At 66.4% G+C, this 57,671-nt stretch carries 43 protein-coding genes, 4 pseudogenes and 1 other annotated feature (1 of these 48 running past the window's edge); of the genes and pseudogenes, 28 read left to right on the top strand and 19 right to left on the bottom strand.

Annotated elements, in window-relative coordinates:
- Positions 1–1,106, bottom strand: partial view of an ABC transporter substrate-binding protein gene (locus Q4A20_RS03985; protein ID WP_303120572.1) — the 5' portion only. 229 nt of this gene lie to the left of the window's left edge; 1,106 of the gene's 1,335 nt are visible here — the first part of the coding sequence; the start codon lies at positions 1,104–1,106; its stop codon lies beyond the left edge, outside the window.
- A gap of 375 nt (positions 1,107–1,481) precedes the next feature.
- Here Q4A20_RS03985 and Q4A20_RS03980 point away from each other — a divergent pair, with 375 nt between their 5' ends.
- Positions 1,482–4,379, top strand: a complete 2,898-nt coding sequence (locus Q4A20_RS03980; protein ID WP_303120570.1) for a GH92 family glycosyl hydrolase — start codon at positions 1,482–1,484, stop codon at positions 4,377–4,379.
- On the opposite strand, the gene Q4A20_RS03975 is transcribed toward Q4A20_RS03980, so the two are convergent.
- Together Q4A20_RS03975 and Q4A20_RS03970 are read right to left on the bottom strand one after the other, a co-directional pair.
- Positions 4,372–5,469 (bottom strand): LacI family DNA-binding transcriptional regulator, encoded by a 1,098-nt coding sequence (locus Q4A20_RS03975; RefSeq protein ID WP_303120567.1) that lies wholly within the window; start codon positions 5,467–5,469, stop codon positions 4,372–4,374. The genes Q4A20_RS03980 and Q4A20_RS03975 overlap by 8 nt on opposite strands.
- Before the next feature lie 47 nt (positions 5,470–5,516).
- Positions 5,517–7,895 carry a 6-phosphofructokinase gene (locus tag Q4A20_RS03970; RefSeq protein WP_303120565.1) on the bottom strand — a complete coding sequence of 793 codons (2,379 nt, stop codon included), beginning with the start codon at positions 7,893–7,895 and terminating at the stop codon, positions 5,517–5,519.
- 254 nt (positions 7,896–8,149) lie between these two features.
- Here Q4A20_RS03970 and Q4A20_RS03965 point away from each other — a divergent pair, with 254 nt between their 5' ends.
- The 7 genes and pseudogenes from Q4A20_RS03965 to Q4A20_RS03935 all read left to right on the top strand — a co-directional run bounded on the left by Q4A20_RS03965 (position 8,150) and on the right by Q4A20_RS03935 (position 15,348).
- Complete coding sequence (locus Q4A20_RS03965) at positions 8,150–9,451, top strand: DUF6350 family protein (RefSeq protein ID WP_303120562.1); 1,302 nt, start codon at positions 8,150–8,152, stop codon at positions 9,449–9,451.
- A gap of 127 nt (positions 9,452–9,578) precedes the next feature.
- Positions 9,579–11,276: a bifunctional phosphoribosylaminoimidazolecarboxamide formyltransferase/IMP cyclohydrolase gene (gene purH / locus Q4A20_RS03960; protein WP_303120559.1), complete on the top strand. Its 1,698-nt coding sequence runs from the start codon at positions 9,579–9,581 to the stop codon at positions 11,274–11,276.
- Between the two features lie 48 nt (positions 11,277–11,324).
- Positions 11,325–11,696 carry a hypothetical protein gene (locus tag Q4A20_RS03955; protein ID WP_303120556.1) on the top strand — a complete coding sequence of 124 codons (372 nt, stop codon included), beginning with the start codon at positions 11,325–11,327 and terminating at the stop codon, positions 11,694–11,696.
- 146 nt (positions 11,697–11,842) lie between these two features.
- Positions 11,843–13,234, top strand: coding sequence for a dicarboxylate/amino acid:cation symporter (locus Q4A20_RS03950; RefSeq protein WP_303120553.1), 1,392 nt, complete (start codon positions 11,843–11,845; stop codon positions 13,232–13,234).
- Between the two features lie 322 nt (positions 13,235–13,556).
- Entirely contained in the window at positions 13,557–14,543 is a 987-nt protein-coding gene (locus Q4A20_RS03945) for a malate dehydrogenase (protein WP_303120550.1), read from the top strand.
- A 108-nt stretch (positions 14,544–14,651) separates the two neighbouring features.
- Positions 14,652–14,957: pseudogene (locus Q4A20_RS03940) on the top strand (ABC transporter permease subunit); the annotation flags it as partial.
- A 154-nt stretch (positions 14,958–15,111) separates the two neighbouring features.
- Positions 15,112–15,348, top strand: coding sequence for a hypothetical protein (locus Q4A20_RS03935; protein WP_368502427.1), 237 nt, complete (start codon positions 15,112–15,114; stop codon positions 15,346–15,348).
- An 11-nt stretch (positions 15,349–15,359) separates the two neighbouring features.
- On the opposite strand, the gene Q4A20_RS03930 is transcribed toward Q4A20_RS03935, so the two are convergent.
- Positions 15,360–15,896, bottom strand: coding sequence for a hypothetical protein (locus Q4A20_RS03930; protein ID WP_303120545.1), 537 nt, complete (start codon positions 15,894–15,896; stop codon positions 15,360–15,362).
- 65 nt (positions 15,897–15,961) lie between these two features.
- Between Q4A20_RS03930 and Q4A20_RS03925 the strand changes: the two genes are divergently transcribed.
- Positions 15,962–16,384 carry a GntR family transcriptional regulator gene (locus tag Q4A20_RS03925; protein ID WP_303120543.1) on the top strand — a complete coding sequence of 141 codons (423 nt, stop codon included), beginning with the start codon at positions 15,962–15,964 and terminating at the stop codon, positions 16,382–16,384.
- An 84-nt stretch (positions 16,385–16,468) separates the two neighbouring features.
- Here the strand turns inward: Q4A20_RS03925 and Q4A20_RS03920 are convergent, their stop codons facing one another.
- Positions 16,469–17,977, bottom strand: a complete 1,509-nt coding sequence (locus tag Q4A20_RS03920; protein WP_303120540.1) for a DivIVA domain-containing protein — start codon at positions 17,975–17,977, stop codon at positions 16,469–16,471.
- A gap of 381 nt (positions 17,978–18,358) precedes the next feature.
- Between Q4A20_RS03920 and Q4A20_RS03915 the strand changes: the two genes are divergently transcribed.
- The 3 genes from Q4A20_RS03915 to Q4A20_RS03905 all read left to right on the top strand — a co-directional run bounded on the left by Q4A20_RS03915 (position 18,359) and on the right by Q4A20_RS03905 (position 21,707).
- A complete protein-coding gene (locus Q4A20_RS03915; protein WP_303120538.1) occupies positions 18,359–19,654 on the top strand; it encodes a hypothetical protein in 1,296 nt (431 codons plus the stop codon).
- Positions 19,651–20,685 carry a hypothetical protein gene (locus tag Q4A20_RS03910; RefSeq protein ID WP_303120536.1) on the top strand — a complete coding sequence of 345 codons (1,035 nt, stop codon included), beginning with the start codon at positions 19,651–19,653 and terminating at the stop codon, positions 20,683–20,685. The genes Q4A20_RS03915 and Q4A20_RS03910 overlap by 4 nt, the downstream gene beginning before the upstream one ends.
- Positions 20,686–20,789: 104 nt before the next feature.
- The gene (locus Q4A20_RS03905) at positions 20,790–21,707 is read left to right on the top strand and encodes a tetratricopeptide repeat protein (RefSeq protein WP_303120535.1); all 918 of its coding nucleotides are present in this window, start codon (positions 20,790–20,792) and stop codon (positions 21,705–21,707) included.
- A 60-nt stretch (positions 21,708–21,767) separates the two neighbouring features.
- Here Q4A20_RS03905 and Q4A20_RS03900 read toward each other — a convergent pair whose 3' ends face one another.
- Entirely contained in the window at positions 21,768–22,586 is an 819-nt protein-coding gene (locus tag Q4A20_RS03900; protein WP_303120534.1) for a radical SAM protein, read from the bottom strand.
- 149 nt (positions 22,587–22,735) lie between these two features.
- On the opposite strand from Q4A20_RS03900, the gene Q4A20_RS03895 reads away from it, so the two are divergent.
- From Q4A20_RS03895 to Q4A20_RS03885, 3 genes are read left to right on the top strand one after another with little or no spacing between them, the layout of a single operon-like run.
- Positions 22,736–23,590: a DeoR/GlpR family DNA-binding transcription regulator gene (locus tag Q4A20_RS03895; RefSeq protein WP_303120532.1), complete on the top strand. Its 855-nt coding sequence runs from the start codon at positions 22,736–22,738 to the stop codon at positions 23,588–23,590.
- Complete coding sequence (locus tag Q4A20_RS03890; RefSeq protein WP_303120530.1) at positions 23,587–26,028, top strand: glycyl radical protein; 2,442 nt, start codon at positions 23,587–23,589, stop codon at positions 26,026–26,028. Before Q4A20_RS03895 ends, Q4A20_RS03890 begins: the two co-directional genes overlap by 4 nt.
- Positions 26,029–26,062: 34 nt before the next feature.
- Positions 26,063–26,731 carry a fructose-6-phosphate aldolase gene (locus Q4A20_RS03885; protein ID WP_303120529.1) on the top strand — a complete coding sequence of 223 codons (669 nt, stop codon included), beginning with the start codon at positions 26,063–26,065 and terminating at the stop codon, positions 26,729–26,731.
- A gap of 73 nt (positions 26,732–26,804) precedes the next feature.
- Here the strand turns inward: Q4A20_RS03885 and Q4A20_RS03880 are convergent, their stop codons facing one another.
- From Q4A20_RS03880 to glgX, 7 genes are all read right to left on the bottom strand, one after another.
- A complete protein-coding gene (locus Q4A20_RS03880) occupies positions 26,805–29,162 on the bottom strand; it encodes a glycogen/starch/alpha-glucan phosphorylase (RefSeq protein ID WP_303120527.1) in 2,358 nt (785 codons plus the stop codon).
- A gap of 356 nt (positions 29,163–29,518) precedes the next feature.
- Positions 29,519–31,771 carry a 1,4-alpha-glucan branching protein GlgB gene (gene glgB / locus Q4A20_RS03875; RefSeq protein WP_303120525.1) on the bottom strand — a complete coding sequence of 751 codons (2,253 nt, stop codon included), beginning with the start codon at positions 31,769–31,771 and terminating at the stop codon, positions 29,519–29,521.
- A gap of 112 nt (positions 31,772–31,883) precedes the next feature.
- Positions 31,884–33,350, bottom strand: coding sequence for a 1,4-alpha-glucan branching protein (locus tag Q4A20_RS03870; RefSeq protein ID WP_303120523.1), 1,467 nt, complete (start codon positions 33,348–33,350; stop codon positions 31,884–31,886).
- Positions 33,347–35,071, bottom strand: a complete 1,725-nt coding sequence (treS, locus tag Q4A20_RS03865; protein WP_303120521.1) for a maltose alpha-D-glucosyltransferase — start codon at positions 35,069–35,071, stop codon at positions 33,347–33,349. The genes Q4A20_RS03870 and treS overlap by 4 nt, the downstream gene beginning before the upstream one ends.
- Positions 35,072–35,129: 58 nt before the next feature.
- Positions 35,130–37,109, bottom strand: coding sequence for an alpha-1,4-glucan--maltose-1-phosphate maltosyltransferase (locus Q4A20_RS03860; protein ID WP_303120606.1), 1,980 nt, complete (start codon positions 37,107–37,109; stop codon positions 35,130–35,132).
- Between the two features lie 203 nt (positions 37,110–37,312).
- The gene (trpS, locus tag Q4A20_RS03855; RefSeq protein ID WP_303120519.1) at positions 37,313–38,473 is read right to left on the bottom strand and encodes a tryptophan--tRNA ligase; all 1,161 of its coding nucleotides are present in this window, start codon (positions 38,471–38,473) and stop codon (positions 37,313–37,315) included.
- A 103-nt stretch (positions 38,474–38,576) separates the two neighbouring features.
- Positions 38,577–40,934 (bottom strand): glycogen debranching protein GlgX, encoded by a 2,358-nt coding sequence (gene glgX, locus Q4A20_RS03850; RefSeq protein WP_303120603.1) that lies wholly within the window; start codon positions 40,932–40,934, stop codon positions 38,577–38,579.
- A gap of 276 nt (positions 40,935–41,210) precedes the next feature.
- Here glgX and Q4A20_RS03845 point away from each other — a divergent pair, with 276 nt between their 5' ends.
- The 7 genes and pseudogenes from Q4A20_RS03845 to Q4A20_RS03810 all read left to right on the top strand — a co-directional run bounded on the left by Q4A20_RS03845 (position 41,211) and on the right by Q4A20_RS03810 (position 47,194).
- A complete protein-coding gene (locus Q4A20_RS03845; protein ID WP_303120517.1) occupies positions 41,211–41,993 on the top strand; it encodes an electron transfer flavoprotein subunit beta/FixA family protein in 783 nt (260 codons plus the stop codon).
- Positions 41,994–42,025: 32 nt separating this feature from the next.
- On the top strand, positions 42,026–43,042 hold the full coding sequence (locus Q4A20_RS03840; RefSeq protein ID WP_303120515.1) for an electron transfer flavoprotein subunit alpha/FixB family protein: 1,017 nt from the start codon (positions 42,026–42,028) through the stop codon (positions 43,040–43,042).
- Positions 43,043–43,334: 292 nt separating this feature from the next.
- On the top strand, positions 43,335–43,730 hold the full coding sequence (locus tag Q4A20_RS03835; protein ID WP_303120513.1) for a GntR family transcriptional regulator: 396 nt from the start codon (positions 43,335–43,337) through the stop codon (positions 43,728–43,730).
- On the top strand, positions 43,727–44,491 hold the full coding sequence (locus Q4A20_RS03830) for an ABC transporter ATP-binding protein (RefSeq protein WP_303120511.1): 765 nt from the start codon (positions 43,727–43,729) through the stop codon (positions 44,489–44,491). The genes Q4A20_RS03835 and Q4A20_RS03830 overlap by 4 nt, the downstream gene beginning before the upstream one ends.
- On the top strand, positions 44,491–45,312 hold the full coding sequence (locus Q4A20_RS03825) for a hypothetical protein (protein ID WP_303120509.1): 822 nt from the start codon (positions 44,491–44,493) through the stop codon (positions 45,310–45,312). Before Q4A20_RS03830 ends, Q4A20_RS03825 begins: the two co-directional genes overlap by 1 nt.
- Positions 45,313–45,335: 23 nt before the next feature.
- Positions 45,336–46,352: pseudogene (locus Q4A20_RS15080) on the top strand (ABC transporter ATP-binding protein).
- 11 nt (positions 46,353–46,363) lie between these two features.
- Positions 46,364–47,194: an ABC transporter permease subunit gene (locus tag Q4A20_RS03810; RefSeq protein ID WP_303120503.1), complete on the top strand. Its 831-nt coding sequence runs from the start codon at positions 46,364–46,366 to the stop codon at positions 47,192–47,194.
- Positions 47,195–47,225: 31 nt separating this feature from the next.
- Here the strand turns inward: Q4A20_RS03810 and mnmA are convergent, their stop codons facing one another.
- Positions 47,226–48,344, bottom strand: coding sequence for a tRNA 2-thiouridine(34) synthase MnmA (gene mnmA / locus Q4A20_RS03805; RefSeq protein ID WP_303120501.1), 1,119 nt, complete (start codon positions 48,342–48,344; stop codon positions 47,226–47,228).
- A gap of 366 nt (positions 48,345–48,710) precedes the next feature.
- On the opposite strand from mnmA, the gene Q4A20_RS03800 reads away from it, so the two are divergent.
- The 5 genes from Q4A20_RS03800 (at position 48,711) to Q4A20_RS03780 (ending at position 53,414) form a co-directional block, all read left to right on the top strand.
- Positions 48,711–49,412 (top strand): 2'-5' RNA ligase family protein, encoded by a 702-nt coding sequence (locus tag Q4A20_RS03800; RefSeq protein ID WP_303120499.1) that lies wholly within the window; start codon positions 48,711–48,713, stop codon positions 49,410–49,412.
- Positions 49,413–49,504: 92 nt separating this feature from the next.
- A complete protein-coding gene (locus Q4A20_RS03795) occupies positions 49,505–50,842 on the top strand; it encodes a hypothetical protein (protein WP_303120498.1) in 1,338 nt (445 codons plus the stop codon).
- Positions 50,836–51,837 carry an ATP-binding cassette domain-containing protein gene (locus Q4A20_RS03790; protein ID WP_303120496.1) on the top strand — a complete coding sequence of 334 codons (1,002 nt, stop codon included), beginning with the start codon at positions 50,836–50,838 and terminating at the stop codon, positions 51,835–51,837. The genes Q4A20_RS03795 and Q4A20_RS03790 overlap by 7 nt, the downstream gene beginning before the upstream one ends.
- Entirely contained in the window at positions 51,834–52,625 is a 792-nt protein-coding gene (locus Q4A20_RS03785) for an ABC-2 family transporter protein (protein WP_303120494.1), read from the top strand. Before Q4A20_RS03790 ends, Q4A20_RS03785 begins: the two co-directional genes overlap by 4 nt.
- A 6-nt stretch (positions 52,626–52,631) precedes the next feature.
- Positions 52,632–53,414 carry an ABC transporter permease gene (locus Q4A20_RS03780; protein WP_303120492.1) on the top strand — a complete coding sequence of 261 codons (783 nt, stop codon included), beginning with the start codon at positions 52,632–52,634 and terminating at the stop codon, positions 53,412–53,414.
- A 378-nt stretch (positions 53,415–53,792) separates the two neighbouring features.
- Here the strand turns inward: Q4A20_RS03780 and Q4A20_RS03775 are convergent, their stop codons facing one another.
- The 5 genes and pseudogenes from Q4A20_RS03775 to Q4A20_RS03755 all read right to left on the bottom strand — a co-directional run bounded on the left by Q4A20_RS03775 (position 53,793) and on the right by Q4A20_RS03755 (position 57,235).
- Positions 53,793–54,008: an integrase core domain-containing protein gene (locus Q4A20_RS03775; RefSeq protein WP_303120491.1), complete on the bottom strand. Its 216-nt coding sequence runs from the start codon at positions 54,006–54,008 to the stop codon at positions 53,793–53,795.
- Complete coding sequence (locus tag Q4A20_RS03770) at positions 53,986–54,774, bottom strand: IS3 family transposase (protein ID WP_303120600.1); 789 nt, start codon at positions 54,772–54,774, stop codon at positions 53,986–53,988. The genes Q4A20_RS03775 and Q4A20_RS03770 overlap by 23 nt, the downstream gene beginning before the upstream one ends.
- Positions 54,733–54,861 (bottom strand) — a sequence feature (AL1L pseudoknot). (Overlaps the previous gene by 42 nt.)
- Entirely contained in the window at positions 54,822–55,139 is a 318-nt protein-coding gene (locus tag Q4A20_RS03765; RefSeq protein WP_303120489.1) for a transposase, read from the bottom strand. Its footprint overlaps the feature before it by 40 nt.
- A gap of 67 nt (positions 55,140–55,206) precedes the next feature.
- Positions 55,207–55,902, bottom strand: a pseudogene (locus Q4A20_RS03760) (transposase); the annotation flags it as partial.
- Positions 55,903–55,996: 94 nt separating this feature from the next.
- Positions 55,997–57,235 (bottom strand): cysteine desulfurase family protein, encoded by a 1,239-nt coding sequence (locus tag Q4A20_RS03755; RefSeq protein WP_303120487.1) that lies wholly within the window; start codon positions 57,233–57,235, stop codon positions 55,997–55,999.
- Between the two features lie 153 nt (positions 57,236–57,388).
- Between Q4A20_RS03755 and Q4A20_RS03750 the strand changes: the two are divergent.
- Positions 57,389–57,671 (top strand): annotated as a pseudogene (locus tag Q4A20_RS03750) (hypothetical protein); the annotation flags it as partial.

Genomic DNA, 57,671 nt, shown 5'->3' with positions numbered 1-57,671 from the left:
TCGGAACGGACCGGAACCCTCACGACCGGCTGCTTGCTGTTGGTCATGCAGGTGGTCTGCCCCTCCTCGGAAATGAACCAGGAGATGACCTTGTTGACGGCGTCCAGCTTCTCGGTGCCGGCCGAGACATAGATGTTCTCGCCTTCGGCCAGGACCGTGCCGCCGTGCGGGCCGGTGGGCGCCGACGAGACCACGTAGAGGTCCTTTCCGGGGGCCTCGTCCATGGCGGAGAACTGGTATGGGCCGGTCAGCGTGTGCCCCACCTTTCCTTCTGCGAAGAAGGGAGTGGATACGGAGGTGTCTGCGGTTAGTGCTCCGGGCTGAACGCGCCCGCCGACGGCGAACAGGTCCTGAATCCATTGCACGGCCGCTACCGTCGCCGCGGACGTCGTGTCCACCGAGAAGGTGCCGTTGCCGTTATCCGTCCACAATGAGCCGCCGCCCTGCCAGATGTAGCTCATCGCCCAGCGGGCGAGATATCCGTTCTTGGCGGTTCCGGCCACATTGGTGCCGTAGGTGTTCGCGCTGCCGTCGCCGTCGGGATCCTGCGCGGCGACGGCGTCAAGGAAGGCGACGTATTCCTCCCAGGTAGTCGGGACCGACAGGCCCAGTTTCTCCAACCAGTCGGAGCGGAAGCAGTCGACCATCGTCTGCCGGGAGTAGGGCACGGCGTATACTCCGCCGTCGATCTGAGTCTCGGCCCAGCGGGCGTCGTCGATGGCGGATGCTTCGGCGTAATCGTCGCGAACGACCTCGCGCAAGAGGCCCTGGCGCTGGTAGGTGCCCAGTAGGACGTCGTCATTGATCCACAGGTCCGGCAGATGCTTGGACTGGGCCCGGCTCTGCAGCTCCTGTCCGAAGTTGTCGACCGTGGAGAAGCTGACAGTGATGCCGGTCGCCTGCTCGAGTGTGGGGATGATCTCCGCATAGGCGTCGGCGGTGGTGGCACCGCCGCGTGCCCACATCTCGATGCTGTTGGCGTCGGAAGCACTGCCGGACGGTCCCGAGCCTGAGGATCCGCAGGCCGTGAGCATGCCCGAGGCGGTGGCTAGGCCGCTGTAGGCGAGCAGGGCGCGGCGCGATGGCCGGAAGAGTTTTGTCGACATTGAAGGCTCCTTTGCAACTCTAACGACGGCGCAGCAGTGCACCTCGTGCATCGCGGTAGTGCAGCGTTGTAGTACCACGATGTACTATGAGTTTACATGCCTGCTCCTTGAATGGAAAGAGACTTAGTGATGCCGCTGTCAACGTCACCCCGGACCATCCGCTTCGCGGCCTCGTGCGGTCCGGGGGCTCCGCCGAGTTCGACCCCGCGTTGCGGCCTATTCGAAGGAGAGGTCAGTACGTATACGGTCCTGGCCCGCGGCCGGGCCGATATCGGCCTCCCCGACCGCCCCGCGATGGCGGGGGAGACGCTTGAAATCGCCTTGTTTCCCCAGTTGCTGTTACAGCGGAACGGAGCGCCCGACCGTGCCTCCACAATGCTGGGCCTAGGAGTGGAGGACGAGCAGGGCGGCTTACTGCACCTGCATGACGACGACGGCCGCGACCTGACCACCACACCGCAGAGCCGGCCCGCCCACCTAGCGGCCACCACGTTGCTCCCCGAGCAGTGGAACCTCTGGCGGATACCGCTGGACGCCCTGCCGTCCGGGACTTCGCTCGCCGCCGTGCGGCTCATTGCCCACACCGACTACGGATCCGGCTGGATTCAGGCGCGTGTCATGGCGGAGGATCCCGGTAAGAACGCTCAAGACGGTGCAGATGTGGTCGCCTGCGTGCGTACGACCCGCGGAACCCACAGCGGGCGGGGCTTCTCGCGGGGCAGCACCTTGCCCGCGGTCTGTCTGCCACACGGCATGAACTTCATAACCCCGGTAACCAATGCCCGCACCCGCCGCTGGCTCTATCGGTGGCACGGCGACCCGGCTCCCCGCCTGGAGGCGGTGGCACTCAGCCATCAGCCCAGCCCTTGGATAGGCGACCGGGGATCCATGCAGGTCATGCCCTACCTGGATGCCCCCGTTCTGGAACCGCGACGCAGATCCCGGCGATTCAGTCATGACGATGAAGTCGCGCAACCCGACTATTACCGGGTGCGCCTGGAAGGCGGCATCGAGTTGGAGCTGACCGCTACGGCGCGCACGGCGGCGGTGCGCATCCACTTACCGCGCGCAGGGGGCGTCACCATCGATCAACCCTTCGCCGGACACCTGTACGCCCGGGTAACCGACACCGGAGTGTCGCTGCACGGATGGGCTCCCGGGAACACGGTCCGTCCCTCCCGCCCCAGCCCGCCGCGGGTGTTCTTCGTCGGCGAGATTCGCAGCGGCACCCGCATTGATACGGCGTATGAGGATGCCGGGAGTGTGCGTAGCCAGGCAGCGCACATCCCCCTTTCCGCGGGCACACACGAGGTACGCCTGGCCACCTCGTTCATCTCCGTGGAACAGGCCTGGCAAAACCTCAGCCTCGAATCGCAAGGCACTTTCGAGGAGCTGCGGCAGGCGGCGCACGACGCCTGGAGTGCGCCGCTAGCCGCCCTCGAGCTGAGTGGCGCTACCGCGGAACAGCGTGAGGCGGCTTACACCGGCCTGTATCGACTTCTGTGCTATCCCAATATCGCCCATGAGAATGCCGGAGGCCCGGACACACCCCGCATGGTGCATGCGGCAGCCGCTCTACCGCTCGACCGGGAACACACCGACACGGTAACCGGTTGCCGGATCCTGCCCGGTGAGCTGTATGTCAACAACGGGTACTGGGACACCTACCGGACCTGTTGGCCCGCATACCACCTGCTCATGCCGGATCGCGCCGGGGTGCTGCTCAACGGATTGCTGCAGACCTTCCGCGACGGCGGTTGGATGGGCAGGTGGACGGCCCCCGGATACATCGACTGCATGGTGGGCACGGACTCCGATGTGATTTTCGCCGACGCCGCCGTGCACGGTATCGACTTCGATCAGGATACGGCCTATCTGTCCGCCCTGCGCAACGCGATGACGCCGCCCGCCCAAACCGAGGTCGGCCGAGTCGGCAACCGAGCTGCGCGATTCTGCGACTGGGTGGACTCCTCCATTCCGGAGGCGCTTAGCTGGACAGTCCAGAATGCGATTGACGATGCTGCGATCGGGCGGTGGGCGGGTCGACTCGCCCACCGTGCCAATGGGGAAGCACGATCAGACCTGCTTGCGGAGGCGTTCTATTTCACCAACCGTTCACTGCGCTGGCGCTGCCTCTTCGATCCCGATTGCGGTTTCATACGAGAACGCCGTGATGATGGTATGTGGAAGGTGGCTCCCGCGGATTTCAACCCGCGGGAATGGGGTGGGGGCTATACCGAGACGAACGGTTGGGGGATGGCCTTCTCCCCGGTTCACGACGCCGCCTGGCTGGCTGATGCACTGGGTGGGCCCGCAGCACTGGGCAGAAGGCTCGACGCCTACTTCCAGGATCCGGAGAAGGCGGTGGCGTCCCAACGCGGGACCTACGGGCACATCCTCCACGAGATGACTGAGGCCCGGGCGCTCGGCATGGGACAGTTCGCGGTCTCGAACCAGCCCGCCCACCACGTGCCCTTCATGTACCTGCATTCCGATCGGCCCGACCGGGCAGCCGAGGTTCTGCACGACGCCTTCGGCCGGTATTTCAATGGCGGACGCATCGGTCAGGGGTGGCCGGGGGACGAGGACAACGGTGAATTCAGTGCCTGGTGGCTATTCGTTGCGATGGGTCTGTATCCGCTCGATGTGGGCTCGGGCGAATTCGTGGTCACGGTGCCGCAGCTGCCCTCGGTGCGCTGGACGCGCAGCGACGGGACCGTGTTGTCCGTAACTCGGGAGGGTAGTGGCAAGTACATAGCGGACGTAGAGGTCAACGGGTGTGCGCTGCTCGCCCCGGTTCTGAGGGCTACCGCCCTGCACGGCGATACACACCTGAGGGTACGCGTTGACACCAGGCCGCACGGCTGGGGAACGGGCGCCCGTCTCGCCTCGGTGAGTGCGGGGGAGTATCGGCGGGACAAGACCCGCTCGGGGAACCTGCATTCGTCCCTGCAGAGTGCCGCCGCCCTGGTCGACGACGCCGCCACCACCGAGGTCGTGCTGCCGCCCAACACCCGGCTGGAACTCGAATTGGACCGCCCCGAGCCGGCGCGGGTGTTCACCCTCACCGGAACCGGTTCCCTTGACGTGGCGGTCGCGGTCTGCGCGGACGGTGTCTGGTGCCGGGCCGCCGAACGTCGGGTGAGGTTCCGGTTCCCGGAGGAGACTCGGGTGATCGCCCTGCCTGCGCCGCCTGGAGCGGAACCGTGCATTGAGGCGATCAGATGGCTCTTCCCGAACGGGGCGAGGCTTACTCAGCTCGAAGTCATCTGACTGTCGACTGACCACCAGCCCCGTAACGGTCGTCTCCTGATCCGATGGCGACGGCGTCGTCCACCGGGACTCCTCCGGTGGACTGGCGCACCTCAATGCGGAAGGCGGGTCGGATCAGCTCTCTCGGCATGCGCGGCAGGTCGGGATCACGGTGGTGCTCGTCGATCCGCGTCAGCAGTAGTCGGACGGCCTCACGCGCGAACTCGCCGTGGTCCACGGACAGGGAGGTCAGAGTCGGGCTGGTGAACGACGCATCCTCAATGTTGTCAATGCCCACCACCTTCACTGCGCCGGGCACGGGAATGTCATGGGCACGAAAACTGTGCAGGGCGCCGATGGCCAGGGCGTCGTTCATCGCCACCACGGCGTCGAACGCAGCACCGGAGTCGATGAGTGCATTCATCCTCTGAGTGCCCTGAGGCAGGCGCCAGGTCGACTCCGTAAGCAGCAGGTTCTCATCGATCTCCACACCCATGTCCGCATGGGCCGCCCGGAAACCCTGTTCGCGTAGAGGCGCCGAACCGTGGTCGGTGCCCGGTGCGCAGCCCAACAGCACCACCCGGCGGCAGCCCAGGCCGAGCACATAGGCGGTCAGTGCATATGCGGCGGCCGCGTTCGGCAGGGTGACCCGGTCGATGTCCGGTGGATCCACGCGCTCGCCCAACAACACCAGTGGGAAGTCGACCTCGTACTGGCCCATGTCCTGCGGCCCTAGGGCCTGAGGACTGAGGATCGTGCCATCCGTGAAATGCCGATTCGCGCCGTGAAGCACTTCGAGTTCGCGCTCGCGCCGGCCATCCGTCTGCGTCACCAAGACGCGGCCCCCCTCACGCTCGGCGGCGTGAATGATCTGTCCGGACAGTTCGGCCAGGTAGGGGTCGCGCAGGTCGGGCATGGCCAAGGTGACCATTCCGGTGCGGCCGCGGCGTAGGCCGCGTGCGGCGAGGTTGACCGTATATCCCAGCTCCCGGATGGCCCTCTCCACCCGCTCCTTGGTTTCGGGGCGCAGATACCGGTACCCGTTGAGCACATTGGACACGGTCTTCGGTGAGACACCTGCGCGCCGCGCAACGTCGGCGATTGTCACCATGCCCGCATCATGCCTGAGCCGCGACGGTCTTGCCGGTCCGTGCCCCCTCAGTCATCCCGCCCGGCGGACGCGGCCTGGGAAACCGTGTAACCGAAGTCGGGGACGTCCTCGGCGGCAATGATCCCGAGGTCCTTATTGACCAGGCCAATGGCCTCGCGCAGCCCCATCCACCACTGGTGCAGCGGCCGGCGCGCCGTCAGGTCGAGTTCCTCATCCATGCGCTCGAGTCGGTGATGGGTGATCCGTCCCCCCACGAGCCCCACGTAGCTGGACTGGTAGGTGCCGGCATCCAGTTGCTCGGAGAGCAGATCAAGCGCGTGGGCTACCAGCTTCGTGGCCATGATGCGGTCGAAGGCGGTGGGGTCCCCACCCTGTTGGAGATGACCGATCTGCGCCTGACGCACGTCATACAGGCCCTCGCTCTCCTCGGAGAAGATCTTCGCCAGCACGTCCAGGGTGTAGTTCTCACTGGCCCGTTCATTGCGGATGACCAGGTACAGCTTGCGGCCCGAGCGGAAGGACTCCACCATGCGCGAAGAGTCCTGGGCCAGTTTGCTCAGCGTCAGGCCCTCCTCGTTCAAGTAGACCCGCTCGGCACCGGTGGCGATACCGCTCATGAGCGTCAGATAGCCGCAGCGGCGGCCCATGGCCTCGGCCACGAAGCAGCGGCGCGACGCGGCCGCCGATTGCTTGATGGCGTCCAGTGCCTCCACCGCGCTGTTCAGGGCCGTATCCGCACCGACGGAGAGCTCTGACCCGGGCAGGTTGTTGTCGATGGATGCGGGCACGCAGATCATGGGGATCTTGAATGCGGGGTACCGGTCGCGCTCGGTGACCAACTCATACGCCGACAGATACGCGTTGAACCCACCGATTACCAGTAGGGCGTCGATTCGGAAGGACTCGATGGCCCGCCCGAGGGAGTACAGCTGGTCGATGGTGGGGATGTCCCGACGCGTGCCCAACTCGGCGCCGCCGTCTCCGACCCACCCCTCGACGCCGTCCCAGGACAGCTCGCGCACATTCCCGTCCAGCAGACCGGGGAAGCCGCCGTACACACCGAGCATGGTGAAGCCATGATCCAGGCCCAGGCGCACCGCGGCCCGAGCCGCCGTGTTCATGCCCGGCGCCAGTCCGCCGGCATGGACGATCGCCACACGCCGAGAAGGGCTCGCATCGGCCGTCAGCGCCGTCTCCGGTGCCGGGTCCAGCTCCGGCGGAGTCGACATGGTCTCGAAGATACCGAGCATCTGCTCGAAACTGGCTCCGCGTGCAGCCACCGCGCCCCGGTAGTCGCCGGCCGCTACCAGGTCCTTGACCGCGCGAGTGGCGCGGACCTGCTCCATCATGGGCAGACGCTCGATACGGTTGTGCCGCTCGGCAATGATCACCGGCTCACTATCAGGGGTGGCCAGCACCAGCTCCCGGGCCGCCGTGCAGCCGAGCAGAGTGGACATCCAACGGTCGTAGGCGCTCGGTTTGCCACCACGCTGCACGTGCCCCAGGATCGTCACCCGGGCCTCCTCGCCGAGACGCTCGGCCATGACCCGCTTGACGTCGTCTGCGGTGATGGGGGTGCCGGAGCGGTCCGTGGCCCCCTCGGCCACGATCACCATGGACTCGCGCCGCCCGGCCTCCCGGCCCTTGGCCAGCTTGCGGCACATGTCCTCCTCCCAGCCGTCAGCCGGCGGCAGTTCGGGCACGAGCACGTAGTCGCAGCCCCCGGCCACAGCCGCCATCAGCGCCAGGTAACCGCAGTGACGGCCCATCACCTCCACGATGAAGGTGCGCTGATGGGAGGCCGCGGTGGAGGAGATGTCGTCGATGGCCTCAAGGATGCGGTGCAGGGCGGAGTCGGCGCCGATGGTCATGTCCGCGCCCACCAGGTCGTTGTCGATGGAACCGACGATCCCGACAACCATCAGTACCGGATGCGCGGCGGCCGTCTGTTCGGTGATCTGACCTCGTTCGACCAACTCGGCCACCAAGGACGGCCAGTTCTGGCGGAACTCGTCGGTGCCGGTCAAGGAGCCGTCCCCGCCGATCACGACCAGCCGGTCGATACCGTGCTCCAATAGGTTGCGGCAGGCCGCCAGTTGTCCCTCGCGCTCGCGGAACTCCGCCGAACGTGCCGTGCCGATGATCGTGCCGCCACGGTGCAGGATGGAGCCGACCGAGTCCCACCCCAGTTCGCGCACGCCGTCCCCGCCGGCCACAGCGCCGGCCCACCCCTCCATGACCGCATACGGTTGGGCGCCCATGCGCAGTGCGGTTCGGACGACGGCGCGTACCGCCGCATTCATGCCCTGCGCGTCCCCGCCGGAGGTGAGCACTCCGATGCGGACAGGCCCATCTTCGGGGGCAGTGCCGGTTGTTCGTCCGGTGGCCTGGCCGGCCGCTTCTTCGCGCTGGGCGTCGATAGACATGGTGGATCCTTCCGTCGGCATCCGGTACCTGGTGCTGCGTCCGATTCTAGTGTGGTCTGCGCCGCAGCCATACTCATACCCGGATGCGTTTGCGGCGCATCCTTTACACCTTCGCGTCAGGCCTTCGTGCCGGTCGTGGGCCGCCGGCGTGTAACCGTGTCCCACCGCGGTCCGCCTGCAGGCTCGCGTTAGTGTCGGTGCCGACTCTCCCGACGCCGTCGGGACCGGACCCCTGAGAGGATGGAGACGCGGGCATGGACCACAGGGAACGGTCGCTCCGGACCTCCCCGACGCAAGCGGGCGCCGACGGCTCCCGCCGCGTCCTGCCGCCCGACTGGCCGTTGGCCTTGCGGGCCGGCGCAGAATCCGTGGTGTTCGGGTGGGGGATCGTGGCACTTGCGGCCCTCGCCCTGTATCTGGCCGCATCCTCCCGGGATGCCGCCGCGGCTCTTTCCCTGGGGGAGGCAGTGCGGACCGGAACCGGCATCTGGAGTCTCGGCTTCGGTGGCGCCATGGGTTCTGTCGACGGCGAGTACGGCATGCTCAGCATGCCGTTGCCGGGACTGACACTGTTGCAGCTGTGGCTCACCCGTTCCTCGGTGCGGCGCGCCCGACTCGAGGGGCCCGCCTCCGGGATGATCGCCGTCGGCGCCTCCGCCCTGACGGCCATGCTCATAGTCGCGACATCCAGGCCCGCCGCCTCCCGCACCTGGATCGCCGTGGTCGGCGTGAGTGCCCTGACCGCCTTGGTCGCCTGGTCGACTGCGCAGCGGAACAGCAGCGGTTGGTCGACGGTGGCGAGCAGGTACCGGCGGCCACCGGAATGGATCGGCGTGGCACTGGGCTTGGCCCGTGAACTGGCCGTGGTGCTGATCGTCATCGCCGCTGCGGTGGCGCTCGCGGGAATGATTGCGGGGGGTGACCGAGTCTCCCGCCTGCACGACGTCCTCGCCGGAGGCTCCCTGGCAGCGACGGCGGGACTGGCTCTACTGCAACTCGGGTGGTTACCCACCGCGCTGGTGTGGGCGCTGTCCTGGCTGGTGGGACCGGGCTTCGCGGTGGGCGCCGGCTCGGTCTTCTCACCCACACGCGTGGTGGCCGGTGCTGTTCCCACCCTGCCGCTACTGGGGGGCCTGCCCACTGCGGCCGTCGGCGACTGGGCCGCCCTCTTGCCCTTCAGCATCGTGATTGGGGCCGGTGCGGTTACGTGGCGTCAGCGGGTGCAATTGCATGAGATGCCGCTGCGGCACGCGGCGGCGGTGGCGACGACGACGGCGCTGCTGGTCGCTTTCGGTGTGCTGGCGGCGTGCCTGGCCGCGTCCGGACAGATTGGACCGGGGCGTATGGCCGAGGTCGGCCCGCGTAGCGGCTACGTGGCGGTGATCGTTGCGCTGATGGTGTTGGTGGGGGTAGGGCTGGTGGCCGTGCTGCCCCACCCGCGCACACGCGTGCTCACCCGTCGTGGCGTCCAGGCGACCGTCGCCGCCACCAGCGCCGCCGGCCACAGCGCTCGAGAGCGCTTCAAGACGCGGCTCGGCCAGGCCGATAAGCGGTAGGCTGGATGCGGCCGCGACTGGCGAGGGTGGGGCACCACCGGGGAGCGGCCGGCCGGACACCGGTAACCCTCAACGGGGCGTCGCCCGCCTGGGCGTCCCGCCGCCACCGGCAAAACTAGGAGCATTCATGACCGCTCGGACCCCGTCAGCGACCGCCGACCCCGCCATCCCTACCGGCGCCGGTCGCATGCCAATCCGTCGCGCCCTGGTCTCGGTATACGACAAGACCGGTTTGCGTGAGCTGGCTGCCGCCCTGACCGCTCAGGGCGTCGAGATCATCTCAACCGGCTCCACCGCCGCAGTGATCGCGGCCGCAGGCCTGCCCGTGACCGCCGTCGAGGATGTCACCGGCTTTCCAGAGTGCCTGGACGGGCGCGTCAAGACCCTGCACCCGCGGATTCACGCCGGTATCCTCGCCGACCGCCGCCGACCCGAACATGTGGCCCAGTTGGCGGACTTGGAGGCCGCCCCGATCGACTTGGTGGTGGTCAACCTCTACCCCTTCAACCGGACGGTCGCCTCCGGCGCCGACTTCGACGCCTGCGTGGAGCAGATAGACATCGGCGGCCCGGCGCTGGTGCGGGCCGCCGCCAAGAACCATCCTTCGGTGGCGGTGGTGGTAGACCCGGCCCGCTATGAGGAGGTCGTGGAGGCTGTCGCCGCGGGGGGATTCGACCTTGAACGTCGTCGCGCCCTGGCGGCAGCCGCCTACGCCCACACGGCGGCCTATGACACCGCCGTCGCCTCCTGGTTCGCCGGGCAAGTCGAGGCCGAGGCGCCCGACGGCGCCGCGCCCGCGCCGCCCGCCTATGTCGGGGATGCCTATACGCGCCGGAACGTTCTGCGCTACGGGGAGAACCCCCATCAGCGGGCCGCCGTCTACACCACCTTCGGTGCCGCATCGGGGCAGGGTGTGGCCGGGGCCGTGCAACTGTCCGGCAAGGCCATGAGCTACAACAACTACACCGACACCGACGCTGCGGTGCGGGCCGCATACGACCACGGCGAGGCCACCTGCGTGGCGATCATCAAACACGCCAATCCCTGCGGCGTGGCCGTCTCCGCGGCGGGCGACGTGGCCGAGGCCCATCGCAAGGCCCACGCCTGCGACCCGGTGTCCGCCTACGGCGGCGTGATCGCCGCCAACGCCCCCGTCACCGCCGCCATGGCCCGACAGATCAAGCCGATCTTCACCGAGGTCATCGCCGCCCCGGGCTACGCGGAGGAGGCCCTGGAGATCCTGACGGCCAAGAAGAACCTGCGCGTACTCGTCGTCGCCCCGCCCGAGCGCGGCGGTTGGGAGATCAAACGGATCTCCGGAGGCGCAGTCATCCAGCAGCACGACTACATCAATGCCCCCGGGGATGAGCCGGCCGACTGGGAACTGGTGGCCGGGGAGGCCGCCGACGCCGCCACCCTCGCGGACCTGGCCTTCGCCTGGCGCACGGTCCGCGCCGTACGCTCCAACGCCATCCTGCTGGCCCGGGACGGTGCGACCGTGGGCGTCGGTATGGGACAGGTGAACCGCGTCGACTCCTGCAAGCTGGCCGTGGAACGCGCCAACACCCTGGGTGAGCGCGCCACCGGGGATGCCGCCGCCGATGTGGAACTCGCCGGCGCCCCGGCGCCCGAGCGGGCCCGCGGCGCTGTGGCCGCATCAGACGCGTTCTTCCCCTTCGCTGACGGGCTTGAGGTGCTTATTGACGCCGGTGTGCGCGCCGTGGTTCAGCCGGGTGGCTCCATCCGTGACGCAGAGGTCATTGCTGCCGCACAGGCGGCCGGGGTGACCATGTATCTGACCGGTACCCGCCATTTCGCCCACTGATGCTCGTGCCTTGCCGCGGCTGGCTGCCGACGGGCTAAAGTAGCCGCCGTGACCGACCAGAACCGGGCGTTCGACGGAACGCCGTCGACCCATGAGCGGGCCGATGCCACCGCCGTCGGCCCGGACGGCGGTGCCCAGGGCAACTGCCCCGAACGGCAGCAGCGGTATCGGACTCTTGCCGTGGTCGCCGTCTCCGTGTGTCTAGCCGCCGTGCCGGTGCTGTCTTTGCTGGGACATCGTCGGCTGGCCGTGATCTGGCTCGGTCTGGAGGTGGCGGCGTTGGCCGTCATCCGGATCCAACGGCCCGACGGCACCTGGATCGGCGCCCGCGGACGCACCTTCGACGTGGTCTTCGGAGCGGCGCTCGCCATCGGCCTGTTCTTCCTGTCCTACTACGCGAATCTGCCTCGCGTGCGCTGAACGGCTCGGCCGGGCGGCCTGCTTCCACGGCTGCCCTGGTGGGGGGGCCACTGGGCGATATCGTCGCGCACAGGACGGGGAGGCTGTGGCATTCTTCCGCCCAGCAAGCGGTCACCGACCGACCGATTCCAGCCGGAAGGCAGCCAATGAGCAATCCATCCCCGCGTCCCGAACGTACCGAAGAGCAGTCGTCCTCGGGACCCGTCCGTAGGTTCCTCGCCCGTGGCGGCATCCTGGTGTGGGTGCTGGCCGCCATCATCCTGGCGCTGCTGCTCGGGTCCATCCAGGTGGGCGGCAGGCACCTCGTGCCCGTCCCGATCGGGAGGATCTTCGTAACCTTCTCCGACCTGTTCAGCCAGTTCCTGAGCTTCTCCATCCCGCTGATCATCATCGGCCTGGTCACCCCTGCAATCGCCGACCTGGGGCGGGGAGCCGGCCGCTGGCTCGCCGTCACCGCCGCCATCGCCTACAGCTCCACCCTATTCGCCGGCTTCGTCACCTACCTGGCGTGCGCTGCGATCCTCCCGCCGGTGCTCACCGGGACCACACTCAGCGACGTCGAGGAGCCCGGCAGCGCCCTGGAGACCTACTTCAGCGTCGAGATGCCCGCCCCGGTCAGCGTCATGACCGCGCTGCTGCTCAGCTTCGTGATCGGCATCGGACTGTCCATGGTGCCGCGCGGGGTCATGCGCAAGGGCTTCATCGAGTTCCGGGCCATCATCACCGCCCTGATCGAACGGATCATCATCCCGCTGCTGCCCCTGCACATCTTCGGCATCTTCCTGAACCTGACCTACACCGGCGAGGCCTGGGCGATCATGCACACGCTGCTGCGCGTGGTAGTGGTGGTGTTGGCGCTGGAGGTGGTGATTCTCGGCATTCAATATCTGGTTGCCGGCGCCGTTGGGCGGAAGAACCCCCTCAAGGCGCTGGTCACCATGCTGCCCGCCTACCTGACGGCGCTGGGCACCTCCTCCTCGGCCGCCACCATCCCGGTGACACTGCGGCAGGCCCGCAAGAACGGGGTGGCCGACGCCGTCGCCTCCTTCACCGTACCGCTGTGCGCCACCATCCACCTGGCCGGCTCGACCTCTAAGATCTTCGCCTTCGCCTTCGCCATCGCCCTGACACAGGGCATCAGCGTCTCCGCCGCCCAGTGGATCGGCTTCATCTTCATGCTCGGCATCACCATGGTGGCCGCCCCGGGCGTGCCCGGCGGCGCGATCATGGCTGCCACCGGCCTGCTGTCCAGCATGCTCGGCTTCGACGACGCCCAGGTCGGCCTCATGATCGCCACCTACATCGCCCTGGACGCCTTCGGTACGGCCACCAACGTCACCGGCGACGGCGCCATTGCAATCGTCGTCGACCGGCTCGCCCACGGCCGCATCGGCCCCGAGGGCGACCCGGAGAACACCCGCGAGCTCGCCTTCGATGGCATGAAGTACCTGGACCGGGTCAGCATTGACGGGGTGGTCAGCGCCGAGGAGTTGAAGGCATCGGCCGCCGCGGCCGGTCCCAATGCCGTAAGCCGCTGACACACTGCGCGCTAGCCCTTATCGCCGCCGGCTACGACCGTAAAACGGGGGTACGGCGGTCCAGCCCCGTCTGCTTGGCGGCGCGTTTGAGACTGTTGAGAGCCTTGGGTGCGCCTCTTCGGGGGTGGGGCTCGTAGTGTGGCGGGTGTCGGCGGGTGGTTCGTGCAGACCTGACCGGACCCCGCTGTCGAGATGTCGCCCAGATCTCCCCGGCCGGCGGCGGCCGCTCCGGCCATTGTCCTAACCACTCGCTCAGGTCACGGCATAGGCTTGGCGCACCGGCCCCCCGGGGCCCCAACCGATCGTCTCGAAGGAGTCCTTCATGGCCAACGCCCCCGTCAACATCACCGTCACCGGCGCCGCCGGCAATATCGGCTATGCGCTGCTGTTCCGCATCGCCTCCGGCGCGCTGCTCGGCCCCGACCAGCGCGTCAACCTGCGTCTGCTCGAGATCCCGCAGGCCGTCAAGGCTGCCGAGGGGACTGCCATGGAGCTGTTCGACTCGGCCTTCTCCACGCTCGGCACCGTCGACATCTTCGACGACCCCAAGCAGGCCTTCGAGGGCGCCAATATCGCCTTCCTGGTCGGCTCCATGCCGCGCAAGGCCGGCATGGAGCGCTCCGACCTGCTGTCCGCCAACGGCGGCATCTTCGGCCCCCAGGGTGAGGCTCTCGGCGCCGGCGCCGCCGACGACATCAAGGTGCTCGTGGTCGGCAACCCCGCCAACACCAACGCGCTCATTGCCGCCTCACACGCCGGCGACATCCCGGCCTCCCGCTTCACCGCGATGACCCGCCTGGACCACAACCGGGCCCTGGCCCAGCTGGCCGCTAAGGCCAACTGCCACGTCTCCGACATCGACAAAGTCACCATCTGGGGCAACCACTCCACCACCCAGTACCCCGACCTGACGCAGGCGACCATCAAGGGAGAGCCGGTCACCGACATTCTGGCCGACCGTACGTGGGTGGAGGATGACTTCATCCCCACCGTCGCCAAGCGCGGCGCTGCCATCATTGAGGCCCGCGGCGCCTCCTCGGCCGCCTCGGTCGCCTCGGCCGCCATCGACCACGTCCGCGACTGGTGCCTGGGCACCACCTCGGCGTGGACCTCGGCGGCGGTCATGTCCGACGGCTCCTACGGGGTCCCCGAGGGCGTCATTTCCTCCTTCCCCTGCACTGCCGAGAACGGGGAGTGGAAGATCGTTCAGGGCCTGGAGATCGACGACTTCTCCCGTACGAAGATCGACGCCTCCGCTGCGGAACTCGTCGAGGAGAAGAACGCCGTCGCCGACATGGGCCTGATCTGAGTCCGGTCGCTGGCGATCTCGGGACCCCGGCTCCGCTGCGGAGTCGGGGTCCTTAGTTTTCGCGTTAACCGGGACGCAAGCCACCAACCACACCCTCAAACGCGAAGAGCCGGGATGCTGCGCACTTACTTCTCGGTAGTGCTGCCCATCTCGGTGCCCAGCTTCGTGGTGGTGATCATCTGGCAGTTCACCAGTGCCTGGAACGACTTCCTATTCGCCCTGTTCTTCGGCGGCGGGGCTCAGTCCGGACCGGTTACGCTGGCGCTGAACAACCTGGCGCACGGCTCGATCATGGCCGATTACGGCGCCTCAATGTCCGGCGCGCTGATCGCCTCCGTGCCGACGCTGCTGGTATACATCTTCCTCGGCAAGTACTTCGTCGGCGGCCTGATGGCCGGCTCCGTGAAAGGCTGAACGCAGGCGTTCCCGCACCCGCCTGCACCGAGACCGCTCGAAGTCACGTCCCGATATCGGTTGAAGTGGTCGGCGCGCTACAGTCGTCTCCATGGCACGTCGAGGATCCCGCAGCTCCAAAAGGCCCTACGGGGCGGGGCACAGGCCCCTTGACATGGACCGCCTGTCCTCCCTGCCACGTACTCAGGCCGGCCCCGGGGGTGCGCAGTTCACCGTGCGGCAGGTACGAGGAGGGGGGAAGCCCTACATCTGCCCGGGCTGTAACCAGACGATTCCCGCCGGTACTCCGCATATCGTGGCTTGGAGCAACGAGTCGTTGTTCGGCCCTGAACGCGGCCTTGAGGAGCGGCGCCACTGGCACACCTCCTGCTGGGAACGTGGCCTGTGGTGACAAGAGCGGTTTCAGGCCAGGGGATCGGGGGAGCGCTTCTCCCAGCCCGGTAGCAGCCGGTCCAGAGCGGTGCGCAGCGGCACGATGTCCCCGTCGCGTCCGCCTTCGCCGATTGTCATGGGCACCGGTTCTTCTGTAGGCGTCACCCCGAACAGTCGATCGCGCATACTGAGTGACCGGGTGAGGATGTAGAAGCGACCCGCAGTGTCAATCGCCACCGACTGGTCCTGGCGCAGATACCAGCCGTTCAGCGGGGTACGCGCCGACCCGCCCCCGTAGCCCCGCACCCGCAGCGGTGCCGCCTCTAGTCCCTCCGCCTCGGCCACAGCGACGAACAAGGACACGATGCGCGCGGCTCGTCGGTGCTCCGCATCCTGCCGCGCCGCAAGCATGCGGGCCCGCTCCGAGGCCGCGTCACGACGGCGTTGCGCCCAGTCAGCCTCCGGCCTGCCGGCATGCGCGACGTCGGCGGACCCTGGTGACTCCAAGCGGTCATCGGTGCCGGATGTGGAGCGTGCGGGGAAGGAGTCGGTATCGGAGAGGGGCATGCGTATAGCCTACGAGACGCGGCGTAAGTGTGGTGTAACTCGCATTGTTGTCGCACACTAGAAGCATGGACACGCCCGCTCAGCCCCCGCAACACCTTTCCAAACCGACCGCGCCGTCGATATCCATGCCCCGGTTCGCCCCGCTCGACATCCGCCTGGACCCAAGCTCCACGGTGCCGGTCTTCTCGCAGATCTGCGCAGCTGTCAGTGCTGACATCGATGCTGGCATCCTGCCGGCAGGTACCCGTCTGCCTCCCACGCGTGCGCTCGCCACCGATCTGAACATCGCCGTCAATACGGCGGCGAAGGCCTATCGGGCACTCGAGATCCAGGGGTACATCGAAGGACGTGGTCGTCGCGGCACATTCGTCCGGGACCAGTCGGGGGCGGCGAGTGAACGTGAGGTACAGCGTTTTGTCACTACCATGCACGCCCTGGGCGTGTCCGTGGATGACACGCTCGACATGGTCCGTCGGGCCTGGCCCTGATCGGCACCTGCAGCGGATGACAGGCAGGGCCAGAGCGTCGGAGCCGGACTCTGGCGGCGGAGCCCGGCTCCGACGGGTGGTGCGTCAGGAGACCAGCTTCTTGCCGCGTGGAGTCCGCGGCTTGTTGGTGGTATTGGCGGTGGCATCGGCATCCGAGTCCGGATCAACTGCGGGTGCATCCGCTGCCGCGTTCGTGTCGGCTGCGGCCTGGTCCCGGTTGGGGACAGTGTCCGTTTCGGCGTCATCGGCGGCTGCATCCGCCGTCGCATCCGGTGCCGTGATATCTGCCCCTTCGACGTTCACGACCTCGGCGATCACATCGGAGAAGACCGGTGTGGGGGGAATGATATTGCCGAGAACACCGCGCATCTCGTCCAAGTAATTGGCCACGGAGTCGCGCTGACGCTCCAGCTCCTCCACCTCCCGGGCGGCCGCCGACTTCTCAGCATCCGCGTCGGCCCGGGCGTCATCGACCATCTGCTTCGCCTCATCCCGGGCCTGTTGCAGAATCTCCTCCGCCTGACGAATGGACTCCTCACGGCGCGCCTGCGCGGACTGATCCGTCTGGGCCCGCACCGCCTCGGCACGCTCTAGCGCCTCCTGCAATCGGGACTCGGCTGCAGCGGCCTGTGCTTGGGCCTGCTCGTGCATCTCGGCGATGCGGGCACGCGTCTCCTCGTGAGCGGCGGCATCCTCCTTTGCGGCGGCCTCGTGCGCTGCGGCGACATCGAGCGTTGCCTGCTGACGCAATTCGGCTGCCTCCGCGCGTGCGGACTCGGCCTCGGCCTGTGCGACTCGGCGCAGTTCCTCGGACTCGCGGCGCGCCGTGGTCAGGAGTTCATCGGCCTCGCTGCGGGCCTTCTCGACAGTGAGGTTGGCCTCCTCGCGCGCAGAGGCGAGGATGGCGTCGGCCTGCTCTGAGGACGTGCGACGCAGGTCCTCCGCCTCCTGAGTGGCCGCGGCACGCAGGGCGGTGGTCTCGCGCTCGGAGGAGATGGCCAGTTCTGCGGCGGCCTTCTTCGCCTCGGCACGTACGAGCTGCGCCTCCCGCTCCGCTGTCGCGCGCAACTCGGTGGCATCCGATTCGGCATCGGCGGAAATCTGTGCGGCCCGCCGCTCGGCGGTACCCACCAGCTCGTCTGCACGCGCCTGGGCATTGGCCAGAGTGGTCTCCGCCTCATTCTCGGATCGCGTACGAAGTTCAGCGGCGTCGCGGCGCGCATCCGACAGGAGTGCCGCCGCCTCGGAGGAGCTGCGTTCAGACAGATTCGCGGCATTCGCGCGGGTGCGTGTCAGTAGGGCATTGGCCTCAGCGTTTGCCTTGGACAGGACGGAGGCGCTCTGCTCCTCGGCGTTGCGAAGCAGTTGCTCGATGCGCGAGCCCAGACCGGCATAAGTCGGCTTATCTGTCTCCCGCAGACGGCGCTGCGCCTCAGCAAGCTCGCCGGCCAGGGTCATGGCCCGTTGATCAAGGCTGGCGACCTCTCTGCGGGCATCCCTCAACTGGCGGTTGAGCGCTTCCAATCGCTGATCCACCTGCGCGCGGTCGTATCCGCGCATAGTGACGGCGAACTCTTCGGTGTCCTCGGCCACGTCAAATCTCCTCCTGGGCCGGGTCGGGACGGCCCCACCGTCCCAGCGTAGCCCCTGGCCAATTCGCATGGAATCGGCAGGCTCTCACCGTTATCGCCCTTCCTCGCCGACCGCCCGGCCCGGTCCCGCATAGGCCTTGGCGGGCGAATCGAATCGGCGCCTGCGTGGTGCAATCCGACTACCGCCCGACCTGGCCCTAGGTTTCCGCTTATGGCGCAGCAACCTGTGATCTTGGTCGGGATCGGTGCGAACCGTTGGCCGTCATGGGATTCTGGAGCCCGGCCGCCTCAGGCGTCGTCCCTGCGACGTCCGTGCGAGTCTCGCACGCCTGCCGTCCTCAGTCGGCGGGTCCATGTCCACCAATCCTAGGAGAACCACGTCGTGAATCGACGGATCCTGAGCGTGATCATCGCCGTTCTCGGCTTGATCGCCATTGTCTTGGCAGTCTGTTCCGCCACCGTGTGGCGTCCGAACTCAACCGCCCGTGCCAGCCTCGCCCAGAACCCGGACCAGCGCTATGTAATCACCGAGCCGGGTGTTCTGAGCCTTGTCGACACCGACGTTGAAGTGTCGGCCACGGCCGCATCCGCCGACGAGCAGGTGCTCATCGCCGTCGGCCACGCGCAGGACGTGTATGCGTGGCTCGCCTCGGATCCCTACACAGTGGTGACCGGCCTGACTGACTGGGACACGCTCGCATCGAGTGCGGTTACCACCTCCTGTCCGCAGGATGAGAACAACACTGAGAACAGCACCGCGACCGCTAGTGCCTCGGTCCCCGATGCCGAGAACACCGCTGATGCCACGGCTACCGCTGCGACTGATGAGGACGGTTGTACCGTACTGGAGAACAGCGGCGCCAATCCCGCGGATTCAGACCTATGGCTGACTACGAAGACAGGGACCGGGTCGGCCACGCTCGAGCTGGACACCTCCGGTTCTGACCTTGTCGCGCTGGTCGCCACCGACGGAACGTCCAACGCCCCCCAGCTGACACTGTCCTGGCCGCGGCATGTGTCCACCCCCTGGCTGATTCCCGGGCTGATCCTGGGCGGTCTGCTGCTGCTCGTGGGTGTGTTCCTGTTCCTGATCGACATTCAGGTGCGTCATGCCGATGAGCAGCGTCGTGCCCGCGCCGCCGATCGCGCCGCCCGCATGGCGCAGGCCGATTCCGTGGCCACGGTGGGGATCCCCAGCATCGGCGATCCGAATCGCCCCCTTACTCGCCGCGAGCAGCGTGACAAGGAGCGCGCCGAGCGGACCGGTGAGGAATGGATCGACCCCCGCACCGGCGCCGTCTACCGGGGCGGCGTCGAAGCACCCGCTGTTCCTGAGGCCTCGCCTGCCTCAGACGCGGTGGAGGCCTCCGGGCCGGCCCGGGGAAGCGCTGTCGTGCCGGGCCTGGATGCCCAGGCCACTGCCGCCCACCGCTCGACTCGTGAGCTGGACACCGGGACACCTTTCGCCGTCTCCGGCCAGGAGATAGATGGCGCGCAGCAGCCGGCGGAGCACGTCGCCTCCGAGACGGCTGAGTTCAGCTGGGAGGGATTCGGCGGTCTGTCCGAATACGCCCGGACCAGCGGCGTCGACGCCGTGGACGCCTATGGCGAGCCTGAGGATGGCGCCTCCGGCACGAACGAAACCACCGACGAGTCCGACCAGGAGCATCACGCATGAACACCAGCCGCCGTGCCTTCTTCACCTCAGCGGCCGCGACCGCAGTCGCTGCTGCACTCGCCGCCTGCTCTCAGGACGTGCCCACGAAGGCGGCTGCCACCGGCACTGCCTCACCTCAGCCGGTGCTGGACTCGGACCGGCTCACCGCGATCCTCAAACGAATCCAGACCGGCCTGAACACGGCAGACGCGGACAAGAACGCGGACGCGTTGACCGGCTACCTCACCGGTCCGGCTGCCCGCGTGCGCGGTGAGGAGTACGCCGTAGCCAAGGCCGCCTCGGACGACACCTTCGTACACGTCTTCACCACCGACAGCCAGGCCGGGACCGTCGCGCTGGCCACCGACTTCCCCCGCACTGTGCTGACCATCACGGAATTCGCTGACAACGAGCAGGGATATCTGCTCGCCCTCACCCAGGACTCCGCCCGCGAGAATTACCAGCTGTGGGGCTGGACTCAGTTCTTCGCCGGTGTGGAGATCCCCTCCACCTACGCTCCGGCGATCGGCACCGAGCAGATCGCCGCCGACGACGCCACCGGTCTTAAGGCCAGCCCGCAGCAGGTGCTTGACGCCTACGTTGACGCCCTCAACAAACCGGACGGGGAAAACGGCAAGGCCTTCGCCGACGACGTCCTGCGTCAGCGCATCGCGGCCGAACGCGCCGTTGACCTGTCCAATGCGGGTGAAGTCAGTGTGACCGCCCAGGCGGGTGCGGACGGATTCAAGAGTCTTCGCACCGCCGACGGCGGCGTAATCACCATGACAACGCTGAGCTTCGCCACCGTATACAAGAAGACAGTGGCCGGCTCCACCCTCTCGCTGGCCGACAGTACGGTCGGCGCCCTGATGGGTGACAATCAGGAGGTGGCGGGCACGGTGACTGCCAACTACGACGTCATGGTCGCCTTCCTGATTCCGGCTGCCGAGGCCGATACCTCAGCTACCGCCCTGGGCATGGACCTGGTGCTCGCCTCGGTATCCCGCGACGACTCTCAGGCCCCGGCCGAGAACACGCAGACCGCGAACTGACGCCCCCGGCGAACGGGTAGGGCGGTCTGCCCGTGTGAGGACTACGCTCCCACTCGTAACCGAGCGAATGAACAACTGCGGGCACAGCCCGGGAAAGGCCCATCATGAGCATGTTCGGTGCCGTCGATCTGTCCTCGCTAGCCCCCAAGCAGGGGGCCGCCTCCGCCGCCGCATCTGCGGATGCCGGACCGACGACGGGACGTATGGGTGGGCTCGTCGTCGACGTTGACGCACAGAACTTGCGTGAGGTCGCGGAGGGGTCATCTCGCGTACCGGTGGTGGTTGTGCTGCACACTTCCCGTTCGCAGGCGTCCACGGACCTGGCGTCTGTCCTGGAGCGTTTGGCCGGCGAGTATGCGGGACGATTCCAGCTGGCTCGTGTGGACGTGGATGCCGCTCCGGAGGTGGCGCAGGCGCTGCAGGCCACGGCGGTGCCCACCGTCGTGGCTCTGATCGCCGGGCAACCGGTGCCCATGTTCCAGGGGGGCATTCCGGAGGAGCAATTGCGCCCCCTGCTCGACCAGTTGCTGGAGGTAGCCGCACGTAACGGTGTTGACGGACGCATCGCCGTTGAGTCTGCCGAGCCGAGTGCGCCGGATGAGCCGGAGGAGACGGAGGTCGAGCGGCAGGCACGTGAGGCTATTGAGCGCGGTGACTGGGCCGGGGCGGAGGCCGTTTACGACCGCGCCATCGCCAACTCGCCCGCCGACGATGAGCTGAAGGCGGCCCGTGACCAGGTTCGTTTGCTCGCACGCATGGACGGGCAGGACCCGACTGCGCTGCTGGCCACGGCCGACGCTCCCGGCGCGGATTTGGACGCCCAACTCGCCGGGGCGGATGCGGCCCTCGCCCTGGGGGACGTGAACGCCTGCTTGGGGCGCGCTCTGGAGGCCGTGCGCGCTCACGCCGGCGAAGAACGCGAACATGCCCGGCTGCGGCTGCTCGAACTGTTCGCCGTCATCGGCGCCACGTCCCCGGAGGTCGCCCGCGCCCGCCGCCAGCTGGCCACCATCCTGTACTGACCTGTATTGAGCGATTACCGGTATTGCGTCATCGCAGCATCGGTTGTTGTGCGGGACCTGTTAGAAGTACGCATTGACTCCTGCGCGCACCATGGCGTCGCGATAGTCCGTCAGCTCCTCGGGGTGCAGTGCCGGGACTCCGGCCATGCGGTAGGGACGTCCCAGTAGCGTGTACTTGCGCTCGCCGAACTGGTGGAAGGGCAGCAGCTGGACGCGCTCGACCCCGAGCGAGCACAGCAGGGCGGCGAAGGCGGTTGCGTCGTCGAGGGCGTCGTTGACGCCGGGAACGACAGGGATGCGCACCTGCGTGCGGATGCCGCGCTCGAGTGCACGAGACAGGTTGCGCAACGGCAGATCACTGTAGCCGCCGGTCCAACGCTTGTGCGCATCGCGCTCATGATGCTTGATGTCAATGAGCAGATGGTCGAGGTGGTCCAGTGCCCGGTCGAACACGCGCGGCGCCACATGCCCCGTCGACTCCATCGCGGTATGTATGCCGCGTTGCTGCAGCTCCTGGAGCAGCGCCGTCGCGAAGACGTGCTGCATCATCGGCTCGCCGCCCGAGAGCGTGACGCCGCCGCCCGACTCCTCGAAGAACGGCCGGTCGGCCTCGCACTCCTTGAGCACCTCCGCCAGCGTATGCGGCCTGCCCGCGGGGGTCGCCTCACCGGTGCTGGGATCGAGGAGCTGCTCGATGCCGGGATTGATGGACTCGGGGTTGGCGCACCAGGGGCAGGCCAGCGGGCAGCCCTTGAGGAACACAACCGTGCGAATGCCCGGCCCGTCGTGCAGCGAGAAGCGCTGAATGTTGAACACAACTGCGGTGTTGTCCGCGCGATGGGACGCCTCGTTAGGTGAGATGAGCGGCTGCGAGGCCATAACCCAGGTCCTTTCGTTTGAAACTAGTATAACTTGCGAACGAAGGACTAAGGACCTATGTTTGAAGCATCTGGTCTGTCTAGCGTGGTGTCAACGCTTCAAACGAAGCGCTTCACAGCTGCGTACGATAGGAAAGGGGGGTGGAGTCCATGAGTAACCGTCAAACCACTCTCCTTGAGGCGATTGTTGCCGCTGGGCGCGTCGCCGTCACCGAACTCGCGCAGCTGGCCGAGGTCTCCGCCGTCACCATACGCAAGGACCTGGACGCTCTGGAATCGCGCGGCCTGATCCGCCGGGAGCGCGGCTTCGCCGTGCTGGTCTCCGCGGACGATCCGGCCGGCCGCCTCGCCTACCACTACGCGGACAAGGCGCGCATCGCCCGGGCCGCGGCCAGCACCGTCCACGACGGCGAAACCGTTATGGTGGAAGCAGGCTCATGCTGCACGCTGCTGGCTGAGCAGATCGCCACCCAGCACTCCGGCACGACGATCATCACCAACTCGGCCTTCATCGCCGATCGGCTGCGCGCCTTCCCTGCCACTCGGGCCATCCTCCTGGGCGGTGAGCAGCAGCCGGACTCACGCGTCATGGTCGGCCCCATGGTTGAGTTGTGCGCGCAGCAGTTCCTGGTCGACCGGCTCTTCGTCGGCACCGACGGCTTCACCGCCCAGCTCGGCTTCACCGCACGCGACTACCTGCGCGCCACCGCCGTACGGGCGCTGGCCCAGCGGGCCGAACACGTCGTCGTCGTCACTGAGTCCGAGAAGCTCGGCGGACACGGGCCCGTACCGCTGCTGCCCGCCTCGGCCGTGTCCACCGTATGGACCGACGCGGCGGGAGACCCCGCCCAGATCGCCGCGCTGACCGACTCCGGCGTCCGGGTCCTCACCGTATCGCCGTCGGGCGCCACCACCACCCACAGCGCCACCGCCGGCGCAACCACCAGGCCCACGGCCTTGATCCGCACGGGCGCGGGCACGCTAGAAGAGGAACAATCGTCATGACAACCATTGCCCAATCCGCGCCCACAGCCCGCGGCGGCCCCCACTTCGGCGGTCTCACCGACCGCATGGCCGCCTGGCGCGAGGAGATTCTGGACACCGAACCCAGTGTCTGTGTTGACCGCGCGGTCATCACTACGCAGACCTACCGGGACCACGCCGATCAGCCCCTGAACATGATCCGGGCCCTCACGCTCAAGAACGTGCTCGAACGGATGACCATCTACATCGAGCCCGCCTCCCGGCTGGCCGGCAACCAGGCGAGCGCCAACCGGGCCGCCCCCATCATGCCCGAATACGCCATGGACTGGGTGATCGACGAGCTCGACGAGTTCGGCAAGCGCCCCGGGGACCGCTTCACCATCTCCGAGGAGGCCAAGCAGACGCTGCGGGAGATCGCCCCGTTCTGGCGGGGCCGCACCCTCAAGGAGCACGCCCTGGCTCTCATGCCCGCGGACTCCAAGCGCTTCTATGACCTGGGCATCATCCACCCCGAGGGCAACATCACCTCGGGGGACGCCCACATAGCCGTCAACTACCGGCGCCTGCTCGCCGACGGCCTGGCCACCTACCGGCGGCGCGCCCAGGAGGCGCTCGACACCCTGGACCTGACCGACCCCGCACAGCTCGAGCAGGCCCCCTTCTACCACAGCCTCATCGTCGTCTTCGACGCCGTCATCGCCTTCGCCCACCGCTACGCCGACCTCGCCGAGCAGCTCGCCGCCGCCGAGACCGCCCCGGACCGCCGCTCCGAGCTGCGGGAGATGGCCCGCGTGCTGCGGGTTGCTCCAGAGCACCCGGCCACCACCTTCCACGAGGCCGTGCAGTCGATCTGGCTCGTGCATGTGGCCCTGCAAATCGAGTCCAATGGTCACTCCCTGTCCTACGGGCGCCTGGACCAGTACCTGTGGCCCTTCCTACGTGAGGACCTCGAGGCCGGCCGTGAGACCGATGCCTCCGCCACCGAACTGCTGACCAACCTGTGGCTGAAGACCTTCACCGTCAACAAGATCCGCTCCTGGAGCCACACCCGGTTCTCCGCCGGCAGCCCCCTGTACCAGAACGTCACCATCGGCGGCCAGCACGCCGATGGCTCGGACGCCGTCAATCACCTGTCCTACCTCATCATCACCTCCGTGGCCCAGACCCACCTGCCCCAGCCGAACCTGACCGTGCGCTACCACCACGGCCTGAGCGACAACTTCATGAACGAGGCCATCGAGCTCATGCGGCTGGGTACCGGCATGCCGGCCTTCAACAGCGACGAGGTCATCATCCCCTCGCTGATTGAGCGCGGGGTGGCCCCCGAGGACGCCCACGACTACTCGGCGATCGGCTGCGTCGAGGTCGCCGTCCCGGGCCGCTGGGGATACCGCTGCACCGGCATGAGCTTCCTCAACTTCCCCAAGGCGCTTCTGGTTGCGCTCAACGACGGCGTCGACCCCGCCTCCGGAACCCGACTGGCGCCGGCCTGCGGGCACCTGCGGGACATGACCTCCTTCGACCAGGTCATGTCCGCGTGGGACTCCACCATCCGCGAGTTCCAGCGCAACTGCATCGTGCTGGACGCCGCCTGCGACCTCGCCCTGGAGCACCAGGTCCCCGACCTGCTGTGCTCCGGACTGGTGGACGACTGCATCGGCCGCGGCAAGACCCTCAAGGAGGGCGGCGCCGTCTACGACTTCGTCTCCGGCCTCCAGGTCGGCATCGCCAACCTCGGTGACTCCCTGGCCGCCATCAAGAAGGTCGTCTTCGAGGACCACGCCATCACCGGCGCCCAGCTGTGGAAGGCCCTCCAGTCCGACTTCGCCGGAGAGGAGGGTGAGCGGATCCGTAAGCTCCTGGTCGCCGCCCCCAAGTACGGCAACGACGACGACTACGTGGACGACCTGCTGGTGCGGGCCTACGCCACCGACATCGACGAGATCTTCAAGTACAGGAACTCCCGTTACGGGCGTGGCCCGATAGGCGGGACCTACTACGCAGGCACCTCTTCCATCTCCGCGAACGTGCCGCAGGGCGCCTCCACGGCGGCCACCCCCGACGGTCGTCACGCCGGCCAGCCGCTCGCGGAGGGCTGCTCGCCGAGCCACGGCGCCGACGTCAACGGCCCGACCGCGGTGTTCAAGTCGGTCTCCAAGTTGGACACCGAGCGCATCACCGGGGGCGTGCTGCTGAACCAGAAGGTCAATCCGCAGATCCTGGCAGCGCCCGAGGATCGGGCGAAGCTCATCGCCATGCTGCGTGCCTTCTTCAACCGACTCCACGGTTTCCACGTCCAGTACAACGTGGTCGACCGCGCCATGCTCTTGGACGCCCAGGCGCACCCCGAGCAGCACCGCGACCTGATCGTTCGCGTCGCCGGCTACAGCGCCTTCTTCGTGGTGCTGTCCAAGCAGACCCAGGACGACATCATCGCCCGCACCGAGCAGACCCTCTGACGGCCGGCATCCAACGACGAGGCAGGAGATGACCATGCGGTTCCTGATTGACGATGCGCGGCTGGATCGGGTCGAGCGGGCACTGAACTCCTTCCCCCTCATCGGGGTCACCACGAACCCGTCTATTCTCAAGGCCGGTGGCCTGACGGACTTCAAGGGCGACCTGCGTGCGATCCGGGAGCTGGTCGGGGACCGGGAACTCCACGTGCAAGTGGTCGCCCGAGACACCGAGGGCATGCTGCGGGAGGCCGACACCATCCGCGAGCTGGTGGGGGAGCCCACCTTCATCAAGATACCGACGACGGCGGCCGGGCTGCCGGCTATGCGGCGGCTCAAGGATCAGGGGGCTCGCGTGACCGCGACGGCCATCTACTCCACGGCGCAGGGGCTGCTGGCGACCGCGGCCGGGGCGGACTGCCTCGCCCCGTACATCAACCGCATGTCCAATGCGGACGTGGACCCCTACGCGGTGATCCGCGCACTGCGCCAGGACATAGACCGGGAGGGGGTGCCGACGCGGATCTTGGCGGCCAGCTTCAAGAACGTCAAGCAAGTCACCGACGCCGGAGCCGCCGGCGCTCACACCGCGACCATTGGTGCCGACGTGTTGGACGCCATGCTGGCCCTGCCGCAGGTGGAGCTGGCGGTGGACGCCTTCGCCGCCGACTTCCAGGCCGCCTTCTCCGCCCCGGGCATCGCCTGACAGACACGACGACGGCGCCCGCCCCCCTTCGCCGGGGACGGGCGCCGTCGCTACTGGCCCAAGTTCGTAGCCGTCAGGCGACCGGCTGCGGCTCGATACCCCACACCTCGGCGTAGTCGCTGATGGTGCGGTCGGAGGAGAAGCGGCCGGAGCGGGTGATGTTCACCCACGCCTTGCGCTGCCAGGCGCGCTGGTCGGCGTAGTCGGCAGCCATGGCGTCCTTGGTCTCCCGGTAGGCGGCGAAGTCACCGAGCACGTAGTACACGTCGGCGTCACCACCCTCCAGCAGGCTGCGGCGCAGATCCGCGAACCAGCCGGAGCCGTTGTCATCCAGGGTGCCGTCGGTGAAGGCATCCAGTACCCGCTTGAGGCCGGGGACGGACTCGTAGGTGGCGTGCGGATCGTAGGTGGCGCGCAGGGCCGGCAGCTCGTCCTCGGTGGCACCGAAGATGTATGCGTTCTCATCCCCGACGGCGTCCAGGATCTCCACGTTCGCGCCGTCGAGCGTGCCCAGGGTCAGGGCGCCGTTCATCATGAACTTCATATTGGACGTGCCGGAGGCCTCCTTCCCGGCCATGGAGATCTGCTCGGAAACGTCGGCGGCCGGGATGATGTGCTCGGCGGGGGAGACATTGTAATTGTGAATGAACACGACCTTAAGGGTCTTAGAGACCACCGGGTCGTTGTTCACCAGTTCCGCGATGGCGTTGATCAGCTTGATGATCGCCTTGGCACGGACGTAGCCGGGGGCGGCCTTGGCACCGAAGATGAACACCCGCGGCGGCACCTGCAGTGACGGGTCCTCCTTCATGCGGAAGTACAGGTCCAGGATGTAGATCGCATTGAGCAGCTGGCGCTTGTACTCGTGCAGACGCTTGATCTGCACGTCGAAGATGGCGTCGGGGTCGATCTCGATGCCCTCGCGCTCAGCCACCCAGGCGGCGAAGTCCACCTTGTTGGCGTGCTTGATCTCGGCCAGACGGTCCAGCAGCGCGTCATCGGCGGCGTCGGTATGCGCGCCGAGCAGCGACAGGTCCTTGACCCAGGCGTCGGAACCGGTGACCTCGTCCAGTAGCACGGACAGACGCGGGTTGCATTGGCGCAGCCAGCGGCGCGGGGTCACACCGTTGGTCTTGTTGTTGAAGCGCTCGGGCCAGATGTCGTGCCACTCCTTGAGGGTGTCGCGCTTGATGATCTCGGTGTGCAGCGCGGCCACGCCGTTGATGGAGTAGGAGGCGTAGCAGGCGATCCAGGCCATGCGGACCTTGTCACCGGCCAGGGGCGCCATGTAGTCGATGCGCATCTGGTCGACGCCGCGCTTGGCCATGTCCTGACGGAAACGACGGTCGATCTCCCGGACGATCTCGGTGATGCGCGGGAACAGGCGCTCGAAGATCGACATCTCCCAGGTCTCCAGGGCCTCGGCCAGCACCGTGTGATTGGTGTAGGCGAAGGTCTTGGTGACTACACTCCAGGCCTCATCCCAACCCAGGTGGTGCTCGTCCATCAGCAGGCGCATGAGCTCGGGAATGGCGAGCACCGGGTGGGTGTCGTTGAGCTGAACGGAGTTGAAGTCGGCGAAGCCGCTCAGATCCTCGCCGTGGTGGGATACATAGTTGTCCACGATCTCCTGCAGGGAGGCGGAGCAGAAGAAGTACTGCTGGCGCACCCGCAGGACTTTGCCCTCATAGGTGGTGTCGTTGGGGTAGAGCACGCGGGAGATGTCCGCGGTGCGCTCGCGTTCAACGATGGCGTCGGTGAAGCGCTGGGAGTTGAAGGCGTCGTAGTCGAACTCCTCCATGGGCTCGGCCCGCCACAGCCGCAGCGTGACCACGTTCTTGGTGCCGTATCCTGTGATCGGCATGTCGTAGGGAACGGCGCGCACGGTCAGGTCGTCGTAGCGGACGATGCGCTGCGCCTCCTCACGGCGGATGACGAAGGGATAGCCCTCCTCCATCCACGGGTCCGGATGCTCGGTCTGGAAGCCGTCCTCGAACAGCTGCTTGAACAGGCCATAGCGGTACAGGATTCCGTATCCGGCCACCGGCAGCTCCAGGGTTGCGCAGGAGTCCAGGAAGCAGGCGGCCAGACGTCCGAGCCCGCCGTTGCCCAGGGCGGCGTCGGGCTCCTGCTCCAAGATGTCGGTGAGATTCTGGCCGAAGGCGTTCACGGCTCGGGTGGCCTCTTCGACCAGGCCGAGGTTGGTCAGGTTGTTCAGCAGGGCACGTCCCTCAAGGAACTCGGCGGAGAAGTAGTGCTCCATCCTGCCGGCACGATACTTCTGCTCGGTGGCGTGCCAGTCGTCCGCTATGGCGTCGACGACAGCCGCGGAAAGCCCCTGCCACACTTCCATCTGCGTGGAGGCGCCGGCGGGACGACCCGAGGCGGACCGGACCTGTGAGGGTACGGTCTGGGCCAGGTTCTGCGTCATTCTTCTTCCCTTGTCAGACTACACAGGCCGCCGTTGCGATGAGAGTGCAACGGCAGAAAATGAGTACATATCGCGGGTCTCGCTGCTTGGGGCGGGGACTGCATACATGCACGCATCCGGACCATACCGGTCTCGGCAACGTCACCGCGCAGGTTTGTTGCTCACACCGGTGTGGTCGTGGCCGCGGTCCGGGCTGCAGACGTCGTCAAACGGCGTCATAAGGGCCGATCCTCCACCCCCGGGCGGACGTGTGAGACGCGCCGGAGCCGCCCGGCAAAACGCGTCGGGGCCGCCGCACCAGGCGACGGCCCCGACACGTCTAAGGAGGGCGGGCGATCGGCTATCGCCTCAGAGCCTCAGTCTCGTGACGGGCGCAGGAAGATGGCGCCCATCGGGGGGATCCGCAGCCGTACGGAGGCGGGGCGGCCGTTCCAGGGCAGCTCTTCGGCCTCGACGTGCCCGAGGTTGCCCACGCCGGAGCCGCCGTACTCGGGGGCGTCGGTGTTGATGACCTCGTCCCAGCCGCCGGCGAAGGGCAGGCCCACCCGGTAGCCCTCGTGCGGGGTGCCGGCGAAGTTGACGATCACCGCCACCAGGTCCGAGCGTCCGTCCGGGCCGGTTCCCTTGCGCAGGTAGGACAGCACGTTGTGATCGCCGTCACCGGCCTCGATCCACTCGAAGCCGCGGTGGGAGAAGTCGTCCGACCACAGGGCGGGGGAGTCCTTGTAGAAGGCGTTCAGGTCGCTGACCAGCCGCAGCAGGCCGGTGTGGCCCGGGTCGTCCAGGATCCACCAGTCCAGGGAGTTGTCCGAGTTCCACTCGGCGCCCTGCCCGAACTCCTGGCCCATGAACAGCAGCTGCTTACCGGGGTGGGACCACTGGTAGGCGTACAGGGCGCGCAGGCCGGCCAGTTCCTGCCAGGCGTCGCCGGGCATCTTGGACAGCAGCGAACCCTTGCCGTGCACGACCTCATCGTGGCTCAGCGGCAGGATGAACTGTTCGGAGAAGGCGTACACCAGGGAGAAGGTCAGTTCGCCGTGGTGGTAGCGGCGGTTGATGGGCTCCTCGGCCAGGTAGCGCAGGGTGTCGTTCATCCACCCCATGTTCCACTTCAGGCCGAAGCCCAGACCGCCGTACTCGGTGGGGGCGGTCACCCCCGGCCAGGCGGTGGACTCCTCGGCGATCATGACGGTGCCCGGGTTCTTCCGGTAGGCGGTGGCAGTGGCCTCCTGCAGGAAGCTGATCGCCTCCAGGTTCTCCCGGCCGCCGAACTGGTTGGGGTGCCACTGGCCCTCCTCACGGGAGTAGTCCAGGTAGAGCATGGAGGCGACGGCGTCCACGCGCAGCCCATCAATGTGGAACTCGCCCAGCCAGTAAAGGGCGTTGGCCACCAGGAAGTTGCGCACCTCATTGCGGCCGAAGTTGAACACGTAGGTGCCCCAGTCGGGGTGCTCACCGCGCTGCGGATCCGGGTCCTCGTACAGGGGAGTGCCGTCGAAACGCGCCAGCGCCCACTCGTCCTTGGGGAAATGCGCGGGCACCCAGTCCAGGAGAACCCCGATGCCGGCCTGGTGAAGCTTATCCACCAGGTACTTGAAGTCATCCGGGGTTCCGAAGCGCGCGGTGGGGGCGTAGTAGCCGGAGACCTGGTAGCCCCAGGACCCGCCGAAGGGGTGCTCGGCCACCGGCATGAACTCCACGTGAGTGAAGCCGGCATCCTTGACGTAGGGGACCAGCTCATCGGCCAGGCCCCGGTATCCCAGCCCCTGCCGCCAGGAGCCGATGTGCACCTCGTAGACGCTCATCGGCCCGGAGTGCGGGTCGGTGACTGCGCGGCGGGACATCCACTCCTCATCGCCCCACTCGTGGAAGCGGTCGGTGACTACGGATGCGGTGGCGGGAGGGACCTCGGTGGCACGGGCCATGGGGTCGGCCTTCTGGTGCCAGGAGCCGTCCTGGAAGCAAAGTTCGAACTTGTAACGGGCGCCCACGCCCACACCGGGGATGAACAACTCCCACACTCCGGAGGCGCCCAGGGAGCGCATGGCGGAGGCCGTACCGTCCCAGTAGTTGAAGTCGCCGACCACGCGCACGGCGCGGGCGTTGGGGGCCCACACGGCGAAAGCGACGCCCTCGACGTCCCCCATGGTGCCGGAGTAGTGCTTGATGTGTGCGCCGAGGACCTCCCAGAGTTCCTCGTGGCGGCCCTCGGAGATCAGGTAGGTGTCCATCTCTCCGAGCGTGGGCAGGAACCGGTAGGGGTCGTCGACGGTGATGGTCTCCTCCCCGTAGGTCACCTCGATCCGGTAGTCCGGAATCTCGTCCCCGGGGACGACGGCGACCCACACGCCGTCCTGCTCGTGCCGGGCGGGGAAGGAGCCCGCGGGTGTCACTACCACGACGGCGTCGGCCAGGTGGCGCACGGTGCGGATGGTTACGCCGTCGGCTCCCACATGGGCGCCGAGCACCTCGTGCGGATTGTGGTAACGGGCGTAGGCGACATCCGCGAGGACCCAGGGGTCCACCGGGACGGGTGCGGGGCCCGTGGACTCCGGCGGCGCGGCGTTGTTGGATTCGGGGGCGGGCTCGGGGCTGGTGACGTCGGTCATGTTCTCACTCTCCCATGCGGTGACCGGCTGAAGGGGGACTTTATACCGGTGCAACCCGGCGTGGAGGACGTGTCTCGCGCGAGTGCCGTCGGCGGCGCCAGACAACTGGGTGTCAGGTGGTTAGAATCACCTCGATTCCATGCAGTGGAATTGCGATCCAGTCGGGGCGGTTACGGGCCTCGTAGACCGCCTCATACAGGGCCTTGTCTAGTTCCAGGGCGTTCAGCAGTGTGACCTCTCGCTGATCAGGCCGCGGACCAGGACCGGGCGCAGTTCCCGCAGCGGTGGCCCAATACCCATCCAGGAAGGCGCCGCGCACGGCTCCCAACCAGTCTGGTTGCGCGGCGTGGCCCACCTCGGCCGCGTAGTCGAAGGAGCGCAACATGCCCGCGACGTCACGCAGGGGCTGGTCCGGGCGACTGCGCTCAGCCAGTGGACGCAGCGGCTCACCCTCGAAGTCCAACACGTACCAGTTCTCCTCCTCGACGGCGTGCAGCACCTGCCCCAGGTGGTAGTCACCATGCACCCGTGTGGCCGCCTCCAGCTGGTCCAGGGACGCAAGCTCGGCCAGTACCGTCTCGACGCGGTTGCGCAGGCCCGGCAGCTGCTCCTCCAGCTCAGGCACCTCGGTCATGGCCCATTGGGCCCGCTCGTGCAGCGTCTGCGCCAGCACAGCCGGAGTATCCGGCTCGCTGGTGCCCAGGGCGGCGGCCAGATGTATGTGCATCTGGGCGGTCGTGGTGCCGAGATTGCGGGCCAGGGCGAGAGAACGCGCACGCTTTGGACCGTCGAAGTCGTCAGCGCCGGCGAGCGCACAGAACAGTTCGAAGCCGTCGTCGGCGCGGGGTACGAAGGTACAGGCGACGGCCCCATCCGCGGTCTGCTCGGCGCCGGTGTCCTGATCGGTCCATGTCAGCGTGGTCCAGGCCACCGGGGTACGCACCCGGTCCCAGCCGTCACGCGCCAAAGCTACCGACACCTCCACATCCGGGTTACGTCCGGGCGCGAGCACGCGAAACAGCTTGACGATCAGGTCCCCGGCGGCAGCGTCCGTGTCCCCAGCCGCCGGACGGTCCCCCGGGGCGGGCATTACCACGGAGGTATTGGACTGCTCCCCGGTGGTTACCCGCAGCCGGTCTGCGCGCTCGACAATGGCCCGCGCTCCGATATCGCCTAGTGTCGTTCCGGCCGCGAGGGCAGAGCGGGCCCAGGCACGCCAGAAGCGGGGGTGGTGGGCGCCGTCGACCAGCGCTACCGGCTCGCCGTCGGGCCCGGGCATGACGAATCCCGCATTGCCCTCGACCTCGTCTACGGCAATGAAGTCGGCCAAAGCGGAGGCCGGCTCCAGCACCAGAGGAACGTGCACCAGCACCGGGTCCCCCTCGTCGCGGGGGACCGCTGCCAGCAGGTCGCGGACCCCGTCGACCGGCTCCCACCGGTGCACGATCCGCAAGGGACCTTTGGCGGCCTCCCCCTTGAGCGGGTACCAGCGGCGCTGCCGCATCCAGGTCTTCAAGGCCGGCAGTAGGGCGGCATCGTCGGGCCAGATCAGGGGGGACGGTGTGCTCGGGCTGCTCATCGGCCCTCCTCGGGCGGTGCCACCAGCCACCAGTAGCCGTGCGGTGGCAGCACAACTGTCAAACACCCCTGGGCGTCGACGGCGGGCGACGGCGCCGACGGATCACAGGCCAACACGGAGCGGGCCGTGCGTCCGGCGAGTTCAGGCACCTCCACAGTCACCTCGCAGGGGCGGTCGGCCAGATTCGCCAGGCACAGCAGTACCTCGCCGGTGGACTTATCGTTCGGCGCAGCGGTGCGGGTGTGTGCCAGTACGGCGGCGTCGGAGGCAGGCAGCAGGCGGAAGTCCCCGCACCCCAGTACGGGGTGCTCGCGCCGCACCCGCAGTGCACCCCTTAAGAAGTGCAGCAGCGAGTCGGGGTCCGCCAGTGCGTCGGCCACGCAGCGTTCGGCGTATCCGGCTGCGGTGATCAGCGGCAGTGTCAGGGCGGCGGGGTTCGCGCAGGCGGAGAAGCCCATATTCGCCGAATGATCCCACTGCATGGGGGTACGCACGGCATCGCGATCGGGCAGCCAGATGTCCTCTCCCATGCCGATCTCGTCACCGTAGTACAGGCAGGGCGAGCCGGGCAGGGACAGCAAAAGCACATGAGCCAACTCCAGTTCGGCGCGTGAGTCGCCCAGCAGCGGCGCCAGGCGCCGACGGATCCCGACATTGGCGCGCATGCGCTTTAGCGGCGCATACCAGTGGTACATGCGTTCCCGCTCGGCGTCGGTGACCATCTCCAGGGTCAACTCGTCATGGTTGCGCAGGAAGGTGCCCCACTGACCGTGCGTCGGAATCGGCGGGGTGGCCTGAAGCACCTCGCGGATCGCCGTGGCCTTACCCTCGCGCAGCGAGGAGAAGATACGCGGCATGACGGGGAAGTGGAAGCACATGGTGCATTCGGGGGCCTGTGGGCTGCCGAAGTACTCCACCACGTCGGCTGGCCACTGGTTGGCCTCCGCGATGGTGATGGTGCCGGGGAACTCCCGGTCGAGCATCGCGCGCAGTCCGGCGATCAGGTGATGCGTGCCCGGCAGGTTCTCACAGTTGGTGCCCTCCCGCTCCACCAGGTAGGGGATCGCGTCCAGACGGAACCCATCCACCCCGGTGCGAGCCCAGAACCTCACCACCTCGTGCACCGCCTCAACCACGGCCGGGTTGTCATAGTTCAGATCCGGCTGGTGGGAGAAGAAGCGATGCCAGTAGTACTGGCCGCGCACCTCGTCGTAGCTCCAATTGGAGTGCTCGGTGTCCACGAAGATGATGCGGGCGTCGGCATAGCCGGTCTCCTCGTCGGCCCACACGTAGAAGTCCCCATAGGGGCCCTCCGGGTCGCGCCGGGAGGCCTGGAACCAGGGGTGGGCGTCCGAAGTGTGGTTAAGCACCATGTCGACGACAATGCGGATACCCCGCTCATGGGCAGCCGTCACCAGGGCACGGAAGTCGTCCATCGACCCGTAGCGGGGATCGATGCCGGTGTAGTCGGCAATGTCATAGCCGCCGTCGCGCATGGGCGAGGGGTAGAAGGGCGGGATCCAGATGGCATCCACGCCCAGCCAGGCCAGGTAGTCCAACCGTGAGGCCAGACCGCGGAAGTCTCCGACGCCGTCGGCGTCGGAGTCCGCGAAGGACCGCAGCAGCGCCTCGTAGAACACCGCGGTGCGGAACCAGTCCGGATTCGGGTCGAGACCGGGTCGTGGCTGGGCGGGGAGGGCGGGAACACCGGGAATGGTCACGGGGCTCCTTCATCTATCGGCAGTTGTTCCTGGATGATTTGACGGCAAGTGAGAGCCGTCACAGGGGTGCGACGGAGAAGACGTGGGCGACTCGGCCCGCGAACGGGTCCAGGCGCACGTAGTTCTGCCCCGACCAGTCGTAGGTGTCCCCGGTCAGCTCGTCGGTGACTCGCAGCAACGGCCGGGAGCCGTCCACCCAGCCGGGCAGTCCCAACTGCTCCAGGTTCAGATAGACCTCTCCCTCTTGAGCGCCGTAGGGGTCGAGATTGACCACCGTAAGCACTGCATCGTCCTCGCCGGTGGCCGAGTGGGCGGCGTCCACCCGCTTGGAGTAGGCGATCAGGTTCTCGTTGCTGGTGGGGTGGAACCACACGTCGCGCAACTGCTGGAGAGCCGGGTGGGCTTGACGCGCCGCGTTCAGGCGGGTGAGCAGAGCCTCAATGCCGTTGACGCGGGCGGCACCGAAGTCGCGTTGCTTGAACTCGTACTTCTCATTGTCGATCTGCTCCTCGAAGCCCGGACGCGGTACGGACTCGGCCAGCTCGTAGCCGGAGTAGATGCCCCAGGTGGGCGACATCGTGGCGGCCAGTACGGCGCGCAGCTTGAAGGCGGGCACCTTCCCGTTGGTCATGAAGGGCGTGAGGATGTCGTGGGTGGTGGGCCAGAAGGTAGGACGCATGATGTGCGCGGTCTCCTGGGACAGCTCCACCAGATATTCGGTCAGCTCCTGCTTGGTGTTGCGCCAGGCGAAGTAGGTGTATGACTGGTGGAAGCCGATCTTCGCCAGGGTGCGCATCATCGCCGGGCGGGTGAAGGCCTCCGCCAGGAACAGCACCTCGGGGTTGTCCTCGCGCACCTGCCGGATCAACCGCTGCCAGAAGGGCAGGGGCTTGGTGTGGGGGTTGTCCACCCGGAAGATCGTCACACCGTGGCTGATCCAGGTGCGCACCACCTGAAGAATCGCCTGATATATGCCCTCGGGGTCGTTGTCGAAGTTCAGGGGGTAGATGTCCTGGTACTTCTTGGGCGGGTTCTCGGCGTAGGCGATGGAGCCGTCGGCCAGAATCGTGAACCACTCCGGGTGCTCGGTCACCCAGGGGTGGTCCGGAGAGCACTGCAGCGCCAGGTCCAGTGCCACCTCCATGCCGAGTTCGCGGGCGCGCACCACTAGGGCGTCGAAGTCCTCAAAGGTGCCCAGCTCCGGGTTGATGGCATCGTGTCCGCCGTCGGGGGAGCCGATACCGTAGGGGGAACCCGGATCACCGGGCTCGGCATTGAGCGTATTGTTACGGCCCTTGCGGTTGGTGGTGCCGATGGGTGAGATCGGGGTCAGGTACAGCACGTCAAAGCCCATGGCGGCGATCCGATCCAGGCGGCGGGTCGCCGTCTGCAGGGTGCCGGAGTGCCAGATGCCCTGGTCGTCCTTATGGGCGCCCAGCGAGCGCGGGAAGATCTCATACCAGGAGCCGGACAGGGCGCGGCGCCGGTCGACCTGAAGGGGGTAGGTGGCAGTCGGCGAGACGTGGTCGCGCAGCGGTAGCCGCTCCAGGGCGCCGGTAACCTCCGCAGACATCCCGGCGGCCAGCCGTTCTGCGGGCGAGGCGGCCTGGTCGCGCAGTGCGACGGCGGCGTCAAGCAGGATCTCGGTGTCGGACTCTGCCCGGTCCGGCACGGCAGCCGCGCGCTCAAGTACGCGGGCCCCCTCCTCCAGCATGAGGTCTACGTCGATGCCCGCGGGCACCTTCACGCCGGCATCGTGCGCCCAGGTGCCGTAGGGGTCGGACCAGCCCTCCACACGGATACCCCAGTCGCCCGGAGCGTCTGCGGCCAGGTGCGTCTCATAGCGGTCCAGGCCGATACCGACCTCGTACATGCGGGCGCTGGGGCCGTCACTGCCGTCCGGGCGGACCAGGACGGCAGTTGCCCCGAAGCGGTCGTGTCCCTCCCGGAATACCGTGGCCCGGACCGGGAAGACCTCGTCCGGTACCGCCTTGGCGGGCCAGCGACCGTCCTCGACGACGGGGAACACCTCCGTCACCGGGATACGGCCTACCGGGGAGTACGGCGCCGGCTGCGGAACCTCATCGGGTGCGGGCGCCGCCGGGTCGGCGGGGGCTACGTGGCTGGTGGGCGTCGTCTTCGCCGTGCGCGGCGTCGTGTTAGGGGTCACAGCACAAGCGTACCCGCCCTGACGCGTGCCGGGGCTATTCCGGTCTGCCATGAACCGAGTCAACTTCCGAATCAGTAGTTCATGTGCATGGCGGTGCGTACGGCGTCGAGGGTCTGCTCAGCCACCGCATTGGCCTTGGCGTTGCCGTCGGCCAGGACCTGCAGCAGGTAATCCTCGTTGGCGATCAGTTCGGCGCGCCGGGCGCGGATGGGGGCGAAGAACTCGTTGACCGCCTCGGTGGTGACCCGCTTGAGTGTGCCGGCGCCGCCGTCGCCGATTCGCTCGGCCAGTGCCTGCGGCTCACCGGCCCCGCACAGGGAGGCCAGGGTCAACAGGTTGGCCACCTCCGGGCGGCCCTCGGGGTCGTAGGTGATGTGCCGGTCGGAGTCGGTCTTGGCCTTCTTCAGCAACCTGGAGGTCTCGTCCGCACTCATGCGCAACTCAATGGTGTTGTGGCGGGACTTGCTCATCTTCTCCCCGTCCAGCCCCAGCAGCAGGGGCGCCTGGGACAGCAGCGCCTCTGGGCGCCGGAAGACCGGATGCTCCTTGACCGCCCGGCCATAACGCTTATCGAAGCGTTGGGCGATCATCCGGGCCTGCTCCAGATGCGGCAGCTGATCCTTGCCCACCGGCACCAGGTTGGCCTGGCAGAAGAGGATATCCGCGGCCTGATGCACCGGGTAGGTGAGCATGAGACCGGTCATGGCCCGTCCGTCGGTCGCCTCCAACTCCGCTTTGACTGTCGGGTTGCGGTGCAGCTCGGACTCGGTCACCAGCGACAGGAACGGCAGCATCAACTGGTTGGCTGCCGGAACGGCCGAATGGGCGAAGATCGTGGAGCGCTGTGGGTCCACACCGACCGCGAGCGTGTCCGCAACCAGCGACAGTACGCGCTCGCGGATCGGGCCGACGCCGTCGCGGTCGGTGACCACCTGGTAGTCGGCCACCAGGATCCAGGTGTCCACGCCCCGGTCCTGGATCGGCTGCCAGGAGTGCATGGTTCCGAAGTAGTGACCCAGGTGCATGTTGCCGGTAGGACGTACACCCGTGAGCATCCGGTAGCGGCCGGGGTTGATGTCCAGATCGGCCTCGATCTCGGCGCTGCGGGCCTGTGAGCGGGCAAGGGACGCCGCGTCGGTGGACCGCGAAAGGGCCTCACCCGCATCCGTGCCGGCGATGCCGTTGGCGGCGTCGCCGGAGGGGGAATCGGCGGTCACGTCGTGCTGGGTCATGGCCGCCATCCTAAAGGGTATCGGCCACCTGGCTGGAATCGTGCCTCCGAGAGGTTCCGGGCACCGGCATCCTGTCGCGGATCGGCAGAAACGAGTCGGCCGTCTAAGCCTCGCGATGAATCCTCGGCTTCCCCTCGGTAAGACCGACCAGCTGCTCGCCGGACAGGTAGATGCGTAGGGACAGGGCGTCCAGAGTGGTGGTGTCTCCGGGCCGATCCTGACGGCAGTCCGTGGCCCCTGACCGAGAGGTGTGTGCGCGTTCGGGTCGGAGTGCACGGGCTCGGGCGGCGGGGCCGCGGCGGACTCTGTGAGCCAGCGCGAAGGCCGAGGTGTGGGGGCGAGGCACCGCCCAAGTGGAGTCCCACATGAGGTGCCAGTCGGTGCCGTGCCCGTCGGGGAGCGTGACCTCCGCCTGGCTCAGGGAGCCGTTGATGAGCAGTAACAGGTCGGCGTCGCCCATTTGGGTGCCCGAGCGGAGCATCTGCACCACTCGGGTCCAGGGATCGTGCCAGGCGCCCACGTCCATGGGGTCGGAGTTCGCTTGGTACCAGGACAGGTCGGGCAGGGTGTGTCCGTCGGGGATGGAGCCCGATGCGAAGGTCGTCGGACGCATTACAGGGTGCTGGTCGCGCAGATTGATCAGGAAGTTCGTGGTGGCGATGAGGTCGCGCTGCCAAGTGGCCAGGTTCCAGTCAAACCAGGAGATCTCCGAGTCCTGGCAGTAGGAGTTGTTGTTCCCGCCTTGACTTCGGCCCAGTTCGTCCCCACCCAGCAGCATGGGCGTGCCGGCTGAGACCAACAGGGTGGCCAGTACATTCCGGGAGGAGCGGCGCCGCAGAATCTCGATCGGCCCGCCACCCATTCCCTCGGGCAGCGGACCCTCGAACCCGTGGTTCCAGGAGCGGTTGTCATCCGTGCCGTCGCGGTTGTCCTCACCGTTGGCCAGGTTGTGCTTGTAGTCGTAACTCACCAGGTCGCGCAGGGTGAAGCCGTCGTGGGCGGTGACGAAGTTGATCGATGCCAGCGGTCCGCGTCCGCCCGGGTACTCGCCGTAGCTGAACATGTCGGCGCTGCCGCTCAGGCGGGTGGCCAGATCTCGCAGGTCATTGCCGGGACGGCCCTTGGACATCTCGGAGGCGTCGTGCAGCCAGAAGGAGCGCACGGTGCCACGATAGCGGTCATTCCAGTCGTGGAAGGGCGCCGGGAACTCGCCCGTGCGCCAACCGCCCGGGCCGATGTCCCAGGGCTCGGCGATCAGCTTGGCGTGCTGCAGGATCGGGTCGGTGGCCATGCCGATCAGAAGCGGGTGTCGTGCCTGGAATTCGGACGCGTCCCGTCCCAGTGTGACCGCCAGGTCGAAGCGGAAGCCGTCAATGCCGACGTCGCCGGCCCAGTAGCGCAGCGAGTCCAGCACCAACTGCACCGCCCGGGTGGAGCGGAAGTCCACCGTATTGCCAGTGCCGGTGACGTCCACGTACTGGGCGGGACGGTAGGGGGCGTGCAGGTAGTACTCAAGATTGTCCAGGCCCCGCAGAGACAGTGCGGGCCCGTCCATGCCCGATTCGCAGGTGTGGTTGTAGACCACGTCCATGATGACTTCGAGTCCCGCCTCGTGCAGCAGGGAGACCATGCCGCGGAACTCGTCCAGAACGGCCTGCGGGCCGGCCTCGCGGGCCGCCCGGGTGGCGTAGGACGGCTCGGGTGCGAAGTATGACAGAGTCGAGTAGCCCCAGTAGTTGGTTCGTCCACGCTGTAGGAGGAAGGCCTCGGAGAAGGCGGCGTGCACGGGCAGCAGTTCCACGGTGGTCACACCGAGTGAGTGCAGGTGGGATATGGCGGCCGGGTGCGCCAGGCCCGCATAGGTGCCGCGCAGCTGCGGCGGAACGCCGGGCATCGAGTGGGTGAAGCCCTTTACGTGCGTCTCGTAGATGACCGTGCGGTCCTCGGGCACCTTCGGTCCGGGTACCACCGGGAACTGCTCACCGGTGACCACGCCTAGCGCCATATTGTCGGCCGAGTCGAGTTCGGAGCGGAAGAACGGGATATGGGTGGGGGCGAGCTCGGCGTCGACGGCGTGCGCGTAAAGCTCGGGTCCCAGACGGGGAGAGCCGTCGATGGCGCGGGCGTAGGGGTCCAGCAACAGCTTGCGTGGGTTGAACAGCAGCCCCTCCGACGGATTCCACTGGCCATGTACTCGGTAGCCGTAGCGCTGTCCGGCGCGTACACCCGGAACATTGGCGCTCCAGGCGCCGCGAACGGGCCCGTGCATGCCGATTCTTCGTTCGGAGGTGATCGCACCGGCCGCATCGACTTCGAGCAGACACAGGTCGACTGCCTCGGCACGCGGTGCCACTACTACGAAGTCGGCACCGTCCTCGAGGAGCCTGACGCCCAGGCGAGTGCGGTCCGAGGCTTCGGAATCGGCACGGGCAGCGGCTTGCAGCTCTGGCGTGGAGGACATGGGCATGAAGCTTATTGTCTGGTATCGGGGAGTGCGGCGCCACTTCGTGACCGTTGTTCGTGATCGACGGCTTACATCTCGGGGGTATGGCCATCGTTGCTGAGGGTAGGCAGGGGGCGTTCGGGCAGGCTGTGCGGTCCACGACTCGGGGTTCGCGCGTGGCCCGGCCGATGCCGGGGCGGGTGTCGGTGAGGCCCGGTGAGCGGACGGCGTAACCCGGACGGGGTGACCCACGGCTCACCGGCGGTCATAGCGTGATATGGCAATCTTGTATGCATGAAAATAGTCGTCTGCATCAAGCACGTACCTGATGTGCAGTCCGAGCGTCGCCTGGAGGAGGGACGCCTGGTCCGCGGCGAGGAGGATGTCCTCAACGAGCTCGATGAGAACGCCGTCGAGGCCGCCGTATCGCTGGTCGAGGACCTGGGCGGCGAGGTGATCGCCCTATCCATGGGGCCCGAGGACGCGGAGGACGGGGTGCGCCGCGCCCTGCAGATGGGTGCCGATTCTGGTGTTGTGGTCAGTGATGAGGTCCTCGTGGGGGCCGATGTTCCGACCACTGCGCGCACGCTCGCCGCCGCCGTCTCCAAGATCGGTGGAGCCGCCACCGGTATGGGGGATGTGGATCTGATCGTTACCGGCATGGCCTCTCTGGATGCCATGACCTCCATGCTCCCCGGGGCGCTCGCCGCCGCACTGCACGTGCCTGCCCTGACGCTGGCGAGTTCGCTGGAGGTTAGTGCGGATGAGGCCACTATCACCCGGTTGACCGGCACCGTCAGTGAGGTGCTCAGCGCCCCACTGCCCGCGCTCGTATCGGTCACCGATCAGGCGAACGAGCCGCGCTACCCGAACTTCGCGGCGATGCGTGCGGCCCGCAAGAAGCCGGTAGACATCTGGGACGCCACCGATCTCGGTCTCGACATATCCGCCGAACCCGGCATCGCCGTTGTCGACTTCGCCGAACGGCCGGCCCGCCAGGCGGGCGTGATTCGCACCGACTCGGGCGAGGCCGGGCGTGAGCTGGCCGTCTGGCTGGTTGAGAACGATCTCGTTTGAGCCGATACGGACCGGAAGGAAGACAACAAGCCATGGAAAGCACATCTGTCGCCGCTGCCGGCGCTCTGGCCGCGCCCGTCCTCGTGCTGGTGGACCGCACTCCTGAAGGTGCACCCACCAATGCCGCCCTGGGCCTGGTGACCACTGCCCGCCGACTGACCGCTGTAGACGTCGTTGCTCTGGTCCTTGGCGCGGTCGACGCTGAAAATGCCAGGCTCCTCGGCGCTGCCGGTGCGACCCGGCTGCTCGTAGCCGACACCGGTGGCCGCGAGTCAGTCACCGCTGTTGCCGCCGACGCCGTTGTTGCGGCCGTGAATTCGATCGGCCCGGCCGTTGCCCTGGTCGGTAGCGACTACCGCGGAAAGGAGATCGCCGGGAGGGCAGCGGTCCTGCTGGGCTCGGCCTGTGCCTCAGATGTGGGTGACCTGCAGGTGGTCGGCAGTGAGCTGCGCGCCTCCAAGCTGGTTCTGTCAGGCACCTGGTCCACTACCATGACCGTTTCCGCGCAGTCGGACCGGACTCCGGTCATCTCAGTCCACCCCAGTGCGGTCGAGCCCGGGCCGGCAGTCTCGGAGGCGGGAGAGCCGCCCGTGGAGGTACTCGACGTGCCCCTGACCGCGGAGGCCGCCGCCGTCAAGGTCGTCTCCCGCCAGGTCGTCGATGCTGCGGCAGGCCCCGACCTGGCCGAAGCGCAGCGCGTTGTGGTGATGGGACGCGGTACCGACGGCGATGTGGACCTGGTGCATTCGCTGGCCGACCCGCTTCAGGCCGCCATCGGCGCCACCCGGGTCGCCTGCGACGAGGGCTGGATCGAGCGCTCCGCCCAGGTGGGTCAGACCGGTGCTTCCGTTGCCCCGCGCCTGTACATCGGGCTGGGCGTGTCCGGCGCCATCCACCACACCAGCGGCATCCAGGGAGCCGGTGCGATCGTCGCCATCTGCGACGACTCCGAGGCGCCGATCTTCGAGATGGCCGATTACGGCGTGGTCGGCGACGTCGCCGAGGTCGTGCCCCAACTGGTGGAGGAGTTGGCGCGCCTGCGTGGCTGAGCGTCATCTTCTGTACTTCCGACAGTCCGCCCCGTCCCGGTTCGTTCCGGGGCGGGGCGGCTTCATGCGCCGAGATCGGTAGTTGTTACGTGCCGAGATCGGTCGATATGGCGGAGCGCGGGTATTTCTGCGCAAGCCACGGTGGGCATGGGGCTGGGCGCGTCGGGACGGAGAGGTTGACTTCCGCACACCCCATGTGTCACTGTATTAGTGCAGTGATACAGATGGCCTTTCGGTCACCTGTGGGCTGCGCTCATGAGCACATTCGTCCGCCCGTAAGAGGGGAGGCCTCGTGGATCTTGACGGCTCCCGGCCGATCTGGCTGCAACTGGTTGACGACTTCCGCCTGCGGATCGTCACCGGCGCCTGGCCGACCGGCACCCGGATACCCAGCGTGCGCGAACTGGCCATGCAATCCGGCGTCAACCCCAACACCGTCCAACGTGCCCTCACCGAACTCGATCGCACCGGCATGACCGGCACCGAAAGGACCGCAGGCCGCTTCGTCACCACGGATACCGCCGTCGTCGATGCCGTGCGCCGAGAGTTCGCCACCGACGCCACGGACGCCTTCATCACCGCCCTCACCGCCGTCGGCATGGATCTGGCGCAGGCGTCCGCGCTCCTTCAGGAGCGCTGGACCGAACGTCCTGCCATGCCCGAGGCAGACACAGGAGAAAACCCATGAACCGGCACTCATCGGCTCCGCCGTCGCCCGCGGCGCGCTTCACTGCCGTCCCCATCCCCGACGGCGCCGCGCCACTGATTCGGGTGGCGCACCTGACTAAGACCTACCGCGGACGCCCGGCGCTGGCGGACCTGACCCTGGACCTACCGGCCGGCCGGATTATCGGGCTCATGGGCTCCAACGGCTCGGGCAAAACCACCCTGCTCAAGGTACTGGCCGGACTGCTGTCCGAGTACGACGGCCGGGTACGGGTAGGCGGCCATGCGCCCGGGCCGCGGTCCAAGGCGCTGGTCGCCTTCCTGCCCGATGTCGACTTCCTGACCTCGGGGCTCAATGCCGAGCAGGCCATCGCCATGTTCTCCCGGCTCTTCCCCGACTTCGACGCCGACCACGCCCGCGAGTTGGTCGAGTTCTTCGGCCTGCCGAAGGATCGGAGTCTGAAGGAGATGAGCAAGGGCATGGGGGAGAAGCTGCGCGTCAGCCTGATCATGGCGCGCCGCGCCCGTGTCTACCTGCTGGACGAGCCCATCTCCGGGGTCGACCCCGCCGCCCGCGATGTCATCCTCAGCGGCGTCCTGCGCAACTTCGACCCCGAGGCGCTGATGGTCATTTCCACCCACCTGATCGCCGACGTGGAGCCGATCGTCGACTCCGTCGTCTTCCTCAAGGACGGACGCCTGCTGCTGGCCGGCGATGCCGATGACCTGCGTGAGGCTCACGGCATGAGCCTGGACGCTCTGTTTAGGAAGGAGTACCACTGATGCTGCGCACACTGTTCACCGAGGAGATCCGTACCCAGGTGCCGCACAGTGCCGCTGCTGTGGGCGTGGCCCTTGTTGTTTTCACCGTCTCATTGGGACTGTGGCGCTTGCTGGAGAACGTCAGCGTCATCGCCTTTCTGCTGCAACTGGTATCCATGGTGGCCGCAGTAGCCATCCCGATCGTAGTCGGCGCTCTAGTGGTGACCGAGTACTGGCAGTCCATGTACGGTCCGCGCGGCTACCTGACCATGACGATTCCGGCGCGCGGGCGCACGATCTTCACCGCCAAGACGCTTTACTCGTATCTGGCGGTTCTCGTCGCCGGCATGTTGGGCACCGCCTGCCTGCTGGCGTGGTTCGCAGTGCTCGCCCACAGCAATGGCTCATCACTGGGTGATGTGCTGGAGCCGTTCAAGATCATGTGGCGGACCGCCTCAATCGCTGTGCGAGTGCTTTGGCTCGTGGCGATTCCACTCTCCTTGGCCGTGACTGTCTTGCAAGTTGCCACCGTAATGAGCGTCGGTGCCCGGGAGCCCTGGAACCACCTCGGGTTCGGGGCGCCGCTGATCGGAGTTGTGATCCTGTATGGCGTCAATCAGTTCGTTGGGTTGGTAGGCACGTTGTTCATTCCCATCAGCCTGGACCTGACCACCTTTGAGTTCACGACTCGTATCATGTGGAGCCAGTTCCTTGACTCTGTTCGCACGGGGAGTGATCCAACGCTGGTTGGGCTGGGAACCTTCTTCCTCGGGCCGCTGCTGGCGGCCGTGATGGGCTGGTGGGCGGTGCGCTCCATCGAGTGCCACACCTCTTTGCGCTGATTTGAGGTCCAAGGGAATTGGTCATGTGGACCGTGGCAGATCATGGGGGAGGGGACATGGACGAGAGTTCGAATCGGAGCGAGTCTCCCGCCGCGCGAGCGGTGAACGTGAAGCGCTCAATCGGGGGAAGGCCGGTGCTCACCGGCCTGACCCTGGAGATCGGACGCGGCAGTGTCTTCGGCCTGCTGGGCCCCAATGGGGCCGGCAAGACCACCACTGTCCGGCTGCTGACCGGGATGATTCCCACGGATGCCGGGAGGATTGAAGTCCTGGGTGAGACCGTCACCCGTAACAGCGCACCGAGCCTGCGTTCCCGCGTAGGCGTGCAGTCCGACTATTCGCTCTACCAGGAACTGACCCTGCGCGAGAACCTCGTCTTCTGGGGCTAGCTGATGGGAATGCGGGCCGACCGGGTGCGTAGGCGTACCGAGGAATTAGCCGAGATGTTCGGTCTTGCCGAACGACTGGACTCCCGGCTCGGAGAATTCAGCAAGGGCATGGCCCTCAATGCTGTTCTGGCACGCACCTTGCTGGCCCGTCCGGAAGTCATCTTCCTGGATGAACCGATCGCAGGACTGGATCCGGAGGCCGCCGAGGATCTCCTGGTCTACCTGCGGCGGTTCGCCGACCAGGGTGCGCCAGTATTCGTGTGCACTCACCAGCTGCACGGATTCGCAAGCGTATGCGATCAGGTCGACATCCTGAACCGGGGGCGTCTGGTCGCTCACGGCGCAGTCGATGAGCTCCTCCGCAGGCGTTGGCCCACCACGGTTCTGGATGTCTCAACCCCGGACATCCGGGAGGCGTTGGCCGTGGCCGGCCCGGATGCGCAGGCCTCGCCCGGGGTGGTTCACATCCCGCTGCCCGAGGCCGAAAACGCCTCCGACCGCCCCAACCGGGCCGCCCGACTAGTATCCGACCTGGTCGCTGCCGGGGTACGCGTGAATGCGGTGACCCCCCAGTCCCACTCGCTCAAGGAACTGTATTTCGCATTCATTCAGAACGGTTCGGACCAACACGGCAACGCTCACCAATCCTGAGAGGAGGAGTCATGTACGGTAATGCTGAACGCCCTTCCCGAGCCCGGATGACGGTGCTGATTCGCAACGAGTGGAAGAGGTCTTTGCGTGATGTCAATGCTCTCGTCCCCGTACTGCTGTTCCCGCTGCTGTTCAGTATTCTGCTGCCGGGACTGGTAATCGGAGTGGTGGCGAACTCCGAAGACACCGTCAAGCAGCTGCGCGGGCTGGAGGCCTTCTTGGAACGCGTGGGTGCCGCGGTCGCAACCGGCGCCGGGGCCCAGGAAGTAATAGTCACCGCTATTACGATGTATGTCTTCGCCCCCATGTTCCTGCTCATCCCGATGGTGGTGGCCACTGCTGGCGCCTCAGCGGCATTCGTGGGGGAGTGGGAACGAGGCACACTTGACGGCCTGCTTTACGGGCCGGCGTCCTTCCGCGAGATCTTCCTGGCCAAGACTCTCGCCTCCACCATCCCGGCGGTTGCAGTCACCTGGATCGCCTTCCTGGCTTTCACCGTGATAGTAAATGCTGCCGGGTGGCCGGTCATGGGGCGCGTCTTCTTTCCCAACCCCACCTGGGTGATCGCCGTCGCCGTATTGATACCGCTACTGGCCTTCGTCATTGTCGGTTCCATCGTCGCCATTTCCAATCGGGCGCGTTCGGTGCAGTCGGCTCAGGGAGTCGTGGTTTTCTTCTTCCTGCCGCTGGTGGCGTCGATCGTCTCGCAAGCCACCGGTGCGATTCTTCTCAACCATACCTTCGTCGCACTCACAGGCGGCTTACTAGCCCTACTGGCCGTCCTCGTATACCGGGTCCTCGGTCGAGTCATTGAGGACCCCGATCTCGTGCTCAAGACCTGAGGGCGGAGTCGGCAGGACCCTCTGACCCGACTTATACGACAGTCGCCTGGGCCAGCACCCGGCGGCCGTCGTCCCCGCCGTAGACGACGACGCTCTGCCCGGCGGCCAGGCCCCGCAGGGGCTGACGCAGCACCGCGTGCAGTGTGCCGCCGGCGGCGTCCACGGTCACGTCCGCGGGCACCGGGCGGCCGTGCGCCCGCACCTGGACGGTCACGTCCTGCCAACCGACGCCGCCCGGAAGCGGGGCGGGGGAGCCCAGCAGCACCAGGTCCCTGCCGTCAACGACGGTGCGCTGCAGCAGCTCGGCGGGGCCGACGACGACCTCGTTGGTGCTCGGGCGCGTCTCAATGACGTACCGGGGGCGGCCGTCCGTGGCGGGGCGCGTCAGCCCCAGGCCCTTGCGCTGGCCGACGGTGAAGCCGAAGTAGCCTTCGTGGGTGCCTAGCACCTCGCCGTCGGGGGAGACGATGCTGCCCTCCTGGACGCCGAGGCTGCGCTGCAGGAAGCCGCGGGTGTCGCCGTCGGCGACGAAGCAGATGTCGTAGGAGTCGGGCTTGTCGGCCACCGGCAGGCCGCGGCGCTCGGCCTCGGCGCGCACCGCCGCCTTGGAGGGGGCATCCCCGAGGGGGAACAGGGCGCGGGACAGCCCCTCGCGCCCGGAGACGGCCAGCACGTAGGACTGGTCCTTGGCCACATCGGCGGCGCGGCGCAGTTCCAGGGTGTTCGCCTGGCCGGGGCGGCCGTCGGCGGCGCCGCCGCGCAGGCGGGCGTAGTGGCCGGTGACGACGGCGTCGAAGCCCAGGGCCAGGCCGCGCTCCAGGAGCACGTCGAACTTGACGCGTTCGTTGCAGCGCACGCACGGGTTGGGGGTGCGGCCGGCGCGGTACTCGGACAGGAAGTCGGCGACCACCCGCTCTTCGAACTCCTCCGACAGGTCCCACACGTAGAAGGGGATGCCCAGGATCTCGGCGGCCCAGCGGGCGTCGCCGGCGTCCTCGATGGAGCAGCAGCCGCGGGCGCCGGAGCGGGTGGCGGCCCGGTTACGGGTCAGGGCCATGTGCACGCCGACCACCTCGTGGCCGGCGTCTACGGCGCGCGCGGCGGCGACGGCGGAGTCGACTCCGCCGGACATGGCTGCCAGTACGCGCACGCGTGCTCCTTCCGCCTCGCTCTCCTTGGCGCCCGGGTGGGCGGATGCAGCCTACCGCGGCCAGCGGAGAAGCCCTGCCTTGGGGAAGACTCCATGGTGTAGCCCGAGCCGATTCGGACTGCGACGCGCCCAGGCACGACGAACACATTTCCCTACTACCAAGCGCAAACGTGCTACAACGACGCCCCTTGGGAGGGAGACTCGTGCGGAAACTGTAGTAGCCTCTGCTCCGCATGCCGTATGAAGGCACTCCCGGCAAGGGAGTTCCTCAGGCAAGCAGCCAACACCCCTGACCAATTGGGCCGTTTAATGATGGAAAGCCTCGGCTTCAGTTGTAGCAACATGCTTTAGTGGAAGGAGAACGTGATGGAGACATTACGCGAGTTCGATGCGCGTGTCGACTTGTTTCAGACAAATTCGGTCCCGGATGAGCCCGGGTTTGGCCTTCCTGAGTCACTGGAGGAAAAGGTGTCTCCACGGGATGGTGCGTTGCGCCCCTTCCACGGCGTCACAGTTGCCTACTTTCTGGATGGTCAGGCACAAGAACTAGTCGGAACGCTCACCGAGGATCTCTACGCCCGATTTGGCGGGTCGCTATCAGCGCCATTGCCATTGGCGATGGCGCACGTGACACTCCATGATCTCTACGCTAGTCCAGATCCGAAAACACTGAGACAGATGATGTCGGCCAGCGCGAAGACAGCTACGGATCTCGTAACGCATGCGCGCGATGTCGGATCGATTCACACTACATGTACCGCGGTATTCAACATGGTGAATACGAGCGTTGTCATTGGGATTCGTGCTACTGACGAAGGGGAACACCGTAAGCTTTTGGCGGCTCGAGGTCTGTTTGATACGATTGTCCCCTCTGGGCCGTTCACTCCCCACATAACTGTTGCGTATTATAGGCCAGCAGCGCCCGCGCCGTTGTCGCCAACCAAGCTCCGCAACACTCTTAGCGAGTATACCCAGAAAATCCAGGGCAGACCCATCCTGCTCGCGCCCGAGCGCCTCCACGCCTTGTACTTCGACTCTATGGACAACTATTGGGAGGTCGGGCTTTGACTCGAGTGGGAGCGTCTGGCATATCAGTAAATGGAGTATTTGCAGCTAGCCTTGCTGTACAAGGTACGGAGAACCTCGACTCGAAGCAGGAGGTGATCGCGAAATTCGTCAAGTCTGGCGAGCCTATTCGATTCGAATTTGACGAAACTAGCGGATGGCTATTCGCTTACTCAACGTGGTTCGAGTGCATCAGCCCACAGGTAGCATACACTGTACGTCGCACCATCGTGGAGCTAGATACCGACGCGTGGTTCGTGTCTTTCTCCCCGCCGAGAGAAGCATTTGTGGTGCACCGTTCTGTGGGGCATGTACAGTCGGTGGGTGTGGGGTCATGGGACTTTGAGAACGGCGGAGATAACTTCGCGGTAATTGCCGGTACTCCGTGCGCACCGTGGACCGATCGTCAGGAACTGCTGGATGCAGTCTCCGATGCGTTCGTGATCGATGGGATCGACGCTGGGCGCGTCGCAATGGGGTACGACTCGCAGACTGTTTCCGGACGAATAACTGAATCGGACATTCAATGCTATGGACGCTACTATGAAGCGAGTCGCAACATGTGCGAAACCGACGAGGATGATCCTGTCGTGCATGTTGCTGACCCAGGAGGGATATACCAACTCCCGTACGAATCGTTGATGCATATGGGTGTGTTCAGCTCCGATCTCGAAGGTTACTCTATGGGCAAGGGAGGCTCATTAGCGTCGCGCCTGTTGGAGGACAACAACAGCGTGCGGTATTTGATCACAACTCCGCGCGTGACCGGTGATCTTGAGATTGAGGCCGCGGTCTGTCATTTCGATGGATCCGAACAAGTAGTCCAGTTGCTGCCTGGAGTGAGGGTACGAGCGACATCCAAAGCCGATTTAGCCGAAGGAATTGTGGTGCAGGAAAGATGTCTCCCTAGCGATTACAACCGTTTTGATCCCGAATCGGGTATTGCGCCTATCAATAACACTGGCGTCAGGCGAGTCGTGCCAGATGTCTACATCTTCGACCACAGTCAGAGGCTTTCTCCTTGGGATGGCATGCAGTCGGAATGGAACATCGATTCGACTTCCGGAATAGCGGCAATATTTCCTTCAATCGCGGTATCGCGAAGATCTGCGAACGTGGCGTCCGAACCTCCGACTGCCTTTGTCAAGATCCGTGAAGAGGAACGTGCGCACCTTCACCCCAGCTTCACCGAGGTCTACTATTGTGCGGCCGGAGCGATCGATCTCGCGATATTCATCAGGGGGCGTCGTGAGATTATCCACATCGAACACGGTGCGTTTGCCGTAGTTCGTGAAGGGGTACCGCACCTAGTGCAAGCGGCCTCCGGAGACGAGACGGGACGCTTCAGCCAGATCTGCGTGCAACTGCCATCTCGCTTCCACTACCCATTTCACCAGACAAAACGTAACTACATACCGGAGGTAGCATGGTGACATCAGCCATCAAGGCGACGAATCTTTCGAAGACTTACCGGATTCAGGAGCGGGGTGACGGATTGTTGGGCTCCCTCACCACTATGTTCCATCGAAGTTTCAGCGAAATTGAGGCGGTGTCTGATCTATCTCTCGAGATTGCGCCCGGTGAGTTCGTCGGATTTCTTGGCCCAAACGGAGCTGGGAAGTCCACCACCATCAAGATGCTTACCGGCGTACTTAGGCCGGACGTCGGAGAGGTGATGGTACACGGTGTTTCGCCGAGCAAGGATCGCATTCTAAATGCGCGTCAGATTGGTGTCGTTTTTGGTCAGCGGTCACAGTTAAATTGGGACGTACCTGTTCGCGAGTCTTTGCGGCTAGTCGGAGCTATTTACGGTCTCTCCCGAAACGACGCAGAGGCACGTATCGATGAGATGACGACGGATCTCGATCTTGGCGAGTTGCTGTCGCTGCCGACTCGCCAGCTGTCTTTGGGACAGAAGATGCGCTGCGAGCTTGCTGCCTCGCTCCTACATCGACCAAAGGTGGTGTTTCTGGACGAGCCTACGATCGGGTTGGATGTTACGGTGAAGGCAACGATTCGATCGTACCTACAACAGATCAACGTCCAAGACGGTACAACGATTCTGCTTACGACACATGATATGGGAGACGTCGAGGCATTATGCAAACGGTTGGTAGTAATTGACGACGGCCGAACGGTGTTCGACGGAGACATTGACCGGCTTAAAAGCGCGATCACTCCGTTTCGCACCGTCGAATTCACTTTTGATGAGGGCTGGCCCATAGACAGGAATATCGAGCTGCCTGAAACAGCACACATTGCTAATATTGATGAACGACATCTGGTAGTCGAGTTCGATCCGGAGGCGACAACAAACGGGCGCGTGATTTCTGCGGTGACCTCAGTAATGGAAGTAGATGACGTTAGTGTCGGCGACCCTGACGTCGAATCTATCATTGGCCAGATCTATGCGGGAGGTCTTAAATGAGAGGCTATGTTGCGATCACGCGAGTTGCGTTTTCGGCAGGCATTGCGTACCGCAGTGCTTATTGGTTCGGCCTTCTTGGTCTGCTATTCAAGGTCTCGTTGTTGTATTTCTTTTGGCGTGCGGTCTTTGCGCAACGAGAGGCCATCGGAGATATGGGTCTTGAGCAGATGGCCGGATATGTTGTCTTGTCGTCACTGGTGACAGAGTTCAACGCCTTCGGAGCGGGTAGGATCTTGTCACTCATGGTCGCCCGAGGAGAGATCGCGGTCGAGCTGGTTCGCCCGTATTCCATCATAGGTCATCTTCTGGCGGCCAATGCGGGTCAAAAGCTTGTGGAGCTTACTAAATCGGGCGCCGCGCTGGTTGTCGTGGGCTTCTTAGTTGCCCCGTCGGTATTCCTTACGAGCCTGAATAGCTACGTCGCGCTAGCGGTTGCTATTGTTTTGGGCGGCGTCACGATACAGCTTCTGGACTTGCTGATCGCATGCTTGGCTTTCTGGACTAACAATACGTGGGGGTTATGGCTTGTCAGGAACTCGATTGTGGCGCTGTTCTCAGGTGCATTACTTCCTTTGTCTTTGTTTCCGACTTGGTTTCAGACATTTGCTTTCATGCTGCCTTACGCTAATGCGCTCTACTCTCCTCTTAGGCACTTTTTAACGCCGAGTGGGGGTGTCGATTGGTTAAGTTTGTATGGAATTCAGCTACTTTGGATCTTGGTTAGTGCGTGCATGGCAAAGATCGTGTTGCGGCTCGCCGTTCGACGCGTAGAGGTATTTGGGGGTTAGAAGAGTATGCATGGATTGGTTTACTTTGCGTATTTACGCGCGCACGTAATTAGCGTGCTTAGGTTTCGGCTGGACTTCGTAATTGGTCTGGCTTCTTCTTTGCTCGAGACGGCGCTCTCGGCGGTATTCTTGATGGTGGTTTTTTCCCAGGTCAATGCATTAGCTGGCGTGCCGTTTTCCGACGTATTGCTTATGTTTGCATTCAGTACTTTGGGGCGCGCCGGTCACCTGCTTTTCTTCGATAACCTTTGGGTTCTAGGGTCAAGATTTATTCAACAAGGTGAATTTGATCGCGTTCTGGTTCGCCCGCGCGGCTTACTATTTCAGGTTGTCGCTGAACGGGTTAATATACAAGGTATTGGACAGGTTATTGTTGGTGTTCTTGCATTGGGCTGGGCGCTGATGTGTCATACGCCGTTTGTCGGTATCGCGTCCTTGTTGGCGATCCCGTTGCTGATTGCGGCGAGTGCGGCAGTGTTCATTCTCGTGCATGTATGCCTTGCGTCTTTGTCGTTCTGGCTCGTGGATTCTTCTGGGGTTATGTCGGCGGTGTTTTCGGTGGCGTCGTTTGGCCAGTATCCGCTAGGTATTTTTCCGACGGCGGTTAGTGGCGTTCTTTTGACGGTGCTTCCTTTTGCGTTTACTGGCTACGTCCCAGCAGGCTTGCTTACCGGCGATCTCGGGTTTGGATGGGCGATGGCGCTGATGGGTGTACTGGTCGCGCTCGTGTACGCCGCGGCTGCGCTCTGGCGGCGGGGCGTCGCTGAGTACACGAGCACGGGGAGCTGAGGCCTGTTTGATTCGATGTTGTTGCGTCGTCTGCCGCTACCTTGTTGGTGGTTCCGGGTGGTCCGGTGCCGGGCCAGCCGCGGTGGGCATGATATGTCTACGCAATGATCCGGGCGGTGTTGGAACCCAAGGTGGCGGGTGGATGGTGATTGCTGATTAGGGGAACGGCCCGAGGCGCCTTAGCCTTAGAGTCCTTTCGTAACGTGGGTGCGGGGCCGTCTGCCTGGCAGGCTGACCCACCAACACACGAAAGAGCGCGGGAAGATGGATATCGAGGACGTGGACTGGAGTGCTGGGCTTTTTTGGACTCTTGGTTGCTGTGTGTTTGTCAGGTCGCTTTCGGGGCTCTGTCAAGCCCCGGGTTTTGTGGAGGGTGTTTTATCTGGCGCCGGTGGTTGCCGGCTGGGGTTGGTTGGTGGTGATCTGCTCGCCGATGTCCTCGGCGTCGGCGTTGTCGATGGTGTCGGTGTCGATGTTGTCGTCTGGTGGGGTGTAGGCCTGCTCGTGCTGGATAGGGGCGTGCATGCCGATGGCGGAGTGGGGGCGGGTCGTGTTGAACCAGTGCACCCACTCAGCGGTAGCGAACACGGGCATCGTCGATGCCCTCCCACGGGCCGTGCTCGTCGAGGTACTTGCGGTTGCGGATCAATTCCGCTTTGTACAGGGAGTTCAGGGCTTCGGCCAGAGCGTTGTCGTAGGAATCTCCCTTCGACCCGACCGAGGCGACCGCGTCGCAGTCGGACAGGGCCTGCCCGTAACGGATCGCCCGGTACTGCACACCGCGGTCGGAATGGTGGACCAGGCCCTTCAGGTCCGCGCCCTCGCGCTGGCGCTGCCAGATCCCCATTTTCAGGGCGTCCAGGGCCATGTCGGTGTACAGGCTCGTAGACGTCTGCCACCCGATGATCCTGCGGGAGTAGACGTCGGTGACGAAAGCCACATACACCCAGCCCGACAGGGTGCGCACGTAGGTTATGTCCGCGACCCACAACTCGTTGGGCTTGAACGCGCTGAAGTGCCGGTTCACCAGATCCGCGGGGCACTGGTCCTTGGGCGCGCTGCGCGTGGTACGCGGTGACTTGGCGCGGCGGATGCCGTGCAGGCCCATCGCCCGCATCAACCTCTCCACCGTGCAGCGGGCCACATGCCCCAGCCCGTGGCGCTCTGACTCCTCGGGCCGGCCCCGCATGGCGTGCATCTTCCTTGCGCCCAGCACCCAGTAGTTCTTCTCATGCACCCTCCTGATCTCAGTCTTCAAAGCGTCATCGCGCACAGCCCTGGCACTGGGGGGACGGGACTTGGCCGCGTAGTAGGTGTTCGGGGCGATCTTGACATCGGCGCTGACCAGCGCCTGGCAGATCGGCTCGACCCCGAACTCCTCCTTGTGAGAGTCGATGTACTCACAGATCAGCGGGATGGGCGGTCGAGCTCCGCCGCGAAAAAAGCCGACGCGCTCCTCAATATCGCGTTCGCCCTGCGCAGCTCACGGTTCTCGTCCTCCAGCTGCCTGATCCGCTGGGCGTCCTGACTGGTGGTTCCCGGCCTGGCGCCCGCGTCGACCTCGGCCTTCTTCACCCAGGTGCGCAGCGCCTCGGGGTGGACGCCCAGCTCGTCGGCGATCCTACGGATCGCCCCCTTGGACCGGTCGGGGTCCCGGCGGGCCTCCACAGCCATCCTGGTAGCCCGCTCCCGCAACTCCTCGGGATACTTCCTCGGTGCACTCATGACAGTGATCCTTCCGTGCATTCACTGCCTCCATCAAACCCGGTGCAGTTCAGCCCCCTCCTCGCCCCTGCACCCAGATGCCCAGGACGTGCTTGATCCCATCCATGTCGACACCTACGGCGATGTGGGCTGACCTGGTGGTCACACGGTGGTCGACGCGTACCTTGATGCGGATGGCGTCCAGGTAGATGACCGGGTAGAACTCCTCCAGGGGCCGGTTCTGCCACTCCAGGACCGCCTCACACACCGCGTCGGTGACCTTGGAGATCGTCCCGGCCGACAGCTCCACCCCGAGGCTGGACTCCAGGTGGTGGCGGATCTCCCGCACCCTCAATCCCGCCCGCGTACAGGCTCACAATCATCGAATCCAGGCCGTCCATGCGCCGCTGGCCCTTACGCACCAGGCGGGGCGTGAACGATCCTGCCCGGTCTCGGGGGGACCACAGGTCTCGAAGGAACCGACCTCGGAGTCGATCATCTTGGTCGTCGTGCCGTTACGGGCGTTGCCCCGCGCCGTGGCGGCGTGCTGGCCCTTCTCGTAGCCCAGGTGGTCGGTCAGCTCGGCCTGCAGGCCCCGCACCCCGGGGCCTCCTTCAACAGCGCCGGCAGCAGCCCGTCCGCAGCGGTCAGCACCCGCCTTGCCGGACTCGACCTGCTCGAACAGGCCGTCCAACGCGCCGGAAGCGGCCAGCTCCCGGGCCACACCACTACCACTCGCAGCAGTCCCAGTCGCAGCAGTCTTCTTCTCGTCGATCACAGTCATCACAGTAGGTCCTCTCAATCAGGGCTTACACAGACCACTGAACACGCCCCCGCCAGGTGGCGTAAGCCTATGCGCCAGCCCCGGCGTGAACCGCCTACGCGTGCAGGGCGCCCCGCCGCTGCCGGGCGCGGCGGGCGGTGCGCACGGCGCCGGGCAGGGCCGCCAGCAGGCGCTCCACATCCTGGGCGCCCGTCTCCCTGCCCAGGGAACAGCGCAGCGTGGCCCGCGCCGCCTCCTCCCCGTAGCCCATCGCCAGCAGCACGTGGCTCGGCCGCGACACCCCCGCATGGCAGGCCGACCCGGCCGACACATCAAATCCGGCCATATCCAGCGCCATGAGCAGCGCCTCGGCGTCGGCGTCCTCCACCCACAGGTGCGCCGTGCCCGGCAGATGCGCCACGCCGTCGGGCAGGGTCGCATGCACGCCCTCCACCGCGCCCGCCCCCGCCAGCAGGCGCTCGCGCAACCCCTCCAGCCGCGCCGCCTCCGCCGCCTGCTCGGCCACCGCCAGCTCCGCGGCCAGCGCCAGCGCCCGCGCCCCGACCACGTCCTGCGTGCCCGAGCGCAGCCCGCGCTCCTGCCGCCCGCCCCCCATCGGCGCCACCAGCGTGAAGTCGCGCCGCGCAATCAGCGCGCCGACGCCCACCGGCGCCCCGAGCTTGTGCCCGCTCAGCGACAGCGCATCCAGCCCCCAGCCGTGAAAGTCCAGCGGCACCCGGCCCACCGCCGCCACCGCATCGGTGTGCACGGGCACATAACCCGGCGCGCCCGGCCGCTCCGTCCCGGTCGCCGCACGCACCGCCGCCACGAGACCGGCCAGGTCCTGCACCAGGCCGGTCTCGTTATTCGCCGCCATCACACTCACCACGGCGGTCCCGCCCGCCAGCGCCGGACCGAGGGTGCTGGTTTCGACCCGTCCGGCGCCATCCACGGTCAGCGACACATGCTCGGCGCCCAGCTGCGCGGCCGCGGTGCGCGCACTGTCCAGCACCGCCGGATGCTCGATCGGGGAGGTGACCACGCGCGGGCGCTCCATCCCCGCCGCCCGGGCCGCCAGCACCCGACCGGCGACCGCCAGCGCGTCGGCCTCAGTACCGCCACTGGTGAAGATCACCTCATGCGGGTCCACATCCAGCGCCCCCGCCAGTCGGGCGCGCGCCCGTGCCAGCAGCGCCCCGGCCCGCCGCCCCGAGGCGTGCTGCGCCGCCGGATTCGCCCACCCGCCCAAGCCGGAAGCCAGGTCGCGGGCCACCTGCTCGGCCACCTCCGCCCGCACCGGCGTGGTGGCGGCATGATCGAGGTAGACCCGCGCGACGGCGCTCCCGGAACTCATGACGGCAGCGTATCCGCCCCAGTTGGACCCCCGAATCCCACTTGGACCGCTTGCGCCCACTTGGACCGCCGTAGCCAGTGGTTACGGCGGTCCATCCGCGCGCAAGCGGTCCATCCGGGGGATAAGCGGTCCATCCGCGCCTAGGCTGCCCTCATGACCTCCACGCCGCAGCCCGACCCCGCAGAGGCGGCCCCCGCCAACACCACGCCGACCGCCCGCTCCCTGTCCCGCGCCACCACCGACCGCGACGCCGAGCGCCGCAGCCAGCCGAACCTGATCGCCACGCTCGCCGCCGACCCAGCCACCCGCCTGCTGCTGGTCGACGCCCGCGGCCGCATCGCCCTGGACGCCCCGGCCACCGCCGCCGACCTGCCCGACGACGGCCTCGCCCCCGCCGTCCCGCACGACCGCGACGCCGCCGTCTGGCGCCCCGGCC

This window comes from Actinomyces sp. (genome assembly GCF_030530635.1).
GTDB lineage: Bacteria > Actinomycetota > Actinomycetes > Actinomycetales > Actinomycetaceae > Actinomyces.
This window is presented reverse-complemented; position numbering and strand designations above follow the sequence as displayed.

What these genes read in the sequence shown, in the direction of transcription:
- Q4A20_RS03890 (WP_303120530.1), top strand. Translation starts at nt 23,587, where the DNA reads ATGACAACCATTGCCCAATCCGCGCCCACAGCCCGCGGCGGCCCCCAC.
- Q4A20_RS03800 (WP_303120499.1), top strand. Translation starts at nt 48,711, where the DNA reads ATGGAGACATTACGCGAGTTCGATGCGCGTGTCGACTTGTTTCAGACA.
- Q4A20_RS03975 (WP_303120567.1), bottom strand. Translation starts at nt 5,469, where the DNA reads ATGGTGACAATCGCCGACGTTGCGCGGCGCGCAGGTGTCTCACCGAAG.
- Q4A20_RS03930 (WP_303120545.1), bottom strand. Translation starts at nt 15,896, where the DNA reads ATGCCCCTCTCCGATACCGACTCCTTCCCCGCACGCTCCACATCCGGC.
- Q4A20_RS03980 (WP_303120570.1), top strand. Translation starts at nt 1,482, where the DNA reads ATGCTGGGCCTAGGAGTGGAGGACGAGCAGGGCGGCTTACTGCACCTG.
- Q4A20_RS03840 (WP_303120515.1), top strand. Translation starts at nt 42,026, where the DNA reads ATGGAAAGCACATCTGTCGCCGCTGCCGGCGCTCTGGCCGCGCCCGTC.
- Q4A20_RS03755 (WP_303120487.1), bottom strand. Translation starts at nt 57,235, where the DNA reads ATGAGTTCCGGGAGCGCCGTCGCGCGGGTCTACCTCGATCATGCCGCC.
- Q4A20_RS03935 (WP_368502427.1), top strand. Translation starts at nt 15,112, where the DNA reads ATGGACCGCCTGTCCTCCCTGCCACGTACTCAGGCCGGCCCCGGGGGT.
- trpS (WP_303120519.1), bottom strand. Translation starts at nt 38,473, where the DNA reads ATGACCCAGCACGACGTGACCGCCGATTCCCCCTCCGGCGACGCCGCC.
- Q4A20_RS03790 (WP_303120496.1), top strand. Translation starts at nt 50,836, where the DNA reads ATGGTGACATCAGCCATCAAGGCGACGAATCTTTCGAAGACTTACCGG.
- Q4A20_RS03925 (WP_303120543.1), top strand. Translation starts at nt 15,962, where the DNA reads ATGGACACGCCCGCTCAGCCCCCGCAACACCTTTCCAAACCGACCGCG.
- Q4A20_RS03780 (WP_303120492.1), top strand. Translation starts at nt 52,632, where the DNA reads ATGCATGGATTGGTTTACTTTGCGTATTTACGCGCGCACGTAATTAGC.
- Q4A20_RS03830 (WP_303120511.1), top strand. Translation starts at nt 43,727, where the DNA reads ATGAACCGGCACTCATCGGCTCCGCCGTCGCCCGCGGCGCGCTTCACT.
- Q4A20_RS03880 (WP_303120527.1), bottom strand. Translation starts at nt 29,162, where the DNA reads ATGACGCAGAACCTGGCCCAGACCGTACCCTCACAGGTCCGGTCCGCC.
- Q4A20_RS03775 (WP_303120491.1), bottom strand. Translation starts at nt 54,008, where the DNA reads ATGCCCGTGTTCGCTACCGCTGAGTGGGTGCACTGGTTCAACACGACC.
- Q4A20_RS03785 (WP_303120494.1), top strand. Translation starts at nt 51,834, where the DNA reads ATGAGAGGCTATGTTGCGATCACGCGAGTTGCGTTTTCGGCAGGCATT.
- Q4A20_RS03945 (WP_303120550.1), top strand. Translation starts at nt 13,557, where the DNA reads ATGGCCAACGCCCCCGTCAACATCACCGTCACCGGCGCCGCCGGCAAT.
- Q4A20_RS03845 (WP_303120517.1), top strand. Translation starts at nt 41,211, where the DNA reads ATGAAAATAGTCGTCTGCATCAAGCACGTACCTGATGTGCAGTCCGAG.
- Q4A20_RS03895 (WP_303120532.1), top strand. Translation starts at nt 22,736, where the DNA reads ATGAGTAACCGTCAAACCACTCTCCTTGAGGCGATTGTTGCCGCTGGG.
- Q4A20_RS03900 (WP_303120534.1), bottom strand. Translation starts at nt 22,586, where the DNA reads ATGGCCTCGCAGCCGCTCATCTCACCTAACGAGGCGTCCCATCGCGCG.
- glgB (WP_303120525.1), bottom strand. Translation starts at nt 31,771, where the DNA reads ATGACCGACGTCACCAGCCCCGAGCCCGCCCCCGAATCCAACAACGCC.
- purH (WP_303120559.1), top strand. Translation starts at nt 9,579, where the DNA reads ATGACCGCTCGGACCCCGTCAGCGACCGCCGACCCCGCCATCCCTACC.
- glgX (WP_303120603.1), bottom strand. Translation starts at nt 40,934, where the DNA reads ATGTCCTCCACGCCAGAGCTGCAAGCCGCTGCCCGTGCCGATTCCGAA.
- Q4A20_RS03950 (WP_303120553.1), top strand. Translation starts at nt 11,843, where the DNA reads ATGAGCAATCCATCCCCGCGTCCCGAACGTACCGAAGAGCAGTCGTCC.
- Q4A20_RS03870 (WP_303120523.1), bottom strand. Translation starts at nt 33,350, where the DNA reads ATGAGCAGCCCGAGCACACCGTCCCCCCTGATCTGGCCCGACGATGCC.
- Q4A20_RS03885 (WP_303120529.1), top strand. Translation starts at nt 26,063, where the DNA reads ATGCGGTTCCTGATTGACGATGCGCGGCTGGATCGGGTCGAGCGGGCA.
- Q4A20_RS03905 (WP_303120535.1), top strand. Translation starts at nt 20,790, where the DNA reads ATGAGCATGTTCGGTGCCGTCGATCTGTCCTCGCTAGCCCCCAAGCAG.
- Q4A20_RS03810 (WP_303120503.1), top strand. Translation starts at nt 46,364, where the DNA reads ATGTACGGTAATGCTGAACGCCCTTCCCGAGCCCGGATGACGGTGCTG.
- Q4A20_RS03970 (WP_303120565.1), bottom strand. Translation starts at nt 7,895, where the DNA reads ATGTCTATCGACGCCCAGCGCGAAGAAGCGGCCGGCCAGGCCACCGGA.
- Q4A20_RS03910 (WP_303120536.1), top strand. Translation starts at nt 19,651, where the DNA reads ATGAACACCAGCCGCCGTGCCTTCTTCACCTCAGCGGCCGCGACCGCA.
- Q4A20_RS03765 (WP_303120489.1), bottom strand. Translation starts at nt 55,139, where the DNA reads ATGAGTGCACCGAGGAAGTATCCCGAGGAGTTGCGGGAGCGGGCTACC.
- Q4A20_RS03965 (WP_303120562.1), top strand. Translation starts at nt 8,150, where the DNA reads ATGGACCACAGGGAACGGTCGCTCCGGACCTCCCCGACGCAAGCGGGC.
- Q4A20_RS03825 (WP_303120509.1), top strand. Translation starts at nt 44,491, where the DNA reads ATGCTGCGCACACTGTTCACCGAGGAGATCCGTACCCAGGTGCCGCAC.